This window comes from Kitasatospora sp. NPDC057904 (genome assembly GCF_042887925.1).
Classification (GTDB): domain Bacteria; phylum Actinomycetota; class Actinomycetes; order Streptomycetales; family Streptomycetaceae; genus Kitasatospora.
On sequence record NZ_JBHVOL010000011.1, the window covers coordinates 151765 to 208934 of the forward strand.

Genomic DNA, 57170 nt, shown 5'->3' on the forward strand with positions numbered 1-57170 from the left:
CCACGCCGACGGCATCGACACCGCCACGGTCACCGCCGCCATCGAGGCCGCCGTGGCCAAGGCCCTCGCGTCCGGCGTCGAGATGCACGTCACGACCGGCCCGACCGACCCGACCGTGTCCGCAGTGCCCGCGGTGTCCACGGTGCCCGCCCCCACCACCCCGACCACCTGAGGGAGAACCGGTGCCCGACTCCGTCCGCCGCACGATCCGCACGATCCTCCAGCTCGTCCTCGGCCTCGCCGCCGCGCTGCCCGCCCTCGTGCACACCACGAACCTGCCGTCCACCCTCCCCGGCCTCGGCGTCGCACTCGCCGTCGCCGCGGCCATCACGCGGATCATGGCGATGCCCGCCGTGGACGCCCTGCTGCCGGGCTGGCTCAGGATGACGCCGCCCACCACGGCGGCCGCCACGGACTCCGCCGACGCGACGCCGCCCACCACGGCGACCACCACGCAGGCGGGCACACCGGAACCGTCGTGACCACCCCGCCCCCGCCCCTACCGGGCGGGGGCATTCACGACAAGCGCTCGATCACCGGGCGACGACGCCTCGGCCGCCTCCTGCCCGAGCGAGGCGGTGGTGAGCCCGGTTCCCGGCCCGTACCGCACCAGGCCGACGACCTGGCCGACCGTCACCAGGAGGACCCCGCCGACGACCAACGCCTGCACCCCCGTTCCCCACCCGGCCTGCCCCATCGCCACGTGCGCGAGCTGGAGGACCAGCAGCCCCCGGCCGATCACCGCCGCGCCCGCGATGAGCGCCTCCTCCCGCCGGTGCCCGACCTCGTTCGCCAGCGTGCGGAGGATGAGCAGCACGGCGGCGAGGCACACGCCGTACGAGGCCACGAACGCCGGCGTGGGCCGGGGCGTGGCGGCCAGGATGACGCACGTGCCGATCACCCAGCAGCAGGCGCTGAACAGACAGGTGGCGCGGCGCCCGTGCCGCACGAGGAACGTCCGCTTGCCGAAGAGGGCGTCGCCCCGGACGTCACGGAAGTCCTTGAGCAGGATCCGGCCCACGAACCCGATGTAGAGGCCGCCCAGCATCATCAGGTCACGAGGGCCGACGGCGGCACCGGTGGCGGTGAGGCCGAGCAGGTACGGCAGCGCGACGTAGCAGGCCGGCAGGGCCAGCGCCGCGACGGCACCCCGGTCGGCCAGCCGCACCGGGCGCAGCGAGTACCCGGCGCTCAGCGCGAGGGCCGCGACCATCAACACCCCCGGCCGGAGCCCGAGGAGGAAAGCCGATCCGAGCGCGACGACGGCGGACACCGCGGCCGTCACGACGAGGTTCCGGCTCCCCGCCGCGGCCGTGACCAGCGGCCGACTCCAGTGCCCCGGCAGGTTGACCCGGTCGATCGCCTCGTCGGAGAGGTCGTTGACGCAGACCGAGCAGAGCAGGAACGCCACGACCGGCACGACGCACTCGGCGAACAGGAGCCGGTCCTCCGCGTGCCCCGCCTGGGCGAGCCCGAGCGCCGCGTAGAGGGCGAAGAGCAGCGCGACGGCGGGACGGCCGAGCGCGACGAGGACCCGAACGCGGACGGCCAGGCGCCGCACTCCCCGTTCGCCCCTCACTTGTTCGGCACCAGTCGGACCGAACCGGTGAACAACAGCACCATCCCCCCGAGCACCGCCAGCCCGGCGAGGGCCAGCACGGCGGCCAGGGCACACCCGATGAACTCGATGCACGACATGGGCCGCTTCCCGGGCGCAGATCCGCGCCGTGCGAACCGGCGGTGCGGCTCGTCGGGCGACGACCAGAGTGCTCCCATGCGTCATTCCCCTTTGCAGCAACAGTCGTTGATCGGCAGGCCGTCCGCCATCGTCCGCCGCCGCACGCGGGTTCCGCCTGAGTACGGATACTCAGTCACCTCCCCGCCGATCGGCAGGGAGGCACTGGGTTCCCTCACTCAGGGGCAGGTCAGAGGACCCCACTACGATGCAATCGCGAAGGTCATGAGGACCTTTGATCGATCGACTGAAGAGGGACAATGGGAGACAACTCGGAAGACACGTGGGACGACCTGCGTCGGCATAGGGAAGCCATCACAGCACTGGGTGAAGCCATCCCCGACAGCGTGTTCGCGGCGATGGCAAAAGATATTCGCCCGTCGTCTCTGCCCGAGGACCTGCGCAACGCCCCGCTGATCATCGACACCGACATCGGCGGGGACCCCGACGACGCCCTGGCCGTCGCCGCCGCTGCGCGGTACACCAGTGACCTCAGGCTCGTCATCACCGGCGACGAGTCCCAGGGCCGACGCGCACGCTTCGCCCGCCACCTGCTGGACCTGATGGACCGCCCCGACGTGGCGACGGTGGCCGGCGCCGAGCTCTCCGACACGCCGTACTTCGTCATCGAGCACCTCGTGCCGCAGGACGTCCCGGCGCAGCGGACCGACGTCGTCGCCGCCGTCCGCGAGGTCCTGGCGTCAACGGACGGCCCGGTGCGGTGGGTCGGCATGGCCCCGCTGTCGAACCTCGCCCACGTCCTCGCCGAGGCACCCGAGGCGGCTACCCGGCTCCGGGTGACGCAGATGGGCGGCGCCCTGCGGTACCGCAACCCGGAGATCGCCGAACACAACGTCCGCCTGGACGTTCCAGCCGCCCACCGCGTGCTCAAGGCGGTCGCTGTAGGACACCTACGGAAGCCGGAGTTCATTGCGTCAGAGGTAACCTTCACGCCGAAAATCGAGGTCACGGCGGAAAGCCCGCTGTACGAATGGCTGGCAGCCCCCCACGCGCCTCAGTGGGCCGCGCTCCTCGCCGCCCACCTGGACGCGTGGTTCACACGCTTCCACCCCGGCAGCATGCAGCACGACGCCCTCACTCTGACAGCCGCCCTCAGGCTCCCATTCGTCGATTCGGCCACCATCGGCATCTCGATGGACGAGATCGGACGAACCACCAGGAGTGACGACGGCGTCCGGATCCGGTGGAGCTTCGACGCCGACTACGACGCATTCATGACCTGGCTCACCAAAACACTGACGGAGCGCCTGCCCTCCACCCGCGCTGAAAGCGAGCAAGGTTGATAGAGCGGGAGCACCCAACCATCACGGCGTTGATGGACAACTACCAGCTCACGCCCGCTGGTAGACGAGCCGTCACGGAGGCTTACGACGTCTTCCGTCGCTTCCACGGGCCGTTCATCACCTCCATCGCGGCCGAGATGCTTCCCGATCTCAAAGCGGATGCCGAACAAGGACGCCTCGTCGTCTTTCTCGGACGGGATGGACACAGCTTCGCCGCCGCCACACGTGCGCTGGATCCGGAATTCTTCGCAAGAAGCTGCCGCGAGGTCGTGCTATCGCGCGTCATAGCAGAGGCCGCGCTTCAGGATCTCGAGCAGAACAGGGGAAAGCAGTTCCCCGACGTCGAAGGGTTCCGGGGAACACGTGACCGGGTGGCTCCCGACAGCGTCCTCGGAGCCCACCGCGCCCTGACGGACTATCTCGACGACGAGAACGTACCCGTCGGCATACCCGGCAGCCGTCTGACACTCGTCGACAGCAGCTACAAGGGTACGGTGCAGGAACTCCTGGCCGCCGCTTACCCGCGGACCGACTTCGAGGGTCGCTACGCCTTCTTCGGAGCCGCTCCGGATGATCCGAATCCCGATCGCAAGATCGGCTACGTCGTCCACCTGAAGGCCGAACAGACCGGTGAGGGCAAGGGGTACCCCTTCGACGACCTCCATCCCAACCAGGGGTGGACGTTCGCCAGCAAGGAACCCATCAACGTCATCGAGCACACTCTCCACAGCCCGATGGACACTCCGCGCAGCGTGACCGTCGACGGTCCCCAGCAGCGGCGTCAGCGGGACATCCCGGATGCGCTCCGCGGCTTCAATCCGTCGCTTGTCCCGGAACGGTTCCGGGATCCGCTGACGCGCGAGGCCATCAAGGCTGCAGCGCTGGTCGCCGTGTACGACGCCGCAGCGGAGCGCGCCGCCCTCGGCCCCATGGATGCCACCTGGCTGGCCGAACGGATGCGGGAGCGGGCGCAGTTCACCGACGCCGTACGGCAGTGGGTCGACCGCAGCCCCGAGGTCGACCCGCAGCTGAAGACCGTACTCGACAGCGTCGTACGCCGCGTCGACCACCCGGTCTACAGCGAGTTGCGGGACCACCTCGCAGAACAGGGGATCTCGGAGGAGCAAGCCGCCCAGGCCTGGTCCCGGATGGAGCAGTTCCCCGACCGGGCGAGCCGGGCCGACTTCGTCCGCGCCTCGACTCGACCGCTGCCCTACGGGGACGTGCCGGACGCCGACCTCGGTGCGGCGCTCGGCCGGGCTGTCGGGGAGGCGGAGGGCGCCCGGCAGCAGGCCGTGGCGGCCGAGGGGCGGGTCGGGGAGATCGCGGCCGCGCTCGCGCCGGGTGGTGAGGTGGAGCAGCGGGTTGCCGCCCGTGCGGGGCAGGTGGAGGCGATCTTGCAGAGCCGGACGGACGCGGCCCGTGTCGACCGGTTGGCCGGGGACCTCGACCGGGCCAGGCAGCAGGCCGGGGCCGTGGAGGAGCGGTTGGCGGAGCGGGGCGGGTTCGGGAGGCCCGCCGTTCGCGGAGCCGACCGTGAGGCCCTCGAGCAGCAGCTCGCGCAGCTCGGCGTGGCCGTGCAGACCGGGGATCAGCGCCTCGCCGCCGCGCGGGAGCAGCTGCAGGTGAGCGTGCGTGCGGCCGGGGACGCCTCGGAGCACTACGCCGTACTGGCGGCCTGGCAGCAGGCCGGTGGCAATCCGGCCGAGGTGCTGGCTCGCACGACCGCAGCGCGCGAGCGCGGCCTGGAGTCGGCCCGCTCACAGGCGCAGGAGGCGCACCAGCGGGCAGCTGGGCTGGAGACCGCCGTCGGGCAGATCCAGCAGGAGCTGTCCAGGCGTGCCGCTCAGCCGCCCGCGCAGCGCCTCGCCGAGGATGCCCAGCGGGTCCAAGCAGCCCAACGGGCGGCGGTGCCGCACCAGCAGGTGCAGCAGCCCGCACCGGTGCAGAGCCACTCCCAGCACCGGAGCGGATCCGCCCGGTAGGGCCGAATGCGCCTCGCCCCCACCGGTCCTTCCGGCGGGGGCGAGGCGCATTCGGTGTCCTCTCAGGCCGGCCAGCCGCCCGGCGTCGCCGCCTGCGCGGCGTCCGCGGCGGCGAGCCGGTTGGCCTCGACCTCGGCCGGGTGGGACGGCGCGGCGGCGATCCGGGGCGGGTCGTCGTCGAGCCAGTCGGACAGTGCTTCGCCCGTGGGCTTCTTCCTGGGCGGCGGTTCCTGGTGGCCGTCCTCGCAGGTCGGGGCGGCGAGGTACGGGGTGACGGAGTGCAGCTCCTTGATCCACGCGAGTTCGCCGAAGGTGCCCGTCCGGGCGGGGTCGCCGCAGTAGGTGCGGACCCAGCCGAGGTAGAGGCCCGCCAGGATCTCCAGGACGGGCTCGTGGCCGTCCCGGTACCAGCAGCGCGGGATCTTCCGGTGCAGGTGGTGGTGGGTGATCAGCCAGTCCACCCACGGGGCGAGTTCGACGAGGCGCTGCTGCCGGTCGGCGGGCGTCATCGCCGACCACACCCACCGCCTCGGCGGGGTGCCGGTGATTCCGGCGGTGAGGTCATGCATCGGTGGCCTCCAGGGCCTGGTGCGGGACCGCGTCCGCCCGCGGCGCGGCCGGCCGGGCCAGCCACGCCTTGACGTCCGGGTCGCGCCAGGTCAGGCGCATGCGCACCCGGATCGGCGGCCGGTTGAAGTACAGCGCGATCGCGGTGTGTTCGGGGATCTCGCGCAGTTGGTGGACGGGCAGCAGGTCCGACTCGACGACGTTGGTCGAGGTGGAGTCGCGGCCGGTGCCGGTGGTGTGGCTGGTCCTCTCCACGAGTTCCCGGCCGAACAGGAACGACATGTAGCGCATCGTCTCGTCGTCGGCCATGCCGGGCAGCAGCAGCCGCAGCGTGCTCGCCGAGATGATGGTCTTGGCGCCTTCACGGCCCATCCGGCCGGCGAGCTGCGAGTAGTCGTGCCAGATGCTCAGCACGGTGATGCCCATGCCGCGGCCGGTGGTGAGCACGTTGGGCAGCTTCGGGTAGCGCAGGAAGTTGCCGGCCTCGTCGACGAACAGGCCGAGCGAGCGGTCGGGGTGGCGGCCGAGCTTCTCGTAGCGGGCCTCGGCGGCGTGGAGGACCGCGGCGATCAGCGAGGTGAAGTAGGGCGCGAAGCGGTCGGCCTGTGAGGGCGCCGCGATCAGCACGAGCGTGCCGTTGCGTTCCAGCAGTTCCTCGGCGCTGAAGTCGGTCCGCTCGGCGGCCTCGCGGATGCCCGTGCTGCGGTACGTCGCCGCGAGGACGTTCAGGGTGAACTGGACGGAGCCCTTGCCGTCGTCGTGCAGCGTCGTCCAGGGCTGCGCGTAGTCGAGCGCCGCCTCCGGGTGGTCCTCCTCCAGGATCGCGCGGACGTGGTCGACCGCCGCCTCGCCCTGGGTGAGCCAGCGCCGGAACGACTTGATGCCGCCCTTGGACGCCCGGGAGGCCAGCAGCAGTCCGGCCACGATGGCACGGGCCTGGATCAGCCACGGCTCCGCCTTCGGGTCGTACGTCTTCTGGCTCGCGTCGGCCATCCACTCGGCCATGCGCTCGGCGGCCTCGTCGTCGACGGCGTAGTCCACCGGCGACCAGTGCGCGGTCAGCCACGGCCCGGCGGGCAGCCCCGCCGGGGCGATCACCCAGACCGGGCCGATGTGGCTGCGGGCGGCGTAGATCTCCTCCAGGTCCGAGGCCTTGGTGGTCGTCACCAGTGCCGGGCCCTGCCACTCGGCCGCGTTCGGGGCGAGCAGGCCGGAGGTCTTCGCGGAGCCGGGCGGGCCGAACGCGATGGCGCTCGCGCTGCGTTCGATGACGCCGACGATCTTCCGGGTCTCCCGGCCGCGCCCCGCGGTGATGCGGTCCGGGCGTTCGGCCGGGGCGTCGGGCAGGGCCATCTCCTTCTCGATCTTGGCACCGCCCCAGGTCGCACCGCCCGCCAGCGAACGACGACGGCGACGGCCGAGGCGCCGCACGACCACCCCGGCGAGGACGGCCAGCAGCACGACCAGCAGGCCGAAGACCGTATAGAAGAGCCAGGCGGGCGGGGCCGGCCGGTAGACGGAAGCCGGCCCCTGCGCGACGGACAGCAGCAGCGTCTCGGGCACGGACGCGGTCATCTTCGGCAGACCGCCCCCGGACAGCAGCCCCGCCAGGGCACCGGCCGCGAGCGACACCGCGCCCAGCGAGACGACCGCTCCGGCGGCGAGCCCGAACAGGAACGTGCCGTCGTCCACCCGGTTGTCGGAGGCCACCTCAGATCACCATCTTCTCGTCGGTCTCGAACAACTCCCGCTCGGTGCGCGACAGCAGGAGCTGTACGGCGTGCGAGCCACCGCCCCGCCCGACCTTCCACAGCGCCCGTCCGCGCTGCCCGGCGCCCCAGGAGCCGATCAGGTCGCACTCGGCGTCGGTGAGGCCGATCGCCTCGCGGGTGAGGTTCAGCGGCTTGGTGTCCTGGGCGAGCTGGATCCGGGTCTCGCAGCTGGCGATCAGGTCCTTGGCGATGGCGACGGCCTCGGAGCCGGCCGCGCCGACCGCCTCGAAATCGCTCAACCGGTGCGTCGCGAGCAGCTGGATGGTGCCGGTCGCACGGCTCAGGCGCAGGTCGGCGTCGATCTTGCGGACCATCGACGACCCGCCCGACTGCATCTGCCGCCACAGCTCGTCGCGCACGATGATCCACGGGCGGCCCGGACGGTCGATGGCGCTCTGCGCCCAGGAGGAGACGCAGGTCAGCACCATCGCGACGACCTCGTCGCCGTACTGCTGGAGGGCGGAGATGTCCACGCTCTGGATGGGCGCGTCCCAGTCCAGGGAAACGGACGTCTTCTCGTCAAACAGGCCGCCGAGGTGCCCGGAGATCATCGAGCCGAGAGCGGAGCGGATGCTCGCCATCTGCTCGCGTGCCGTCTGGACGTCGTCGCCGCGCACGCGCAGCTCCCGGGCCATGGCCTCGGTCGGGTCCTTGAGGACCTGGTAGACGGCCGGGAGGGTCGGGGTGTCGAGGCGGGTGTGCCCGGCGCCGGCCAGCGCGCCGGTGACCTCGCGCACGGCGACGTCCAGGCACTCCTCCTCCTGCGGCTGGAGCACCCGCTTCAACTGGAGCTCCAGCAGCGCCTTGCAGAGGGTGAGGCGGCGGCGGTGGATCTCGGTGAGCCGGGCCTGGAGCTCGGCGTCGTCCTTGATCAGGTGGAGGTCCTGGCCCAGCGGGCCGGCGTCCAGCGGATTGAGCCGGCCGGACAGCCCGGGGCCCAGCCGCACCGGCTCGGTGCCCAGGTGGCGGCAGAGCGCCGCGTACTCGCCCTTGACGTCCCCGGCGATGAGCGTGCGGTGCCCGAACGCCATCAGGCGGAAGCACAGCGCCTTGACGTGGGCGCTCTTCCCGCTGCCGGGGATGCCGGTCAGGATCACGTTCGGGTTGGTGGCCAGCCCCTCCTGCACCCACACGCTCGGATGCGCGGAGAACGCCTGCATCGTGAGCGTGTTGAACCCGATGTACGCGCCGACCGGCGGCAGCGACGCCGCGTGCAGGAACGGGTAGATGCCGGACGCCCGGCCGGTGTCCGCACGGAACACCTCGGCCTTCGCGTGCGAGGCCGCCCGGCCCGCGAACGGCTGGTGCCAGCCCTTCTTCGGCGCGATCCGCATCGCCGTCGCCGGGTCCTCCAGCAGCCGGGCCCGCCGCAACTCGCGGGCGGTGGGCTGCCGCTGCGTCGGCGCTTGGTCGTCCGGCTCGAACAGATCGGCCACGCGGGTCGATTCGAGGACGGTGTCGCGTCCGTCCCGGCGGCGCGTGAACGGGAACCCCGCCATCAGATCGCCACCCTTCGCGGCGGCAGCCCCATGCCGAGCGGCAGCGCGGCGGCGGCGAACGCGTCGTCCATCGCGCCCCAGCAGCGCCGCAGTTCCAGACCGGCGTCACTCGCGTCCGCCTGCAGCTCGGCGCAGGCCGTCTCCAGCTCCTCCGGGTCCGTGACGGTGACCGCGATCAGCGCCACCATCCGCACCACGCCCTGACCGGACGCACGCGCGATGTCCTGCGCCCGCGCGATCTCCGACTCGCGGCGCTCGTCCTCCGACTCCGCCCGGCCCGTCTTCGCCCGCAGCGCCCGCGCGGACTGCCGCCGCGTCTTCTCCCGGCTCAGCTCCTTGCGCGCACGGGCAGGGCCGATCGGCTCGTAGACCAGCGACATCGACCGCCGCGCGTTCGTCCTCGGCCGCAGCAACGGCTGCAGGAACGTCGCGTACACCTCGGACTGCGGGAAGTTCCGCACCTGGTACGTGACCGTCCACGCCCCGTCGTGCCGGTACATGCCCCACGTGTACTCCGCCGCCGCCGGCCCGGCCAGCGCCGGATCCACACCGGGAGCCGTGCCCGCGTACGACGCGTCGTCGGACGCCGCCGAACGGACCGCCAGCATCTGCTGCGCCTCCGGGTCGTACGCGGTGCGGATCACGGCCGCCACCCGGCGCGGGTCCAGGAGCTCCACCACCTGGAGGCCCGCGCTGCTCAGCGACCCGTGCATGGCGTGGAACTCCCGCACCAGCACCGCGGCTGCGCCGACCTGTCCACCACCGGCACCGCGTACCGCCAGCCGCGCACGGACCGACGACAGCGTGACCGACAGGTACGTCTCACGGATCGTCGCCGCCGGACCCGCCGAGACCATCAGCTCGCCGAGGGCCTGGACGGCGGCGGCCGGGGCGTCGGCGGCGGTGTGCCGGTTCGTCCAGGACCGCAGCGCCTCGCCGTCGTCCGGCAGGCTGCGCTGGTGCACCTGGATGCGGACGATCGAGCCGTCCTCCTTGCACTGGCTGCGCAGGAAGGCCGCCCACTGACGGACCCGGGCGTTCTGCCGGGCGGTGTCGACCAGGGCCAGGCCCGGGAAGGTGACGCGGGCGACGAGGGTGTAGGTGTTGTCGATCGGGTTGTGGACGATGCCGAGCGTGCCGCCCTGGCCGTCCGGTGCGGTCAGGATGCGCAGGCGCGCGAGCACGCCGGGCAGGTCCATCGGCTGGTTGCCTTCCTTGTCGGCTGGGGCGAACACCCCGCTGTAGAACACGTTCCGCTTGGTGGCGACGGCGAGCTGGTACCGGACCGCCAGCAGCACCCACTCCTCGGCGGCCAGGCCCATCACACGGCCGTAAGCCAGGAGGAGCAGCAGGCCGGCGAGCGGGAGCGCCACGAAGGCGGCCGTCCAGCTGTGCTGGTAGATCGGGATCAGGGCGACGACCGAGGCGGCGGCCATCAGGGCGAAGCCCACGCCGGACAACTCGCCGATGAAGCCGGACTTCTCCCGCTGCCAGCCGGTGTAGGTGTCCGGCTCACTGTGGGTCAGGGACACGGGATCAGTCCCCCTTCGGCTTCGGCAGCGGCGTGGTGGGCGGTGGTGGGGCGGACTCCGTCGGCGCGGCCGGACGGACGGGGCCGGTGGTGAGCCGCACGGTGCCCGTACTCGTGGGCGGTGACGTGTCGACGAGCGTCGGCGGCGAGGCGTCGACCAGGGTCGGCGTCGTTCCTGCGGACGCGGCCGGCTGCGGCACCTCTGCCTCGCCCGTACCTTGCGGAGCCGGGCCCTGCGTCTCCGCAGGGGTGTCCGCGTCGCTGCCTTGGGCATCCTGCTGCACCGCAGGTGCTGCGCCACCGCCGCCCTTGCGGGGCGGGACCACGGAGGCGTGGCCGTTGCCGGGGGCACCCAGTCCGGCGTTCGCGGCGGTGTTCGCCGCCGCGCCCTCCAGCGTGCTCGCGCCGGCGGCGGCGAGCTGCAGGCCGAGGCCGATCCCGGTGCCGATTCCGCTGCCCATGCCGGAGAGGAACTTGCGGGAACGGCTGTTGGAACCGCTGCCCGAGGCCGAGGCGCTGTCCTCCTCCAGGGCCTTGGTGAACCCGGACCCGCCGCCGACCGCACCGGCTCCGGCCACACCGGCGGCCCCGCCGGCGAAGCCGCCGAACGCGGCTCCCATGGTGGAGCCCACAGAGGAGATCATTCCGGCGGCCACGCTGTTGCCGCCGCCGGCCTCCACCATCGTCAGGAACCGCGCCAGCACCGGCCAGGCGACCGCGGCGAGGAGGAAGACGATCAGGCCGACGATCACGTTCCGGATGCCGCTGGCGGTGCCCATCGCCTCGAACCCGATACCGAAGCACACCACGATCGCCAGCTTCGCGAGCGCCATCGCGGTGAAGGCCCGCCGGGCCTTGGGCCACCACTCCTGGGTCTCGTCGGACAACTGCCCGGCGACCGCCACGGGCATGGCGACCATCAGCACCATGATCCCGGCCTGGCGCATCAGCACCTCGATCCACAGCGCGCCGACCACCAGGATCGCCAGGATCCCGAGGACGATGACCACGCCCACGGCCTGACTCAGCACGCCTTCCCCGGTCACCAGGCTCGCGCCCACGGACTGTGCGCCGCCGGCCGTCACCAGACCGGCGAACATGCCGGCCAGCTTCGTCTTCATGACCGTCGCCGCGTCCTGGTGCTCGGGGCCGACCTGGGTGAACGACTGGTCGATGATCCAGATCGACACCTGATCGATCCACCGCAGGATGATCTGCGCCGATCCCGCGTACACCCCGAGTACCAGCGCGTACTTGCCCAGTCCCTTCAGCACGGTCGCCAGCGGCGCACCCTGTTGGCTCACCGCGACCTTGCCGAACTGGATCAGCATCAGGAACGTGGCGATCACGACCGACAGGACCGTCATGATCCCGGTCATGTGGCTGATCCCGGTCCCGCCCAGGTTGATCGTGGAGGCGTCGTTGAAGGCGTCGGCGAACTGCTGGAGGAGCCAGACCGTGCCCTCGCCGATGTAGCCCGCGATCTCCCGCATCGCGTCGGCGGCCAGCTTGCTGATCTTGCCGGCCACCCAGTCCCCCAGGCCGCCGGACGGTATCAGAAGGTCCGCGTTATGCACGTTGCAGTCCTGGAAGTTCATGCCCCCTTCGATGCACTTCCCCATGGCGTCGACGTACTTCTGATAGCCCGCGATGCCGTGGTCCGTCGTGGCTTCCCAGTCCTTGAGCTTGTCGAGCTCACGCTGCTTGCGTGCTGCGGTGATGTTCGGGTCGTCGCAGGCCTTCTTCCGCTCGTCCGCGTTCCCGCTCTCCTCGCACTTGTCGTAGAGGTCGGGCTTCTTGTAGGGCCTGCAGTTGTCGGCCTCGGGCATCATGCACCAGTGGTTGTCCTTGTCGACGCCGATGCTGCTGTCGCTTCGGTCGTTCCACTGCGAGAGCCATTCCTTCGACGGGCTGTCGGGCGGACCATTCGGGGCATGGACGGTCGGGCTGTCGGCCAACGCGGCAGGCGCGGCCAGCGCTCCCACGGACATGAGCGCGGCGAGCAGGACGGTCAGCAGGCGGAGGAGCCCGCGGTCAGTCACGGATCACCACCAGCCAGCCGTCCTTGAGGGACGTCGGCGAGTCGGGGTTGTAGGGCGCCGGGGTGAAACGCTTGGCGACCCACTTCGGATCCGTGGTGATCTTCCAGTCACCGTCCTCCCAGATCAGGACGACATCGGTCAGCTGGTTCTTGAGAGGGCTGTCGTCCGAGGCGGCCTTGGGCAGGGTGGCCGTGCGGCTGTAGTGCATCCAGACGTTGATCACCAGGCCGTCGTCGTCGAGCGCCCAGGCCTGCGCGGCGTCCACATTGGTGCTGATCGTCATGCCGGCCGGGGTGCCCCCCGAGGACGGCAGGCCGACCGTCTCACGAAGCTTGCGCACCTCGCTGACGGCCTTGTCGATGCTCGCCTCGCTGCCCTTGGCCGTGGTGACGGCGAGCTGACGACGAACCATGTCGTCGTCCAGCACGCTCAGTTCGTCGAGGTGGTAGACCGCAGCCGACATCGCACCGAAACCGAAGCGCGGAAATCCGATCGAGGCGCCGTCCTTCTGTCCGGTCGGCTTGTTCAGATGAACCGGTTTGGCCGTGTTCGGGGTCAGCGTCTTGGTCGCCGACGGGCTCGCCGACGTGGCGGGCCCCGTACTCGCCGTGGCGGTCGGGGAGGCGGCCGGCTTGCCGTCCTTCCCGTCGTCGGACATGCCGCGGACGACGGCGACGCCGCCCACCGCGATGACGGCGCCGGCCACGACGCCGATCCCGATCAGCCGAAGGCGCGCCCTGCGCGCCGCGCGGTCGTGGCGGTCCATCAGGCGGCCGCCATCTTGTAGGCGGCGAAGATGAGCCCGCTGGTGCAGGCGATGCCGATGCCCGAGATCAGGCTCATGACGATGGCCTTCTTGCCGCGGGCCGCCATGCCGCCGCGCTCGGAGTTCTCGCCGATGGCGACGGCCGCCCAGCCCAGCAGCCCGCCGAGGACGGCGAGCGCCAGGCCGCCGCCGGCGACCCAGCCGAGGATCGTGCCGGTCGGGCTCTTCACGTTCTCCGGCAGCGTCGGCTTGAAGTCCGGGATCGGGTTCTCGATCGACGTCGGCTCGGGCGACGGTCCGGCGGCGAGGATGTGCGAATGCGGGTCGGACATCAGCGTGTTCAGGACGTGGAGGGTCTGGCTCACGGCAGCAGGACTCTTTCTACGGGTTGAACGGATTGGATCTGAAGAGGGGCCGCCGCCGGTTGGGTGGCGGGCGGCAGCGGGTCGCCCCAACTGGTGTGGGCGGAGCCGAGCACGGCCCGGGCGAGCTGGTCGGCGGCCTGGAGCGACCCGGAGCCCAGCCGGGCGGCGTCCCGCAGGCCCCTGGCGCGGATGTCCGGGTCGAACGGGACCCGGACGACGGCCGCGACGCGGGGCGCCAGCATGGTCTCCCCCGCACGGACGGGCGCGGGGGTTCGGCCGTCACCGGTGGACACGAGGGCGACGACCATGCGGTCGAGGGGCAGCCCGTCGGCCGAGGCGGCCGTCAGCGCGGTCTGCAGGGCGGCCATGCCGGAGGCGGTGGCCGCCGCGCACAGGACGGGAACGCTCACCGGAAGCGCGCACCAGGCGGCGGTCAGGCCGGAGCTGCCGGCGGCGCGGGAGGCGACGATGTCGTGCGCGACCGGGTGTGCGGTGTCCGCGATCACGGCCTGCCAGCCGCCGATGGCGGCCAGCTGGTGCCACGCGGCGGGTGCCTCGGGCAGGGCCAGCGGTGGAGCGCTCCAGTCCTGGTGATCGGTCAGCACGTGCCAGCCGGCCCCGGCCGGGGCCGGAAAGCGAGTTGCCGCCGCCAGGACATGACGCCTGCTCAGTGGTGCGTCGGGCGGGACGGACGCGAGCCCGGTCCCGGGTTCCGTCGCCCACGTGGGCCACGGCGAGGCCAAACGCGGCGCGAGGTCCAGGACGACGCCGGCCGCCGCCTGGGCGAGCCCGACGCCCAGCAAACCCGCGACCGTCGACCGCCCGCTGCCGCCGACGGCCGCCAGGACGGGCACCACGACCCGTCCGTGGGGGGCGATCACCACGGACGGGACAGCTTTCCTTGCCAACGCTCCCCCGAATATTGCTAGCGGACAGTCACGCTCCGGTCAGGCTTCCCGAGCGAGCCGTGGCTGTCATGAGTACGGGTACTCATGACAGGCCTCTCCCCCGCCCCTTGGATGGGGCACAGGCCCGGTAACACCCCCGTCACCGTCCGTCTCGGCCCCGCAGTCTAATGTCGGAGCCGAACGTTTGTCGCACGCGCTCGGTTCCTGATCATCGGTCACACCTGTGACAATGCCGAAACCGTGAGCGGCCCGGCACCCGAACCGGCGGGACGCCCCCGAGCAGGGACGATGCCCTGCGGTGGATGTCGCAGTCGGGTGTGAGAATGGCGCGTCCGCTTGCACGAAGGGGGTTGTCTGCGGGCAATCGGCGTTGTCCGGAGGGGTTCTGACCGAGGGGGGTCTGAGTGCAGGTCAAATCTGGGCTGGTGTTGGCGGTCGCGGCCGTCGGCCTGAGTCCGCTGGCTCTTGGAGTCGGACTGGTCATGGTCGTCGCCGTCGCCGCCGACGACGAGAAGGGCGGCGGTGGCGGTGTGGCCCCGGTGGTGTCGGTGGCCACTCTTCGCACCGGACCCGGTGGTGTGCCGGAGCAGTACGCGGAGTTCGTCAAACAGGCCGCGGCCGCTTGCGACCAGGGGTTGAGCGCGGGCGTCCTGGCCGCACAGATCAACGCCGAGTCCGCGTTCGATCCGCGCGCCAACTCCGGACAGGCCCAGGGGATCGCCCAGTTCACCCCGGAGACGTGGGCGAGCTGGGGCAACGGCGGCAGCGTCTGGGAGCCGAAGGACGCGATCGCCGCCCAGGGCCGCTTCATGTGCAGCCTCCTGAAGACCGCCAAGCAGCACCCGGACTACAACGGCAGCGCCATCGAACTCGCGCTGGCCGGCTACAACGCCGGGTGGGGCCGCGTCGACCAGTACAAGGGCGTGCCCCCCGCGTCGTTCGCGCAGGGCCAGACCTACGACTACGTGAAGAAGATCATGGCGGACGTCCGGAAGTACACGCAGTCCGAGGACACCGTGCCCGTTCAGCTCCCCGCCGACTACCAGCTGCCCGCCGACACCCCGCAGGCGGTCAGGACCGCCGTGGCATGGGCCCTCGCCCAGCGCGGTGGCTGGTACCAGTGGGGCGGCGACTGCACGAACCCGTTCGGCGACAACACCCAGGGCCGGTGCGACTGCTCCAGCCTGATGCAGCAGGCCTACGCACACGCCGGCGTCACCCTGCCCCGGACGACGTTCGAGCAGGTCAAGACCGGCACCCGGGTGTCGCCGGACGACGTCAAACCGGGCGACCTGGTCTTCAACGCCGGCTCGGACGGCTCGGACGACTCCCCGGGCCACGTCGGCATGTACGTGGGCAACGGCTGGATCGTCGAGGCCCCGCGCACCGGCGTCCAGACCCGTACCGTCGCCTACAGCGGCTGGCGCAACAGCACATCGGCACTCACGCGGATCACCCACGTCGTCCGCGTGGTGCAGTGGTAGGACAGGAGAAACGTTGCTTCACGAGGACCAACCGGCCCACCCCTGGGGGACGGTGACACCCGCGTTCTGGGCCGCACCGGAGCCGGCCGGCCTGCCCGCGGTCACACCCGACTTCGCGGACCGCTTCGCCGAGTTGACCGGGCTGCTCGACCGGACGTCGGACACCGACGTCCTGGCGGCCGTGGCCGCCAAGGCGGGTGTGCTCGACCAGGACGTCACCGCGGCACTCGGACCGACCGACCCCAACGTCGCGAACGTCCGCGAACTCCGCGGCCTGATCGCGCGCCGCCAGGGCCGTCGCACGGAGGCCGCCCGCTGGCACCTCCACACCGCGGGCCTGCACATCGCCACCGGCGGCGTGGGCTCGCCACGGGCCAGGGCGAGCGCCAAGCACGCGCTGTCCGACTGGCGGGAGATCCCCGACCCGGCCGAACGCACCGCCGTCGGCCACGAGATCCTGCCCGTGCTCGCGGCCGTGGCCGGAACCGACGCACCGCCCACGTGGGAGGTCAAGGCGTACCTGACCGGGTAGGGCACCGACGGCGGGCCTCGCAACTCCCGTGCTGAAAGAGAAACGCCGGCCCCGGCGGTCCCGATGGGTCGTTCACCGAGTCCCGCGGAAACACATCTCGCCCGGCCCCGCGCACCGGACGGGCTAGCCGGGCTCGCGAAGCCCGGCGGGGCTGCGAAAACTGGCCGCGTGTCCTCCACCACGATCACGCCGATCTCCTCCCACGAGTTGGACCTCCTCCGTGCGCTGCGGGCCCGGGCCGCGGGCGGCGGGCTGTCGGCCGAGGCCGTGGTCCTGGCGCAGGGGCGGCTCCAGGAACCGTGCGGCTGGCCGGCGGGTTTGCCGCGGCGCAGTGACGGCGGGGACTGCTTCCGCAACGCGTGGCGGATCGCGCTGAAGCCGGCCGGGTTGGTGTACGTGGAGGGGTTCGTCCTCGGTGCGGGCGGGGTGGTGACGCGGCGCGCCTGGTGTGCGGACGAGGAGGGGCGGGCGCTGGATCCGACGTGGCGGGACGGGCGGGCGCTGGCGTACGTGGGGGTCGGGATGGCCGCGGAGTGGGTCGCGGCGGTCCAGCAGCGCACGTGTACGCGGACGCGGTTCCCGGGTGTGCTGGACACCGCCGTCCAGCACACCCGGGACGCCGACCGCGTGTTCACGTACGGGGTCCCCGCCCCGGCCCTGATACCGCTCGGCCGTGAGCTCCCGCCCCGCCCGAACACCGGATAGCGCGAAGGGCGCCGGGCGGTAGGCTGCGGCGCGTGTTCGAGTACCACGACTCGATCGTGGCGTTCTTCCGCGAGGTCGGCCAACTGGCCCCGGGTTCCTACGGGTTGCTGCACATCCGGGACGACGAGGAGCCGGGCCGCGAGAACGAGGTCACCGTCGTCCGCATGGTCCGCGGCCGGCTGAGCACGCATACGGAGCTGCTGCTGTCCCCGTGCATCCCCGTCCTGGAGGACCCGTTCCCGGGTTAGCCCGAAGGAAATGTCCGGTCCCGGGGCGGCTACGGGGGAGGCCGCTCCGGGACCGGAGTCTTGGGGTGGTGGGGGTCAGACGCCCACCGACTGCTTCTCCGGGTCGAGTTCGGTCTCGGTGGCGGTCTCGGCGGCGGCCTCGGCGGCCGGGGGCTGCTTCTTGAGGGCCAGGGCCAGCAGGCCGCCCAGGATCAGCAGGACGCCGCCGGCGATGCCCGCCGTGCGCAGGCCCTCGACCACGTCCTCCTTGGCGGCGGTGGCGTAGGTGCCGGTGAAGGTGGAGTTGGCGACCGCCACCAGGGCCGCGAGGCCGACCGCGCCGCCGACCTGCTGGGCGGTGGAGGCCATGGCGCCGGCCACGCCCTGCTCCTCCGGGGCCACGCCGGAGCCGGCGGAGGCGAAGACGGAGACGAAGACCAGGCCGCCGCCGAGGCCCCACAGGACGGAGCCGGGGAGCAGGGCGGGGAAGGAGCCGCCGGTGGTCATGACGGCGGCGGTCAGGGCGATGCCGGCGCCGTTGACGGCCATGCCGGTGGCGAGGGTGGCCCGCATGCCGAAGCGCTGCATGAACTTCGGGGCGAGCTGGCCGGCGCCGACCATCGAGACCAGGGTGAGCGGCAGGAAGGCGAGGCCGGCCTGGAGCGGGGTGTAGCCGAGGACGGGCTGGATGTAGGTGGTGAAGACGTAGTAGCCGCCGGACAGGCCGGTCTGGAAGACGAACACCACGGCCATCGCCACGACGAGCGGACGGTTGCTCAGCAGGCGCAGCGGCATGAGCGGGTCGCGGGTGCGGGCCTCGGTGACGAAGAAGGCGACGAGCAGGGCGGCGCCGAGGAGCAGGGCGGTGAGCGGGGTGGGGCTGAGCCAGCCGTCCTCGGGGCCGGTGACGAGGCCGAAGACGACGGCGGAGATGCCGGCGGTGGCGAGCAGGGCGCCGGGCAGGTCGAAGCCGCCGCGGCTCTGGACGGCCGGGTCCGGGCGCAGGACCTTCGGGGCCGGGATGAGGACGGCCAGCGCGAACGGCACGTTGATGAAGAACACCCAGCGCCAGGAGGCGAGGTCGGTGAGGACGCCGCCGAAGAGAGCGCCGGCGGCGAGGCCGAGCGAGCCGGCCATGCCCCAGACGCCGAAGGCCTTGATGCGCGCCTGGCCGTCGAAGGAGGTGGCGATGAGGGCGAGGACGGCGGGGAAGAGCAGGGCGCCGCCGACGCCCTGCACGACGCGGGCGCCGATGAGGACGCCCTGCCCGGTGGCGATGCCGCCGACCAGGGAGGAGACGGCGTACAGGCTCAGGCCGGCGAGGAAGAGGCGGCGGGCGCCGATGCGGTCCACCGCGCGGCCGCCGAAGAGCAGCAGGCCTCCGAAGGAGACGGCGTAGGCGGAGACGACCCACTGCAGGGACTGGGCGGAGAAGCCCAGTGCCCGGCCGATGTCGGGCAGCGCCACATACACGATGTTGTAGTCGACGGTGACGATGAACTGCGCGAAGGCGAGCAGGAAAAGGGTGATTCCCGCCCTGCGGGCAGGGGCCGTGGCAGGCATGGTTACTCCCGTTGGGGACGACGTGGGGACGACGTGGGGACAGCTGGGGAACAAAGTCGGCACAGGGTCGGCACGGAAAGCACACGTGCGGAATAAAGCCCGCACCGAACGGTGCTCAGCTTCTTAACGGTGTTTACTCTAGCAGGAGTACGCTCCAAACAAAACGCCGTATAGTTCTGCCACCGACCTGGAGGACAGCAGCATGGATACGAAGCCCACCCGCCGCGCGCGGCTCCGCCAGCAGACGATCACCGAGATCAAGGAGGCCGCCCTCAAGGCCCTCGCCGAGGCGGGCCCGGCGGGCATCACCCTGCGCGGGATCGCCCGCGAGCTGGGCATGACGGCCGCGGCCCTCTACGGCTACTTCGACACCCGCGACCAGCTGATCTCGACCCTCGCCGCGGACGCCTACAACGAGCTGGCCGACTCGCACGAGGCCGCCCTGACCGCCCTGCCGCACGAGGAGACGGCCCGCCGGGTGCGCGCGGTGTGCGACACCTTCCGCACCTGGTCGATCAAGAACCCGGCGGCGTTCCGGCTGATCTACGGGGACGGCCTGCCCGGGTTCACCCCGCCCGAGGAGGTCGCCGCGGCGGCGCGGCGATGCTGCATGACGGTGCTGGACGTGGTCGACGGGGCGTGGGAGCACGCGCCGGCGGCGCTGCGCGAGGACCGGGCGGACTGGTCGGACTTCCACGAGTCGTTGTCCGGCCCGGCCCGCGAGCAGTTCCCCCACCTGTCGCCGCAGGCGCTCGGGGTGAGCCTGCGGATCTGGGGGCGGATGTACGGGCCGGTGGCGCTGGAGGTGTTCGGCCACCTCGGGCAGCAGATCAACGATCCGGCGGAGGTGTATCGGCGCGAGGTGGACGCCATCGTTGAAATGCTCGGCATCAGCGAGTAGATACCTGGGAATTCTCGCCACTCGCGCGAGAAGAACCTAGCAATCTTTAGGAAACAATCCTAACGGTTTATCCTTCACATAAAAGCGGAGGCCGGTCGTCACGAAGGCGACGCGCGACGACCGGCCCGACGTCACCGCCGCGAGCGCGACCAGGCCCGCATCGCCGGCTTCTCGACCACGGCGTACAGCAGCCACGCCAGCGCCAGGCTCACACCGAGGTACAGCACGACGATCGCCGCGCCCTGCCAGACGGCGAACGACCGCTCGAAGCCCATGAGTTGCTTCACGTACGTGATCACCGTCCCGTGCACCATGTAGAACGCGAAGGACACCTCACCCAGCCACAGCAGCGCCGGGTGGTGCAGCACCGAGCCGGCGCCGCCGAGGTCCCGCACCGCGATCGCGGCGATCAGCAGGGCCAGCGGCAGCGCGGTCACGGCGCTGTGCGAGTACAGCCACGGCACGTTCATCGAGCCGGCCCAGGCCGCCAGCGCGAGCACGGACGCCACCGGTACGCCGATCCGGGGCAGCCGCCCGGCCGCGACGATCAGCGCCATGACGATGCCGAGCGCGAACTCCAGCGTGCGCACCGGCGGGAACATGTAGACCGCCCAGAACTGCTCGGCGGAGACGGGGAACCCGTTGGGCGTGGTGCCGCCCGGCAGCAGCGCGTACGCGGCCGCCGGCACCAGCGCGATCGCGGCGGTCAGGACCAGTGCCAGCGCCCACAGGCGGGCCGGGTCGACGCGGCGCAGCAGTGCGTGGAGGAACGGGAAGCACAGGTAGAAGAACAGCTCGCAGGCCAGCGACCAGCTCGGCGGGTTCACCGACAGGTAGACGTCCAGGTACGGGAACCAGGCGTGCACCATCGCGAGGTTGGGCAGCCACTGGTGCCAGGTCGAGGTGGCGGCGGCGAACAGCACCATCGCGAGCGCCCAGGTGACGACGTGGTTGGGGAAGAGCTTGACCACCCGGCGGCGCCAGAAGGTCCGCTTTCTCAGCCCCGGCCGGGCGGCGTGGGTGAGGACGAAGCCCGACAGGAGGAAGAAGAACGACACCCCGATCGAGCCGGTGGTCGACCAGATCCGGGCCCAGATCTCGCGAGCGCGCCCGTCGAACGGGGTCAGCGCGGGCGGGCCGGTGAGCGAGGTGTGGAAGAAGAACACGCCGAGGGCGGCGAAGAAGCGCAGCCCGGTGAGCGAGGGCAGCCGGGACGGCAGGACGGAGCTGCCGGCAGCGGTGCGGGCCGGAGCGGTTGCGAGTGTGCGGGACACGTGCGGTCGGATCCTTCGGAGCGGGTGCGGGCCGGGCGGCTCGCAGCGGAACGGATACAACTTCCTTGCAGTGAAGGTGAGTTGAACGGAAGGAGACGCGAAAGGGGCCGGGCCATCCCCGATGGCCCGGCCCCTTTCGGAGGGACGCGCGTCAGGCGGTCGTGCCGCCGTCCACGGCCAGGGTGGCGCCGGTGACGAACGCCGCGCCGGGCGAGACGAGGTAGGCCACCGCCTCGGCGATGTCGGTGGTGGCGCCGTAGCGGCCGAGGGCGGTGCCGGCCCGCTGGAAGCCGGCCGAGGGGCCGTCGGCCGGGTTCATGTCGGTGTCGATCGGCCCGGGGCTGATCTGGTTGACGGTGATCCCGCGCGGGCCGAGGTCCCGGGCCAGTCCCCGGGTCAGGCCGAGGATCGCGGCCTTGCTGACCGCGTACGGGGTCATGCCGCCGCCCGGCACCCGTTCGCCCAGGCAGGAGCCGATGTTGACGATCCGGCCGCCCTCGGGCAGGTGGCGGGCCGCGGCCTGGGCGGTGAGCAGCGCGCCGCGGACGTTGACGTCCAGGGTGCGGTCGATGACGTCGACCGGCACATCGGTCAGGGCGGTGCCGCTGACGTCCATGTAGCCGGCGTTGTTGACGAGGATGTCGATCCGTCCGAAGTGCGCGACGGTGGCCTCGACGGCGGCGGCGGGCGCCTCGCGGTCGGCGGCGTCGGCCCGGACGGCCAGGGCCTTGCCGCCCGCGCGCTCGATCTCCGCGACGACGGCCTCGGCGGCCTCGGCGCCGCGGGTGTAGGTGAGGGCGACCCTGATGCCCGTGCCGGCGAGGCGGCGGGCGATCTCGGCGCCGATGCCGCGGCTGGCTCCGGTGACCAGGGCGACCCGGTCGTCGGCGGTCGGCTGGGTGGCGGTGTCAGACATGGGACGGCCTTTCGGAGGACTCGGAGGAGGGCGCGGAGGAGGGCGCGGACACGGCGGGAGCGCCGGGACCGGCCGTGCGGCGCAGCAGTTCGGGCACCAGCGTCAGCAGCCCGAGCACGGCCATGGCCGCGCCCGTCCACAGCGGGGCGCGCAGCCCCCAGTGCGAGACGCCGATCCCGCCGACCCAGGAGCCGACGACGACGCCGAGGGTGATGAAGGAGGTGTGGACGGTGTTGACCAGCGGGCGGTCGTTGGCGGTGCGCATGACGCGGGTGACCATCGCCGGGTTCATCGTCACGCCGACCAGCCCGATGCCGGTCATGGCGGCCAGGGCGACGGCCGCGTCGGCGGCGCCGAGCGCGAAGACCGTCAGGAACACGGTGTTCAGGGCCAGGCCCGTGCCGAGCACCGTCAGGGTGTGCCGGTCGGCGAGGCGCCCGACGACGGCGTTGCCGATGACGGTCGCGGCGCCGTAGAGGACCAGCAGCAGCGGGACGGTGCCCGCGGCGAAGCCGGTGACGTCGGTGAGGATCGGCACGAAGTACGAGAACGCGGCGAAGGTCGCGCCGATGATCAGCATGCTGGTCGCGAAGGCCGCCCACAGCCGCGCGTTGCGGAAGGCCCCCAGCTCGGCGCGGACGGAACCGCCGGAGCCGCCGGCCCCGTCGGACTCCTCCTTGGCCAGTGCCGGGACCGCGCCGAGGGTGACGGCGAGGGCCAGCGCGGCCAGGGCGGCGACCGCCCAGAAGGCGAACCGCCAGCCGTAGTGCTCGCCGGCCAGCTGGGACAGCGGCAGGCCCAGCACGGTGCCGACCATCAGGCCGCCGAGCACGATCGAGGTGGCCCGGCCGCGCACCTCGGGACCGGTGACGCGCACGCAGATGGCGAGCGCGACGCCGAAGAAGGCGCCGGAGGCGGCCCCGGTGACGAGGCGGGCGACGACCATCAGGGCGTAGCCGTCGGCGAGGGCGCCGAGCGCCTGCCCGGCGAGGAAGACGGCGTACAGGCAGATCAGGGCGGTCTTCTGGCGCAGTCGCAGGAGACCGGCGGTCAGCAGCGGGCCGCCGATGGCCATGGCCGCGGCGTAGACCGAGACCAGGTAGCCGATCTGGGGGATGCCGGCACCGAGGTCCTCGGACAGCTGCGGCATCAGGCCGGCCACCAGGAACTCGCTGGTCACCATGGTGAAGATGCCCAGGCCCAGGACGTAGATCGCGAAGGGCACGGCTCAGACCTCGACAGTCTCGACGGTGTGGGACGGGCCGCCGACCACGACGGCCCCCGCGGCCTGGAACGACCCCAGGGACTCGGCGATCGCCTTGGCCCGCGGGTTGTCGGCCGGATCGAAGACCGGGATCGGCTCGCCCGGCCGGGCGTCGACGCCGGCCTGGAGGAAGAACTCCTCGAAGCCGCTGGGCGTGAAGATCAGCAGCTGCTTGGCGGCGTGCAGGCCCTTGTTGCGGAAGCGGTGGACGGTCCCCTTGGGGACGAAGACGAAGTCGCCCGCGCGGACGTCGTAGGTCTGCCCGTCCGCGAAGAACTCCAGCTCGCCTTCGAGGAGGTAGAAGGCCTCGTCCTCGTTGCGGTGGTCATGGGCCGGCGGCCCGCCGCCGGGCGGCACGGAGGCCTCCAGCAGCGTGATCGTCCCGCCGGACTGCGCGGTGTCGACCTTGACGGTGTAGACGTCGCCGTTGAGCCAGACCGAGGGGCCCTGGCCGGCGGGGATGTGCAGGACCTTGCCGAGGGCCGGCGGGTGGTCGCTGCGGAGCTGTTCGTTGAGTGACATGGCGTACGGGAACCTCAGGACGCGGGGACGGGGACGGAAGCCTGTACGGGTACGGAGGGCTGGACGGGAGGGACGGGCGCGGGGGTGAGCGGGTGCGCCAGTCGGGCGCCGTCCGGCAGCTGCCCGGTGCGGGCGGGCGCGACCTCCTGCCCGTCGCACTCGGTGGTCAGCACCTCCAGCCAGCCGTCGGCGCAGCCGACGAACACCCGCCCCCGCTCGCCGTGCACGACGAGCCCGGGCACGGGCGCCCGGTCGGGCGCGCCGGCCGGCGCCGGGTCGGCGGACAGGACGCGCACCCGTCTGCCGGCCTCGTCGGCGGTCCAGGCGCCCGGCGAGCGGTAGCCGGCCCGGACGTGCCGGTCGACGACGGCGAGCGGGGCGCGCAGGTCCAGGCGCAGGTCGTCGTCCGAGGGCCGGCCGAAGTACGAGCGCAGCGCCGGGTCCTGGGCGATCGGGCGGTAGCCGCGCTCGGCCAGCTGCGGGATGAGCTCCAGCAGCATCAGCACGTTGGCCCGCTCCTGGGCGGTGCGCAGGTCCAGCGCGGTCTCCCGGCCGGTCAGCGGCACCTGGTGCTGCATGATCAGGTCGCCGCTGTCGAGGACGGGCGCCATCTCGATGGCGGAGACGGCCGACTCGGTGGCGCCCTCGCGGATCATCCAGTAGAAGGGCGCGAGGCCGGCGAAGGCGGGCAGCGGCGAGGGGTGGAAGTTGACGGCGGTGACCCGGGGCACCGACAGCAGCCGCTCGCGCAGGATCTGCTGGAAGTTGGCGACGACGAAGTAGTCGGCCTCGTAGCCCTCCAGCTCCTCGACGAACTCCGGCCGGTTGACCGACAGCGGCCGCAGGACCGGCACCCCGAGCGCCGCGCCCTGGGTGACCAGGTCCACCTGCTCGGGGTCGTCGGTGAAGTACGAGCAGCGCTTGCCGTGCGGGGAGGTGACCACGGCGACGAGGTCGACCTGGGGGTGGCCGTGCAGCATGCTCAGGAACGGCGAGCCGAGCTTGGAGTTGACTTCCGAGAACAGGACGACGCGGATGCGGTCCATGGGTCGGGAAACCTCTCTGTGTCTGGCTGTGCGGGGCAGGGACGTTCGGGGTGGCGCGGGCCGGCCTGGAAGGGTCGGTGGCGCGGGCCGGCCTAGAAGAACGGGCTCGTCGACTTCCCGCCCAGCAGCACGTTGCCGGTGAGCTGGAGGATCGAGTCCTGGGCGACGGCGTGCTGGTTCATCGTCCAGGCGTCGCGCAGCCAGCGGTCCAGCGGCGAGGGCTTGTAGACGGAGGAGCCGCCGACCAGGTCGAACAGGGTCTGCACGATGTCGCGGGCGGTGCGGAAGGCGTGCCGGCGGGCGATGGCGGTGGCCACCCTGGCGTCGTCGGTCAGCTCGGCGCCGCCGGTCAGCGCGTCCCACTGGCGCTCCAGGCTCGCGTACACGCCGGAGCGGGCGGCCAGCAGCTCGCCCTCCAGGCGGGCGATGGTGCTCTGGACGCGGTGGTCCTGCGCCCACGGGGTGCCGGTCTCCCGGTCGGTGCGGTGGGCGGCCAGCTCCCGCACGTGGTCCAGCGCGGCGCGGGCCATGCCGAGCGGGATGCCGGACATCTTGCGCAGGATGGTGTCGGGGCTGGCGTGCAGCGGGCCGGTGCGGCGCGGGTCGGAGAAGCTGAAGGAGCGCTCCTCGGGGACGAACAGGTCCTCGCAGGAGTAGTCCTGGCTGCCGGAGCCGGCCAGGCCGGTGGTGTGCCAGGTGTCGTGGAAGGTGTAGGCCGCCGGCTTGGAGACCAGCACCCGCCAGTGGGTGGGCTCGCCGCTGACCGGGTCGGGCTCGGGGGTGCCGTCCTCGTCGACGATCAGGCAGCCGGCGCCGAGCCAGTCGCAGTGGGCCGAGCCGGAGCCGAACTTCCAGCGGCCGGTGAGGCGGTAGCCGCCCTCGACGCGCACGGCGCGGCCCTGCGGGTAGATCCAGCCGGAGTTGGCGAGGTCGAGGGTCGGGTACATCTCGCGGGCCACGTCGTCGTCGAGGTAGCCGGAGTAGATGCCGGAGTCCATGCCGATCATGGCGCACCACGCGGTGGAGGCGTCGCCGGTGGCGAGGATCTCGATCAGTTCGCACTGCTGCATCGAGGTGAGCTCGGGGCCGCCCCAGGTCTTGGGCATGGCGGCGCGGAAGACGCCGCCGTCGCGCAGCAGGTCGACGATGTCGGCGGGCAGGGTGCGGTTCTGCTCGATGCGGGCGCCGGCCTCGCGCAGCTGCGGGACGAGGGTGCGGGCGTGCGCGAGGATCGCCTCGGCGGTGTCGGGGACGACGGTGGTGGTCACGGTGGTGCTCATCGTGGAGGTCCTTCGGGAGTTGACGGTGATCAGAGGTAACGGCCGGGCGCGAACGTGCCGTTGGGGTCGACGAGGCGCGCGACGTCCAGGACCAGCGCGGCGTTCTCGGCGTCCGGGGCGTGCTCGCGGCCCCAGCCGCCGTGCGCGGAGTCCAGCCGGTACGGCGCCCAGCCGGCCGCGGCGAAGAGCGCGTAGGCCCGGTCGAGCGCGCGGTGCGCGGCCTCGGCCTGGGTGGCCCGGTCGAACGGGAAGGAGACGACGAGGTCGATGACGTCGGCGTCGAGGGCGTTGACGGTGGCGCCGGGGCGGATCCCGGTCTCCTCGTGCACGGTGTCGAGGAGGGCCAGGGCGCGGGCGGTGTCGGCGCCGGTGAAGGGGATCAGCGGCAGGAAGAAGATCCAGCCCTTGCCCTCGGCGTCGACGAGGTCGGCGCGGGTGCCGGTGGCGGAGGCGAGCATGTCCTCGTTGAACTCCACCGAGCCGGAGTACGCGGCCTGGACGACCTTGGACACGGTGTCGTCCGCGGCCGGCTCCTCCCCCGCCGCGATCCGGCCGAACAGGCCCGCGGCACGGGCCTCTTCGACCAGCGCCCCGGCGAGCGCGTCGAGCGTGCCGGCGGTGGCGTCCACGCACACGTGGGCGAGGTAGCCGTGGCCGCCCTCGCCGCCGTAGGTGGCGGTGGAAGCGGTGTCGTAGATCTTCACGACGCCCGACACCACGTTCCCGGCCCGCCAGCGGCGGATGAGGTCCACGGCCGCGGGCAGCTCCTCCCGGCCGAAGGAGAGCCGGACCACGCGCTGCGCCTCGGGGCGCGGCAGCAGCCGGACGACAGCGGCGGTGATCACGGCGAGCGGCGACTGGGTGAACAGGTGCAGCGTGCTCGGCCCCAGGCCGTACGGGTTGACGGCTCGTCCGGCGGAGGTGCCGGGCCACCAGCCGGTGCGCACCAGGCGGCCGTCGGGGAGCACCGCTTCGAGGCCGAGGAGGTCCTCGGTGCGCTGGCGGCGCAGGCCCACGCCCCGGTCGACGAGGTTGCCGAGCAGCGAGGTGTGGCCGGAGGAGGCGGTGACGTTGAGCATCCGGGCGGTGCCGGCGAGCCGGGCGGCGAGGACGGCCTGGGTGACGCCCGGCTCGACGACCGCGTAGCCGGCCTCGACGTCGAGGTCGCGGACGGCGTCGAGGCGGTCGAGTTCGAGGCGGACCACCGGGCCGACGGCCGGTTCCTTGGAGCCCAGGCCCCAGTTGCGGCCGGTGGAGACGGCGTGCAGGCCGGGCAGGCCGGCCCGGGCGCCGCCGTGCTCGTCGAAGGCGCGGACGACGGACCGCACCTCCTCGGCGCTGCCCGGGCGCAGGACGGCGTTCAGGGCGCGGGCGGCGAAGGCGGAGACGTTGGCCTCGGCCGGCAGGAGCGCGGCCGGGTCCGCGGAGCGGACGACGTGGTCGGGTCCGATGGCGGCGGCGACGGTGTCCAGGACCGCTTCGAGCGCGGTGCGGGAGGCGGTTTCGGGCATGGCTGGTCCTCGGAAGGTGCGTGCGCGGGCACGGAGGGGTGACGGAGAGGAGGGGGAAGGGCTCAGGCCGCGGGCTTGGTCGGGGCGGCGCCGCCCAGGTAGACGGCGACGGGCCGGCCGGGGCGGTCCCAGGACAGGTGCGCCAGCACCCGCAGGGTGCGGGGCGGGGCTCCGGCGAAGGCGGCGTCCTGCGCGCAGAGGGCGGGCAGGTCCCAGCCGGCCTCGTGCAGGACGAGCGCGGGATTGGTGGCGGTGAGGTCCGGGGTCATGGTGAACACGAGGCTCACCAGGTCCGCCCGGTCGAGGTGGTTGGCGGCCAGCAGGCCGGCGAGCAGGTCCTCGGTGGCGCGGGTGAGGGCGGGCACGGTGTCGGCGGGCACGGCGATGCCGCCGCGGACGGCGAGCGTACGGATCGTGCGGGTCGTACGGGTCGCGCCGGTCCTACGGGTCGCGCCGGTCGTACGGGTCGCGCCGGTCGTACGGATCATGCGAATCGTACGGATCGTGCCGGGAATGCCCTCGCCCTCGGCCGGGCTCAACTCCCGTCCGCGGAAGCGGAGGTGAAGCGCCCCTGGTGGAAGACCAGGGCGTCCTGCGGCTCCTCGGTACAGGTGGCGTGCAGCACCCGGGCGAGGAACAGGTCGTGGTCGCCGCCGGGGAAGGTGTCCTCGACCTCGCAGGCCAGCGAGGCCAGGGCGCCTGGGAGCACGTCGTGCCCCTCGGCAGTGCGGTCGAGGTAGGCGCCCAGACCGGGCCCGGCGGGCTTCTCCCGGGAGGCGAACAGCTTGGCCACGTCGCCCTGGTGGGCGGCGAGCAGGTGGATGCCGAGCCGGCGGCTGGCGGTGATCACGGGGTGCGCGCGGGCGGTCCGCATGACCGAGACCAGGACGCGCGGCGGGTCGAGCGAGATCGAGGTGAAGGAATTGACCGTCATGGCGACGGCGGTGTCCTCGCGGCCGCTGCTGAGGACGGTGACCCCAGTGGGATAGCGGCGCATGACGTCCCGCAGGTCCGCGGACTGTCCGCGGGCACGGGTGATGGACGGTGAAGGCATGACTCCCCCTTCGCACGGTAGTGCGAATCTTGTTGCTGCCTAAACGCTAGCGCGACTTGTGAACGCTGATAGCTTTTCTAACATAGATCTCGCCACGTTGGTCAAGCGCCGGTCAAGCGCGACCACCCCGAAGAACCGCTTCGACGAGGGAGAACCGTGACCTCTTCACCTGCCCGAAACGCCCAAGCCGCACTCCGTTCACGCCACTTGGCGATGCTGGCACTCGGCGGGGTGATCGGCGCCGGGCTGTTCGTCGGCTCCGGCGCCGGGCTCGCGGCAGCCGGTCCGGCCGTGCTGGTCTCCTACCTGCTGGCCGCCGTGCTAGCGCTCGCGGTCATGCGCATGCTCGGCGAACTCGCCGCCGCACTACCGGAGTCGGGCTCCTTCTCGGTCTACGCGCGTCGCGCGCTGGGACCGTGGGCCGGCTTCACCACCGGCTGGCTGTACACCTGGGTGACCGCCGTGGCCATCGCCGTCGAGGCCCTGGCGGCTGCGGCGATCCTGCACGCGTGGTGGCCGGCCGTCCCCTCCTGGGCGTTCGCCCTCGCCGCGATGACGCTCTTCACCACCGTCAACACCACCGACGTCCGGACCTTCGGCGAGGCCGAGTTCTGGTTCGCCTCGCTCAAGGTCCTCGCGATCGTCGCGTTCATCGCCCTCGGCGCCGCCGCCCTCCTCGGCGTGCTGCCCGGCGCCGGCTCACCGGGCCTCTCCCACCTCACCGGTGACGGCGGGTTCGCCCCCAACGGCCTGTCCGGGATCGTCACGGCGCTGCTCGGCGTCGTCTTCGCGTTCGGCGGCATGGAGGTCATCGGCATGGCCGCCGCCGAGTCCCGGGACCCGGGCCGCAGCATCCGCACCGCGGTGCGCTCCGCGATCTGGCGGATCGCCCTGTTCTACCTGGGCTCGGTGGCCGTCCTGGTCCTGCTGCTGCCGTGGCGCGACGCCCGCCCCGACGAGAGCCCGTACGTCGCCGCGCTCGGCCGGCTCGGCATCCCGCACGCCGGCGTCGTCACCCAGGCCGTGATCGTCGTGGCCCTGCTCTCGGCCCTCAACGCGAACCTGTACGGCACCTCGCGCATGCTGCACTCCCTCGCCGAACGCGGCGACGCCCCGGGCGCGTTGGCCCGCCGCACCCGGCGGGGCGTACCGGCCCGCGCGGTGGCCGCCGCCTCCGCCGTCGGCTTCGCCGCCGTCGTCCCCGAGGCGCTCTCCCCCGGCACGGCCCTGCCGCTGCTCGCGAAGGCGATGGGCGCGGCGATGCTCTTCATGTGGCTGGCGGTCGCCTGCTCGCACCTGGTCCTGCGCCGCTCCCTCGAAGCCGCCGGCCGGCTCCCGCTCCGCACCCGGGGCTTCCCCGCCACGACCCGCGCGGTCATCGCCGCGATCGCGGCCCTGATGCTGCTGATGACGGCCTCGGCCGGGACCCGCCCCCAACTCCTGACCTCCGCAGCCCTCACAGCCGCCCTGGCCCTCACCGGCGCGGCCCTCTCCCGCCGCCGCGCCCAGTCCCAGGCCCCGGCAGCAACAGCAACAGCAACAGCAACAGCAACAGCAACAGCAACAGCGGAGACCCGCGCCACTCCGTAACGCGTCGCCCAGTGACAAGTCGCCCACGAGCAAAGGCGGGCGGACCCCCGACCAGGGGTCCGCCCGCCCGCGAGCTGCCGGACGACTACTCCACCGTCACGCTCTTCGCCAGGTTGCGCGGCTTGTCGACGTCGCGGCCGAGGGCCACCGCCGCGTGGTAGGCGAGGAGCTGGAGCGGGATGTTGAGGAGCAGCGGGTCGAGCTCGGGCTCGCTCTTGGGGACGAGGATGCAGTGGTCGGCGAGCTTGTCCTCGGGGCGCCGGTGGGCGACCGCGATGACGCGGCCGGAGCGGGCCTTGATCTCGCCGAGGGTGGTGAGGTTCTTGTCGAGGAGCTCGTCGTCCGGGACGAGGGCGACGGTCGGCAGCTCGGGGCTGATCAGCGCCAGCGGGCCGTGCTTCAGCTCGCTCGCCGGATAGGCCTCGGCGTGGACGTACGAGATCTCCTTGAGCTTCTGCGCGCCCTCGCGCGCCACCGGGTAGCCGCGGACCCGGCCGATGAACATCATCCCGGCCGACTTGGCGTACTCGGCGGCGAGTTCGGCGATCGCGTCGCTCTGGTCGAGCACCTCGCGGATCTGGTCCGGCAGCGCCTTGAGCGCGGAGACGATGCGCCGGCCGTCGGCGGGCGAGAGGTCGTGGATGCGACCGAAGTGCAGGGCCAGCAGCGCGAAGGCGACGACCGTCGAGGTGAAGGCCTTGGTCGAGGCGACCGAGATCTCCGGCCCCGCGTGCAGGTAGATGCCGCCGTCGCACTCGCGGGCGATCGCGCTGCCGACGGTGTTGACGACGCCGAGGACGCGGCCGCCCTTGCGCTTGATCTCCTGGACGGCGGCCAGCGTGTCGTAGGTCTCGCCGGACTGGCTGACGGCCACGTACAGGGTGTCGGCCTCGATCACCGGGTTGCGGTAGCGGAACTCGGAGGCGGGCTCGCTGTGCGCGGGGACGCGGGAGAGCTCCTCGATCAGCTGGGCGCCCATCTCGCCGGCGTAGTAGGCGGAGCCGCAGCCGAGGATCTTGACCCGGCGGATCTCGCGCAGTTCGCGGGCGTCGAGGTTGAGGCCGCCGAGGTGGGCGGTGGCGAAGCGCTCGTCGAGGCGGCCGCCGAGGGTGCGCTCGACGGAGCCGGGCTGCTCGTGGATCTCCTTGAGCAGGAAGTGCTCGAAGCCGCCGGTGTCGTAGGAGTCGATCTCCCAGTCGACGGTGGACGGCTGGCGGTGGGTGGTGCGGGCGTCCTCGGTGAAGGTGCGGAAGCCGTCCGCTCGGACGACGGCGAGCTCGCCGTCCTCCAGGTGCACGACCTGGCGGGTGTAGCGGACGAGGGCGGAGACGTCGGAGGCGGCGAACATCTCCTTCTCGCCGATGCCGAGGACGATCGGGCTGCCGTTGCGGGCGACGACGATGCGGTCGGGCTGCTCGGCGTCCAGGACGGCGATGCCGTAGGTGCCGACGACCTTGCCGAGGGCGGCGCGGACGGCCTCCTCCAGCTCGACGCCCTCGGCGGCGTGCGCGGCGATGAGGTGGGAGAGCACCTCGGTGTCGGTCTCGGAGCGGAAGACGGCGCCGTCGGCGGTGAGCCGGGCGCGCAGCTCGTCGGCGTTCTCGATGATGCCGTTGTGGACGACGGCGATGCGCTCGGCGTTGTCGAAGTGCGGGTGGGCGTTCTCGTCGCTGGGGACGCCGTGGGTGGCCCAGCGGGTGTGGCCGATGCCGGTGGTGCCCTTGAAGCGGGCGGGGACGGCGGCGGCGAGGTCGGCGACCCGGCCCTTGACCTTGCGGAGCTTGATGCCGCCGGTGCGGCCGGCGACGGCGACACCGGCCGAGTCGTAGCCGCGGTACTCCAGCCGGGCGAGGCCTTCGAGCAGGAAGGGGGTCGCGTCCTTGGGGCCGATGTAGGCCACGATTCCGCACATGACGGGCTCCTCCATGGAGTTGGTGTCGGCTCAGCCGTAGACGATGCGGCGCAGCTGGCGCGCCGAGAGCTCCGGTGCCGCGACGCGGCGGGCCGGGAGCTCCTCGGCGAGCCGGGCGAAGATCCGTTCGTTGGTCAGTCCCCGCGCCTGGAGCTCACCGTGGCGGCGGCGGACGTACTCCTCGGTGGTCTCGGAGAAGTACGCCAGGACCTCCGCCACGACCCGCGCCGCCTCCCGGGGCCCGAGGGGGCTGGTCCGGGTGAGGTGGGCGACGAGGTCGTCATGAGGGTGGGGTGAGCTCGGCACGGAGGAAGACATTAGGCGGACGACGACCCGGAAGCCAAAGTTTCTGCCCGGAATCGGGCAGACATTCCGACTTTCGGCCCAGGCAACCATGCGGAACCCTTCCCTTCACCTTTTCGACACACCCTTGTCGCTCACCCGGACGCCACGTAGCGTGACCCTCTCCACACGTAGCGGAAGACCGGAGGCTTGCTGATGTGCGGCATCACCGGATGGGTCGCCTTCGACCGCGACCTCACCGCCGACCGGAACGACCAGCGCGAAACCGCCCGCAGCGTCCTCGACGCCATGACGGCCACCCAGATCTGCCGCGGTCCGGACGCGGGCGGGGTGCACCTGGAGCGCCACGCCGCGATCGGGCACCGCCGCCTCGCGGTGATCGACGTCGAGGGCGGCGTCCAGCCGATGACCGTCGAGCACGACGGCCGGCTGCTGGCCGCCCTCACCTACAGCGGCGAGGTCTACAACCACGACGAGCTCCGCGCGGAGCTGCGGGCGGCCGGCCACCGCTTCCGCACCCGCAGCGACACCGAGGTCGTGCTGCGCGCCTACCTGGAGTGGGGCGAGCACCTGGCCGAGCGCCTGAACGGCATGTTCGCCTTCGCGATCTGGGACGCCCGGCACGAGGAGCTGCTGCTGGTGCGCGACCGCATGGGCGTCAAGCCGCTGCACTACCACGCCACGGCGGACGGCGTGGTGTTCGGCTCCGAGGTGAAGTCCCTGCTCGCCCACCCGTCCGTCCGGCCGGTCGTGGACCTCGACGGGCTGCGCGAGATCCTCGCCTTCTGCCGCACCCCGGGCATCACCCCCTACCGCGGCATCGCCGAGGTCCGCCCCGGCCACGTCGTCCGCGTGCGCCGCGAGGGGATCACCGTGCGCCGCTACTGGGCGCTGGAGGCGCGCGAGCACACCCACAACCTGGACACCACCGTCGCGACCGTCCGCGCCCTGCTCGACGACATCGTGCACCGCCAGCTCGACTCCGACGTACCGCTGTGCTCCCTGCTGTCCGGCGGCCTGGACTCCAGCGCCGTCACCGCCCTGGCGGCGGGCGTGCTGAGCCGGGCCGGCGCCGGCCCGATCCGCTCCTTCTCCGTCGACTTCGCCGGCCAGAGCGAGAACTTCCACGCCGACGCGATCCGGTCCACGCCGGACGGCCCGTACGCCCGCATGCTGGCCGAGCACGTCGGCGCCGACCACAACGTCATAGAACTGGACGCCGCCGACCTCACCGACCCCGCCCAGCGCGCCACCGTCCTGCGCGCCCGGGACCTGCCCGGCGGCTTCGCCGACATGGACGTCTCGCTCCTGCTGCTCTTCCGCGGCGTGCGCCGGCAGTCCACCGTCGCCCTGTCCGGCGAGTCCGCCGACGAGCTCTTCGGCGGCTACCCCTGGTTCCACGACCCCGACGCGATAGCCGCCGACGACTTCCCGTGGGCGCCCTACATCGAGCGCGGCCTCGCCGGCCCGGGCGCCGGCATGCGCGAGCAGCTGCTCGACGCCGACCTCCTGCGCAAGCTCGACCTGGCCGGCTACCGCCGCGCCCGCTACCGCGAGGCGCTCGCCGAGGTGCCGCACCTGCCCGGCGCGAGCCCGCTGGAACGCCGGATGCGCGAGGTCTCCTACCTCAACCTGACCCGCTTCGTGTGCCTGCTCCTCGACCGCAAGGACCGGATGAGCATGGCCAACGGGCTGGAGGTGCGGGTGCCGTTCTGCGACCACCGGCTCGTCCAGTACGTCTTCAACACGCCGTGGGCGATGAAGAGCTTCGACGGCCGGGAGAAGAGCCTCCTGCGCGCCGCCGTCCGGGACGTGCTGCCGGACGAGATCGCCGACCGGGTGAAGAGCCCGTACCCCGTCACCGCCGACCCGCACTACCCGGCGCTGCTGCTCGCCGAACTCGCCGAACTCGCCGCCGAGGGCAAGTCCCCGGTGCTCGGCCTGCTCGACCGGCGGCGGCTGAACGACGCGCTCGCCCCCGGGACCGACCCGCAGTCGGTGCGGCTCGGCGTCGACCTCGCGCTGGACCTCGCCACCTGGCTGACGGAGTACCAGGTGTCGCTGGAGATCTGAGCGTTCCCTCCCCCGCGCGGCGCAGCGGAGCCCCCGGGCCGGCTGCGCCGTCGGGGCGGGCCCCGGCGGCCCCACGGGACCGTCCCGCGCGGGGCGGGGACCGGACGGTGCGGTAGCGTCGCCGACACTCCCGGATGGCGGGCGAAAACGCGGACTGCGGCCGCTTCGCGCGTCAGGATGGGAGCGAACCGTCCGCACTCGATCCGCCGGGGGATCCCGTCATGCAACCGCGAGCGTTCGCGATTCTCACCGCCCTGCTGCTCGGCGTCCTCGGCCTGGGCTCGGTGGCCGTCACCGACTGGTCGCCGGCGAGGGCGAACGCGGCGACCGCCCAGGTCGCCGCCACCGCCGCCTCGCCCGACGGCACCCCCGCCGCGAGCGCCACCCCGACCGGCGACCCGGCGGTCTGGACCCGCTCGACGCTGCGCAACAAGATGATGGCCGAGATGGACGCCACCGACCCCGGCGTCGCCCTCGCCGACCTCGACAAGATCACCAAGGAGAAGCCGTACACCGTGCGCTTCTGCCACCCGATCGCGCACGAGCTCGGGCACGCGGCCGTCAAGCGGTTCAACGCCGACTTCCAGAAGGTCATCTCCTTCCCGCACGAGACCTGCGCGGCCGGCTACCTGCACGGCGCCGTCGAGGAGATGCTGAACGCCTCCACCCAGCCCGAGGTGGACCTGCTCAAGCTGTGCGCTCCCAAGAACAGCGGCCCGTGCATCCACGGCGTCGGCCACGGCACGATGTTCGTCGCCAAGCAGGACGTGGCCAAGGCCCGCGACCTGTGCAACAAGTTCACCACCGACCAGAACCGGATCCGCTGCTCCGAGGGCCTGTTCATGCAGCTCTTCGGCCCGGACGAGGAGGACGAGCAGGCCAAGGCCAACCTGCCCACCGACAAGCTCGCCCAGGACCCGCTCTACCCGTGCAAGGACCAGCCGTCGCTGTTCCAGTCCGCGTGCTACTTCTACGCGCCGACCTTCTACCTCTCCTCGCACGACTACCCGAACCACCCCGAGGTGTACGCCGACGCCCTCAAGTGGTGCCTCAACGGCAAGGCGAGCGGCGGGGCCGTCGACTGCAGCCGGGGCGTCGGCTCGCGGACGATGAAGTACAACCTCGACCGCGAGGACTGGGCCGCCCAGCAGTGCGCGACGGCCGCCGACGGCTGGCAGCGCAAGGCCTGCGCGGAGGGCCTGGTCAGCTACTACACGGTGAACTACACCGACGGCGGCGCGGCCGGACGGCTCTGCGCCAAGATCACCAACAAGGAGATGCAGGGCTACTGCCGCTCCGCGAGCGGGCTCTCCGCCTCGCTGGACTGAGCCCGCCGTCCCGGTCGACGGGCCCGCGCCGCACGGCGCGGGCCCTTTCCGTACCATCGGCTGATCACCCGGTGCGCCGAGGACGCCGCGCCCCCTCCGCACCGCTGGAGCACGCCGCATGGCAACCGACGACTTCCGCACCGCCGCCCACGCCACCGCCGACCTCGTCTCCGACCACCTCGCCGAGCTGCCCGGCCGCCCCGTCTGGCAGCCCATGGACGACGCGGCCCGCAGCGCCCTCCTCGACGCCCCGCTGCCCGCCGACGGCCGCCCGCTCGCCGAGCTCGTCGAGGCCATCGGCCGGGACGTCCTACCCCACCCCATGGGCAACGGCAGCCCGCGCTTCTTCGGCTGGGTCAACTCCGCCCCCGCCGCCGCCGGCGTCCTCGCCACCCTCGCCGCCTCCGCCATGAACCCCAGCTCCGCCGGGGGCGACCACGCCGACGTCCACCTGGAGCGCGCCGTCGTCCGCTGGATCGCCGAACTCGTCGGCTTCCCGCACCCGGCCGGCGGCGGCCTGCTCACCTCCGGCACCTCGATGGCCACGATCGTCTGCCTCGCCGCCGCCCGGAACCGCGCCGCCCGGCGGGCCGGATGGGACGTCCGCGAGGACGGCCTCGCCGGAATGCCCCCGCTGGTCGGCTACGTCACCGGCGAGACGCACTCCTGCGTCCGCAAGGCCGCCGAGCTCCTCGGCCTCGGCAGCAGGCACCTGCGCACCGTCGCCACCGGCCCGGACGGCCGCCTCGACACCGCCGACCTGCGCGCCGCGATCGAGCGCGACCGCGCCGCCGGGCTGCTGCCCTTCCTCGTCGTCGCCTCGGCCGGCACCGTCGGCACCGGCGCCGTCGACGCCTTCGGCCCGATCGCCGACCTGTGCGCCGAGCAGGAGCTGTGGCTGCACGTCGACGGCGCGTACGGCGCCTTCGGCGTCCTCGACCCCGCCATCGCCCACCGCTACGCCGGACTGGAGCGCGCCGACTCGCTCGCCCTCGACCCGCACAAGTGGCTCGGCGTGCCGGTCGACTGCGGCTGCGCGCTGGTCCGCGACACCGACGAGCTGCGCGGCACCTTCAGCCTCGTCCCGTCCTACCTGCGCGACGAGGCCGCGGGCGAGCTCGGCTGGTTCTCCGAGTACGGCACCGAGCAGACCCGCCCGTTCCGCGCGCTCAAGGTGTGGGCGACCATCGCCCACAAGGGCCGCGCGGGCCTCTCCCGCGACATCGCGCGGTGCACCGCGCTCGCCCGCCGGCTCGGCGAACTGGTCGAGGCCCACGACGAGTTCGAGCTGCTGGCCGAGGTGCAGACCTCGATCGTCGCCTTCCGCCACCGCCCCGCCGGGCTGGCCGGCGCCGACCTCGACGCGCTCAACCGCGAGCTGCCCGTCGCCGTGCAGCGCCGTGGCAAGGTCTTCGTCACCGGCGCCCGCCTGGACGGGACGGAGATGCTGCGCGCCTGCCTCCTGAACGCCGACACGACGGAGGCGGACCTGGAACTCCTCCTCGCCGAGGTGGCGACGGCCGCGGCGGACCTCCGGAAGTAACGCCCGGGCCGATACCTTAACCCGCAGGTCACGGGAGGTTCGTGGACGGGAAACACCACACGGGGACAGTGGTGCCATGGAGCACACGGAGCACACCACGACAGCCGTCCACACCTCCGCAACGCCCACCCCCTCCCGCACCCGGACCCGCACCCACCGCTGGCGCCGCGACACCGTCGAGCTCGCCGCCGTCTTCGTCTCCGTCACGGCGGCCGACCTCGTCGCCAAGGTCGTCGTGAAGGGCCACGACGGTCCGGTGCTGCTCGCCGCCTCGGCGGTGGCCCTGCTGGCCACGACGCTGTTCCACACGTGGTGGTCCCACCGGCAGCACCTGCACGGCCCGCCGCCGCCCCCCGCCACCGAGATCGCCCCGACCGCCCTCTGGCGGGTCCGCGCCACCGTCGAGGACTCCCCCGCCGGCCTGGCCCGCGTGTGCACCGCGTTCGCCGAACAGCAGGTCATGATCGTCTCGATGCAGTCGCACCCGCTCCCCCGCGGCGCCGTCGACGAGTTCTTCCTCCGCGCCCCGCACGCCCTCTCCGGCACCGACCTGGCCGCCCTCGTGACCACCGGCGGCCACGACCTCCTGGACGCACCGACCCGCATCGTGTGAGCGGAAGCCGGAGAGGGCCCGCGGGGCCCCGGGCTCAGCCGTTGTCGGGCTGGACCACGCAGACGGCGTTGCCGAGCATCGAGCCGAAGCCGCCGAGGAGGGAGCCGGTCACGGACTTGCAGGCAGCAGCCTCCTGCGGGGTCTTGGGGCCGTGGTTGCTGCTGTCGGCGGCGGCGGGCTGGGCGAGGGCGAGCAGCAGGGCGCAGCCGGCCATGGCGAACACGGTCTTCTTCAACGACATGGAGAAGCCCCTTCGGGGTCGAGGTGGGTTCGGCGGGGAGCCGAGCCATCCCTATCCGAAGGGGCTTCCTCGCTCACGGATCCTGGGCCATCCGTGAGCGTGTCCGCGTCAGTGCCCACGCGCCATCCGCTCCAGCGCCCGGATCGCGGCGGCCAGTTCGACCACGCCGTGCTCCTTGAGGACGCCGTAGTGGTCGGCGGTCAGGTCGACCACGGTGGGCGGGGCGGCGCAGTAGCCGGAGCTGCCCTCGATGAAGGAGTAGTCGTCGCCGGTGGCCTTGAAAATCGTCACCGGGACGTCCAGCCGGCGCTCGGCGAGCTCGCGGAAGCTGTACTCGAACTCGTAGGTCTCGCCGACGATCCGGACGATCCGGCGGACCACCTCCTCCTCCAGGGTGGGGAGCAGCCGGCGGATCGAGGTGACGAAGGTGTCCTCGTCGGCGGTCTCGGTCAGGCAGCGCTCCAGCTCCGGACCGCTGATCCGGCCGGTGAACACCCCGAACAGGATGGTCACGTAGGCCGGGTTGGCGTACGAGGCCTCGCGGCCCCACGTGCGGCCGTCGGCCCGGCGCACCTCCGGGTTGCCGGGGCAGATCAGCAGCAGGTTCTCGACCCGCCGGCCGGCCTGTTCCAGCTGCCAGGCGGCCTCGAAGGCGACCCGGGCGCCGAAGGAGAAGCCCCACAGCGTGTACGGGCCCTCGGGCTGCACGCGGCGCAGTTCGGCGACGTCGGCGGCGGCCATCTCGCGGATGGTCGGGTACGGCGTCTCGCCCGCGTTGATGCCGTGCGCCTGGATGCCGTAGAAGGCGCGTCCGTCACTCGCCTCGCGGCCGAGCAGGCGCAGGTTCATCGGGTAGCCGCCGAGGCCGGGCCAGCAGAACACCGGTCGCTCGGGGGTGCCGGGGTGCAGCGGGACGAGCCGTGAGGAGGCCGCGGAGCCGGCGCCGGCCGACGCGTCCGCGATGCGGGCGGCGAGGTCGGCGAGCTTCGGGCACTCGAAGACGACCTGGAGCGGCAGGGCGGTGCCGAACGCGCGGTTGATGCGGTTGACCAGGGCGACGGCGATCAGCGAGTTGCCGCCGGCGGCGAAGAACTCGTCGGCCGTCGAGACCGTGGCCGGGTCCTCGTACCTGAGTGCCTCTCCCCAGGCCTCGGCGAGCCACCGCTCCTGCGGGGTGGCGGGGGCGACGTACTCGCCGCGGACGTCGGCGTCGCGGACGGTGTCCGAGGCGGCGAGCGCCTTGAGGTCGACCTTGCCGTTGGCGGTCAGCGGCAGGGCGTCCAGCACGAGGACGCGGTTGGGGAGCATGTAGTCGGGCAGCAGGTTGGCGAGTTCGTCCTTGATGATCTCGGCCGGTCCCTTCATGTGGACGGTGTCCTCGTGCATGCCCTCGCTGCGGACCTGCTCCTCGCTCACCTTGCCGCCGAGGAAGAAGTACGACGGGCCGGTGGGGATCCCCGCGGCGCCGAGGATCTCGTCGAAGCGGCGCGAAGCGGGCAGCGGGTGGCCGGACTTGGAGCTGTAGCCGGAGGACATGAAGCCGAAGGACAGGCCGTTGCGCTGGAGGTGGTGCAGCTTGGTGCCCAGGGCGACGTACTGCAGCCACTCCTCGCCGGCCCGGCTGACGGCGGTGATGCCGAAGGCCGAGCGGGCGTAGACGGCCTGGTTGATCGCGATGACGTGGCGGGACTGCACGACGTCGTCCGAGACGCGGGTCAGCTCGCCGCCGGCGTGGCGGTACAGGCCGGCCGGCAGGCCCTCGACGCGGTCCTCGTGGGCCTGGACGTACACCTCGGTCGGGTCGGCCTGCGGCGTGCCGTCGCCGCGGACGACGGCGAAGCTGCCCAGGTAGTGGTCCTCGTCGGCGACGTCCAGCCGGTCCTTGACCGCCGGGTGGAAGCCGAGCGGGCGGACGTCCAGACCGTACTCGGGCAGCACCTCCTCGAAGACGCCCAGCATGTGGCCGGTCTCGAACTCCAGCACCTCGCGGATGTTGTTGGTGTAGACGGGGGCGATGGCGCCGGTCTTGCCGGAGAAGTGCAGCGTCAGGTAGGGGTCCTGGCGCTCCTCGGCGTCGCCGACGCGTATGAGGCTGTGCTCGACGGGGTGGTAGTAGTACAGGCCGGCCCCGAGCCCGTCGAGGCCGCCGGTCTCCAGGTAGAGCTGGGTCGCGTACAGCGCGCCGGGCGAGGCGTAGGCGTACTTGGGCAGCAGCCGCTCCTCGCTGTGGAACTGGCCGAACCAGCGCAGGACGCGGCCGAGTTCGGGCAGGCTCAGCAGCTCCAGGCCGCGCCCGAAGGCACCCGCGGGGCGCGGGGCGAGCAGCGCGGCGAGGTCGTCGCGGGTCACCCGGCCGCCCTCGTAGAAGCGGTAGGTCTTGCGGGCGAAGACCTCCCGGCGCTGCGCCGCGGTCCCACGGCGGCCGGGCAGGTCGACGTGCGGGCGGCCGGCGAGCTGCCCGAGGTCGCGCAGGCCGGGGTCGGAGAGCTGGGCCTTGACCTGGAGGCGCCCGGCCTTGGACTGGTGGTGGCGGCCGTGGTTGCCCTGGTCCATCAGGGCCGCCTCACGCGGATTCAGCTCGACGCAGGCGATCAGGTTCTGATGGCCGGTGCGCTCGTCGGCGGTGACGATCGCGGCCGAGCGGCGGACCCAGGTGTGCTCCTCGATCGCGCGGGCGATCTCGTCCAGCTCGACCCGGTAGCCGCGCAGCTTGACCTGGTTGTCGACGCGGCCGGCGAACTGGAGGGTGCCGTCCGGGTTCCAGTGCGCGAGGTCGCCGGTGCGGTAGAGCCGCTCGTGCGGGGTGAACGGGCAGGCGACGAAGCGCTCGGCGGTCAGCTCGGGGCGGTGCAGGTAGCCGCGGGCCAGCTGGACGCCGCCGATGTACAGCTCGCCGGTCTCCCCCTCGCCGACCGGGACCAGGTCGGCGTCGAGGACGTGGCACCGGGTGCCGTCGACCGGCCGGCCGATCGGCACCGCCCCGGCGCCTTCGCCGAGCGCGGCCGGGTCGACGACGTGCGCGGTCGCGTTGATCGTGCACTCGGTCGGCCCGTACAGGTTGACCAGGGTCGCCCACGGCAGGGCGGTCGTGAGGTCGCGGGCGAGGCGCAGCGAGAGCGCCTCGCCGCCGGAGAAGATCCCGGTCAGGCTGCGGCTGTCGGCGAAGCCGTCGGTGTCGAGCAGCGCCTGGAGCAGGGTCGGCACGCACTGCAGCGCGGTCACCCCGTGGCGGCGGACGGCGGCGACGAGCGCCTCCGGGTCGCGGTAGAGGCCGGGCGCGCCGGCGACCACGCGGGCGCCGACGGCCGGGGCGAGGATCTCCCACTGGGCGGCGTCGAAGCTCATCGGCGTCTTCTGCAGCACGGTGACGTCCTGGCCGAGGTGGCCGGCGCCGTGCATCCAGCGCAGCTGGGAGACGACGGAGCCGTGCTCGATCACGACGCCCTTGGGGCGGCCGGTGCTGCCGGAGGTGTAGATGACGTAGGCCAGGGACTCCGGCGCCGGGTGGGCGCCGTCGTCGGGACGGACGGCCGGGGCGTCCGCGAGCGTGACGACCTCGGTGCCGGCCGGGGCCAGCGCGGCCAGCCGCTCACGCAGGTGCTCCTGGGTGACGACGATCCGGGTGCGGCTGTCCTCGATCATGTAGCGCAGCCGGTCCTCGGGGTACTCGGGCGACAGCGGCAGGTAGCCGGCCCCGGCGTACAGGACGCCCCAGGCCCCGGTGACCAGCTCGGCCGACGGCTCGGTGAACAGGCCGACGGGGGTGTCGGCCCCGGCGCCCAGCCGGCGCAGGAGGCCGGCCAGGCGGCGGGCGTCCTCGCGCAGCTCCGGGAAGGTGAGGTCGCGGCCCTCGCCGACGACGGCCACCGAGGCGGGCCGGGTGCGCGCCTGGTGGTCGAGCAGGCCGGTGAGCGCGGTGGCGGCGGGGGCGCGCCGGGCGTGCGGCACGGCGGTGGTCGCGGTGGCGGGGACGGACGGGGTGGTACGCATGAGAGAGCCTTCGTTCGTGGACTGACACGCCCCGGCGCCCTGTGTTCGTCAGGAGCGCCGGACATGTCCACCACCGTCGGCCGCCCGTTGTCCCGGCCACATGAGGCACCGGTCTGGACCTCTGCCGGCTCCGTCCCGGCCCGACAGGGACCTTCTGCCGGATCCGTCCCGGCCCGACAGCGCCTTCCACCGGATCCGTCCCGGCCCGACAGCGCCTTCCACCCGGATCCGTCCCGGCCCGACAGCGCCTTCCGCCGGATCCGTCCCGGCCCGGTCACGGGCACGTCCCGGGTCCGTCCCGGACACTCGTGCGTTCACGATCGCGTAACCGCGCCGAAGCGCGGTGTCGGTAGCGTCGCCTCCATGACGGCATCGCACACGCGCTTCGAACGGCTCTGGACCCGGTCTTTCGGCAGGTCCGACCGGAGGTGCGCGGTGCCCGAGGGGCCCGGTGGCCGGGTGGCGCTCCTCGACGCCCCGCTCCGGGCCGCCCGGACGCACCCGGCGAAGGGCCGGCTGCACGCCCTCGTCGCGGAGGAGCCGCTCCCCGCCCGGCTGTCCCTGGCGGACGGGACCGCGCTGATCGTCCGCGCGGCCGGTCCGGCCGACAAGGCCGGGGCCCGGGCGATGCACCAGCGCTGCTCCCCCGCCTCGCTGCGACTGCGTTACCACGGGCCGGTCCGCGACTCCGACCGCCACCTGGACCACCTGCTGGACGGGCGGCACGGGCGCAGCCTCGCCGTGACGGCCGGGGACGGGCGGATCGTCGCCCTCGGGCACCTGATGTGGGACGACGGGGAGGCCGAGCTGGCCGTCCTGGTGGAGGACGGCTGGCAGCGGCGCGGGCTCGGACTGGCCCTGCTGCGCCGCCTGGCCGCGATGGCCCGGGCCGCCGGGATCGGCACCGTGTACGCGGTGACCCACGCCTCGAACGCGGGCCTGATCACGGCGATGCGCCGGCTGGCCGTGCCGCTGGACTTCCGCGCCGAGGACGGCACCCTCGTGATCACCGCCGCCCTGGCGGGCGCGGAGCCGGCGCCGCACCGTCCGGCCTGCTGATCATTTCTTCACCACATTCTCACCGGGAACCGTCCGGCCCTCCGGCGGCGTCCTCCTTCCCGCGGGAGCTCCGTCCGTACACCGCCCTTCCTGACGGCACGTCAGGCCGCCCGGGGCGGGCCCCGGGGGGCGCGTCGCAGCAGGCGGCGCGGGGTCCGGATCGTGGGGCCGGGTGACGGAGTCGGTAGGCTGGCCCCGTCCCCGCCGCCCGACGGCCCGTTAACCGGCCCCCGGGCGGTGCCGCAGCAAGGAGGAACCACTGAGCATGGCAGGCACCGAATCGGAGCCCACAGGCGCGCGCGACGCCTCCCTGCCGGCCCGCGCCAAGATCGCGGTCACCGCCGGCAAGGTCGCGGCCGCCGTGTCGCGCAAGGCCGGTCGCGGCAGCGGCTCGGTGATCGGCGGCAAGGTCGCCCTCAGGCTCGACCCCGACCTCCTCGCCACCCTCGCCGACCACCTCGACGTCGTGCTGGTCAGCGCCACCAACGGCAAGACCACGACCACCCGCCTGATCGCCGAGGCGCTGCGCGCCGCCGGCCCGGTGGTCTCCAACGCCCTCGGCGCCAACATGCCGGCCGGCATCACCTCCGCCCTGGCCGGCGGCTCGGACGCCCGCTTCGGCGTGATCGAGGTCGACGAGAAGTACCTGGCCGGGGTCGCCCGCGACACCCGCCCCAAGGCGATCGCCCTGCTCAACCTCTCCCGCGACCAGCTCGACCGGGCCGCCGAGACCCGGATGATGGCCGAGAAGTGGCGCGAGGGCCTCCAGGACACCGAGGCCGTGGTCATCGCCAACGCCGACGACCCGCTGGTGACCTGGGCCGCCTCCTCCTGCAAGAAGGTGGTCTGGGTGGCCGCCGGACAGGCCTGGAAGGAGGACGCCTGGTCCTGCCCCGCGTGCGGCGGCGTCATGCAGCGCCCCGGCGACGACTGGTTCTGCCAGGAGTGCGGCTTCCGGCGCCCCAACCCGCACTGGGCGCTCCAGGGCACCCACGTCATCGACCCGCAGCGCGGCGCCTGGCCGATCCAGCTCCAGCTGCCCGGCCGGGCCAACCTGGCCAACGCCACCAGCTCGGCCGCCGTCGCCGCCGTGTTCGGCGTCTCCCCGCAGGTCGCGCTGGAGCGGATGCGCTCGGTGACGGCCGTCGCCGGCCGCTACGACGTCGTCCAGTACCAGGGCCGCGACATCCGGCTGCTGCTCGCGAAGAACCCGGCCGGCTGGCTGGAGACCTTCTCGCTGATCGACGGCCCGCCCGCCCCGGTCATCCTCTCCGTCAACGCCCTCGACGCCGACGGCACCGACACTTCCTGGCTGTGGGACGTCGACTACGAGCGCCTCGCCGGGCACCCGGTCTTCGTGATGGGCCAGCGCAAGCTGGACCTGGCCGTCCGCCTGGAGGTCGCCGGACTGCAGTTCCACGTGGTGGACACGCTGGAGCAGGCCGTCCGGATGGCCCCGCCCGGCCGGATCGAGGCCATCGCCAACTACACCGCCTTCCAGCAGCTGCGGAAGGTCGTGGCCGGCTGATGCCGCGCCCCCACGCCCCTCTTTTCGTGACGGAAGGCCTTCGAGGATGAGTGAGAGCAGCCTGCGCGTGGTCTGGGTCTACCCGGACCTGCTCAGCACCTACGGCGACCGCGGCAACGCCCTGGTCGTGGAGCGCCGGGCCCGCCAGCGCCATCTCAACGTGACCCGGATCGACGTCCGCTCCGACCAGGCGGTCCCCACCAGCGGGGACATCTACCTGATCGGCGGCGGCGAGGACCGGCCGCAGCGCCTGGCCGCCGAGCGGCTGCGGGCCGACAGCGGCCTGGTGCGGGCCGCCGAGAACGGCGCGATCATCTTCGGCGTCTGCGCCGGCTTCCAGATCATGGGCCACGAGTTCGTCAACGACCTCGGCGAGCGCGAGCCGGGCCTCGGCCTGCTCGACGTCTGGACCACCCGCGGCGAGGGCGCCCGGTGCGTCGGCGACGTGCTCGCCGACGTCGACCCGCGGCTCGGCCTGCCGCAGCTGACCGGCTTCGAGAACCACCAGGGCGTCACCCACCTCGGCCAGGGCGTCCAGCCCTTCGCCAACGTCGCCGTCGGCCGGGGCAACGGCACCGGCGACGGCACCGAGGGCGCCTGGCGCGACACCGTCTTCGGCACCTACCTGCACGGCCCGGTGCTGGCCCGCAACCCCGCGGTCGCGGACATGCTGATCAAGCTGGCGCTGGACGTCAACGCCCTGCCGCCGGCCGACACCACCTGGTACGACGCGCTGCGCGCCGAACGCATCGCCGCCACGACGCGCCCCCAGTAAGGGCTTGTCTTCGGACTCCCGTCTGCCTGGCGACGCCTGGGCACGCGCCTCGCGGCGTTGTCGTCGGTCGCCTATGCTCCGCATGGACTTCCTCCTCCGCCTTGCGATGCGCGCACCCAGACGCCGCCAGGCCCGCCCTTACGGGCGGACGACGGGAGTCCGAAGACAAGCCCAGTACACCCGTACGCCCCAGCCGGGTGCCCGCCATGCGGTCACCCGGTCCACGGGCGGCCCGGAACGTACGACAATGGGGGCTGCCGGCTGCACACCCTCCTCGGCAGCAGGCTGCACTTCCACGCGGGGGCGCCGACGGCGCCGCTCCCGCGTCGGCTCCTGCCCGGCCGGACCAGGGGTCGTATGCTCGACACCACGGCCTTTTTCGGGCGTTCTGCCCGATTCGGCCGATCCTTCACCCCACGGTCAGCTCCCCGCCACCCCGGCGTGGGAACGCACCGCTACGGTGACGGCTCGTCGTCCCAGCCTGTAGTCCGGCCGTTCCTCGGTTCTGCTCGGGAGTTGCAAAGCTAATGCGTATCGGAGTGCTGACCAGCGGCGGTGACTGCCCCGGCCTGAACGCGGTGATCCGCTCCGTGGTCCACCGGGGGGTGGTCGACCACGGCGACGAGATCATCGGGTTCGAGGACGGGTGGCGCGGCTTCCTGGAGGGCCACCACCGCCCCCTCACCCTGGACTCGGTGAGCGGCATCCTCGCCCAGGGCGGCACGATCCTCGGTTCGTCGCGGGTGCAGCCCAGCCACCTGCGCGACGGCGTCGAGCGCGCCAAGAAGTACTGCTCGGACCTCGGCCTGGACGCCGTCATCCCGATCGGCGGCGAGGGCACCCTCAAGGCCGCCAAGCTGATGAGCGACGCGGGCCTGCCGATCGTCGGCGTGCCGAAGACCATCGACAACGACATCGCCGCCACCGACGTGACCTTCGGCTTCGACACCGCCGTCTCGGTCGCCACCGAGGCGCTGGACCGGCTGAAGACCACCGCCGAGTCGCACCAGCGGGTCATGGTCGTCGAGGTCATGGGCCGGCACACCGGCTGGATCGCCCTCAACGCGGGCATGGCGGCGGGCGCGCACGCGATCGTCGTCCCCGAGCGGCCGTTCCACATCGAGCAGCTGACCGCCGTCGTCCGCGAACGCTTCGACCGGCAGAAGAAGTTCGCCATCGTGGTCTGCGCCGAGGGCGCCAAGCCCGAGCCCGGCACCATGCACTGGGAGGAGGGCGTCAAGGACATCTACGGCCACGAGCGGTTCACCGGCATCGCGACCCAGCTCTCCCGCGAGCTGGAGCACCGGCTCGGCAAGGAGGCCCGTCCGGTGATCCTCGGCCACACCCAGCGCGGCGGCACCCCGACCGCCTACGACCGGGTGCTCGCCACCCGCTTCGGCTGGCACGCCGTCGAAGCCGTCCACAAGGGCGCGTTCGGGCACATCACGGCGCTGCAGGGCACCAACATCAACCTGGTGCCGCTCGCCGAGGCGGTCGCCGAGCTGAAGACCGTCCCGCAGGAGCGCTACCTGGAGGCCGAGACGGTCCTCTGACCTCGTCCTCCCGCTGCGGAGCCCCCGGGTCGCTCGCGACCCGGGGGCTCCCGCGCGTCCGGAGGACGCTCCGGAGGGCGCTCCGGCGGTGGCCCGGGTTGGCGTCCCCCGCCCGTGACCCCGGAGGTAGCCGGGCCCCGCCCCGGCTGCCGTTGCCGGTGGCGGGGGCGAGGGCCCGGACGATGTGGCGGGTTACGGGAGTTTCCACTGCTGGTTGGTGCCCCCGTTGCAGTCCCAGATCGCCAGCCGGGTGCCGTTGGCGGTGGCGAGGGCCGGGTCGTCGAGGCAGCGGCCGGACTGGGTGCTCTTGAGAGTGCCGTCCGGCTGGGGCGTCCACTGCTGGTTGGCGCCCGCGTTGCAGTCCCAGAGCTCGACCGGGGTTCCGTTGACGGTGGCGGCGCCGGTCACGTCGAGGCACTTGCCGCCGTGGGTGAGGGTGCCGTTGGACCAGGTCCACACCTGGGAGCCGCCGCCGTTGCAGTCCCAGAGCTGGACGGCGGTGCCGTTGGCGCTGGAATCGCCGTTGTCGTCGACGCACTTGCCGGGCAGCGCGGAGGTGATCGGGCCGGTGTGGGTGGTCGGGGTGCCCGGGGTGAGGGCGAAGTTGTCGAACTGGTCGGTCCGGTAGCCGGTCACGCCGAGGCCCGCCTGGCCGTTGGTGAAGCTGCCGTCGGTCGCGCTGCCCACCGTGACGCCGTCGACGGCGGCGGTGAGGGTGGTGTCCTGCATCGAGAGCGCGACGGTGTGCCAGCTGCCGGTGCCGGGGGCGGTGGTGGTGCCGCTCGCGAGGGTGGTGAAGTTCCAGCTGGTGTCGCTCTTGTCGATGGACCAGGCGCCGGTGTCGCTCACGCGCAGGTGGTAGGCGTTCAGGCCGTTGTTGTTGCGGCCCTGCTGGTTGACCCGGCCCAGGAGTTCGACGGTGCTCGACTGCTCGAAGAGGGTGTCGGCGGTGACCGTGTAGTTGGCCCAGCTGCCGTCGCCCATCATCGTGTACGGGGCGTCGTACGGCTCGTCGGTCCAGCGGATCGGCGTCGCCGGGGCCATCTGGCGCAGGCAGGTGCCGGTGCGGCCGCCGCCGCACGGGACGGTCCGGAAGGCGCCGTTCATGTCCGTGAAGTACCTGGGCGAGGTGGTCGTGGCGGGCGTCTCGAAGTCGTCCGCGTACGGCAGTCCGAGCGCGGCGGGGGCCGGCGGGGTGGCGGCGCCCTTGCCCTGGCCGGTCGTGGTGGTGACGGTGTAGACGTGGCCGGGCCGCAGGGTCAGCGCGAACGAGCCGCCCTGCGGCGTGACGTCCTGGGTGTGGACGAACCAGTCCGCCGGGTCGGCCGAGCCGAGGTCGGTGGACCACACGTGCACGGTGCCGGTGGACAGGCCGCCGGTGACGGTGAAGTTCGCGGTCTGGGCGGCGGTGGCGTCGGCGGTCTCGATGACGGTGCTGTAGTCGGTGGTGTTCGGTGACTTCAGCGTCACGTAGCTGCCGTTGGCGCGCGCGCCGCCGAGGTACCCGCCCGCCGAGTCGATGTAGCGCCAGCCGGGCTGGACGAACTGGGCGGTGTGCGCGGTGACCCACGTGGTCCTGCCGATCGTGTAGCTGCCGGACCAGGGCTGGTCGGCGATCGACATGCCGGCGGTGGAGAAGAACAGGTTCGGGTAGAGCGCGGCGATGACCGGCCAGTTGATGAACGAGGTCATCCGGCCGTCGAGGTAGCCGCGGTTGATCGCGCGCGCGACCGCGGGGGCACCGTCGTTGGCGTCCTCGGAGCCGTTCTCGCTCGCCCACAGCGGCTTGCCGAGCGCCCGGGCGTTCGCGGTGCTGGGGCAGTTGGTGAAGGAGCCGAGGTAGCCGCAGGGGTAGTGCACGCCGACGACGTCGACGGCGTTCCTGAAGGCCTGGTCGGTGGCCATGGCGTCGGCCACGGCCCAGGAGTCGTCGGCGGCGACGACCTTGGTGGCGCCGTAACCGTGGGAGACCAGCGCGCTCTTGAGGTTCTCGTACCAGGCCGCGTTGAAGCCGCGCTCGTTCCAGCCGCCGAGGTAGGAGACGGCCAGGTGGTGCCGGTCCGCGCAGCCCATCCAGGACATCAGGTAGTCGATGGTGTCCCGGGACCAGAAGTTGCCCCCGCTGCCGGTGTCGCCGATCCAGCCGGGGGCGCCCCAGGACAGGCCGTAGAACGTGATGCCGGGGTTGCGGGCGAGGGCCTGCTCGGCGAGCCACCACTCGTAGCCCTGGTCGCAGTCGACGGTGCCCCTGGTGTGCTCGATGCTGGGCTCGGCGCCGTCGGTGGAGTTGGTGTCGCCGCCGATCTCCAGCTTCAGCACCTGGAGCGAGGCGCCGTAGCCGGGCTTGAACAGGTAGTCGAGCACCTGGCTGCGCTGCGGCTCCGGATAGTCGGCCAGCAGGCGCGAGTTGCCGCCGCCGCCGGAGATGGCCCCGATCCCGTCGAAGGTGAGGCCGGGCCGGGTGCCGTCGACGGTGACGGCGGTCTGGACCGGCGTGGCGGCGTGGACGGCGGAGGGTGTGGCCAGGCTGCCGAGCGCGCCCAGCAACAGCGCCAGGGCGCCGAGGGCGGTGCGGAGTTTCGAGGGTTGGTAGCTGCGACCCATGGGCGTCTCCCGGGACGGATTGGCGAGGGGATGACCGGGCAGGAGCGTAGACCCAACTTCCAACACCAATCAACAATCTGACACCACATCAAACGTCGGATTCCTGCCGAACCCTCGTCCGCCACGTCCGATCGCGGTGATTTCTGAGCGATTGTGTTGCCACTCCCCGACGTCACGGCCCTCATCAAAACCTCAGCATCGTGGCGGGAGACTGTCCGGGCGTGGCGCGCGACCCTTCCCCCGGTGGTCGCGCGCCATTCCTACGACCCCGCGTGTCCTCCGCGCCCCGCCGAGAGAGCCCCAGATGCCCGAGCACCAGGCCGACACCCTCCCGACCGCCGCCTTCCAGCCCCTGACCGCCGACGACCCCGCCACGGTCGGCGGCTACCGGCTGTTCGCACGGCTGGGGTCCGGCGGGATGGGCCGGGTGTACCTCTCGTACACGCGCGGCGGCCGGCCGGTGGCCCTCAAGGTGGTCCGGCCCGAGCTCGCGGAGGACCCCGAGTTCCGGGAGCGCTTCGCCCAGGAGGTCGCCAGCGCGCGCCTGATCCACGGCTTCTACACCGCCCAGGTCGTCGACGCCGGGGTGGACGCCGCCGTGCCCTGGCTCGCCACCACCTACGTCCCCGGCCCCTCGCTCCACCAGGTGGTCCGGCGCGCAGGGCCGCTCGCCGAGCAGACCGTCCTGCTCCTCGTCGCCGGCATCGCCGAAGCCCTCCAGGCGATCCACGCGGCCGGCGTCGTCCACCGCGACCTCAAGCCGGGCAACGTCCTCCTCGCCGCCGACGGCCCGCGCGTGATCGACTTCGGCATCGCCCGCGCCGTCGACGCCGCCGCCCTCACCAGCACCGGACTGCGCATCGGCTCCGCCGGCTTCATGGCGCCGGAACAGGCCCGGGGCCTGCGCGCCACGTCCGCCACCGACGTCTTCGCCCTCGGCGCCCTGGCCGCCTACATCGCCGGCGGCGCACCCCCCTTCGGCGGCGGTACGGATGCCGGCGCCCTCTACCGGGTGATCCACGAGGAGCCGGACCTCGCCCTCGTGCCCTCCTCCCTGCGCGGCCTCATCGGCTGGTGCCTGGCGAAGCGGCCCGAGGACCGTCCGACCACGGCCCAGGTGATCGAAGCCGTCCACGGCCACCCCGCCGTCGTCGGGGACCCGCGCTTCGCCGACGGCTGGCTGCCCCCGCAGGTGCACGCCGAGATCGCCCGGCGCAGCGACCTGCCCCGGGCCCCCTCCGAAGCGCAGACCGTCCTCGTCCCCGCGCCACCGCTGCACGACGGGGCGACGGCGCTGGCACCGGTCGCACCCGAAGTGGACCACGGCGTGGCCGCCCCCGAGGCCGCTTCCGTGGCCGCCCCCGTGGCCGCTTCCGTGGCCGCGCCGATCCGCAGACGTTCCCACCGCCGGACGGCCCTGATCGCCGCGGCCGCCCTCGCCCTCGGGTCGGCCGGCACGTTCCTCCTCGTCCACCGCACGGACGACGGGCGCCCGGCCGCCGACAACCGCACGGTCGAGAGCGCGACCGACCCGGAGGCCCCGCCGGCCGCCGCCCCCGTCTACACGGCCGTGTACACCGGCACCGCGCTCACCTCGTCCGACCGCAACGACGAGTTCGACCTCCGGAAGGGCACGGTCGCACCGGAGGGAACGGCGTCCTGGTACCTCGCCCGGACGTCGAGCGAGTTCCTCCTCGCCGACGGCAGCGACGCCTACGTCGGCACGGACAGCAGTCTCGGCACCGCCGACTGCCTCAAGGGGCTCGGCTCCCAACCCGCCTCCCGGCTCGACTTCGCCACCCTCACCGGCCGGGCCTTCTGCGTCCGCGAGGACGACGGCCGCGACCTGGCCGTCGTCCGGCTGCTGTCGGCCGCCCCGGGCGGCGGGCCGGTCAAGGTGTCGGTCGACCACTACCGCCGGGCCGACTGACCTTCCCGCCAGAGCGGTTCAGCCCATCGCCGCGAGCCCCGGGCGGCGGGCCGGTCAAGGTGTCGGTCGACCACTACCGCCGGGCCGACTGACCTTCCCGCCAGAGCGGTTCAGCCCATCGCCGCGAGCACCGCGCGGTACCAGTCCGCGGCGGCGCCGAGCCGGGAGAGCGGCCCCGGGCCGGGCGGGCAGGCGGCCAGGGACCAGATGTCGTCGCTGCGGTACCAGTGGTCGAGGGCGATCATCGCGAACTGCCGCTCCGAGACGCGGCCCGGCGCGGCGGCCAGCAGGCGGCGGCACTCCTCCCACGGGACGGCCGGGCCGGCCGGCGCGGGGACCAGCCCGAGGGCGTCCAGCGCGTCGAGGAGCTCCCCGGCGCGGACGGGCTCCGGGTGGCTCGCGTGGTGGACGCCCGACGGCACGGCGGGCTCGGCGGTCGCGACGGCGACGACCAGGCGGGCCAGGTCGGCGCGGTCGACGAGCGAGAGCCGGGCCCCGCCGCCCGCCCAGCGCACCGGCACCCGGCGGACCAGCTCGGCCACGGCGGGCACCACCCAGCGGTCCCCCGGGCCGGTCACCACGCCGGGCCGCAGCACGACGGCCCCGGCGGCCAGCGCGGCCCGCTCCCCGAGCAGCCGGGTGCGGCTGGCCTCCGAGGCGGGCACGGCGGGCACCTCGTCCACGCCGACACCCGCGTGCGGGCCCGGCCCGTACACGGCCGCGGTGGACAGGTGGACGACCCGGGAGACCCCGGCCCGGCGGGCGGCGGCCATGACGGCCCCCGTGCCGCGGACGTTGACCTCCTCGCACTCCTCGGCGGTGCCGGAGATCCGGGACGCGAGGTGGAGCAGGACGTCGGCGCCGTCGCACAGCTCGGCGAGGGCGTCCTCGTCGGCCAGGTCGCCCTCCACCCAGGACGGGCCACTCACGGCGGGGACCTTCCGGGCCAGCGCGCGGACCTCGAAACCGTCCGACGCCCGGAGCACCGCCGAGCCGATGAAGCCCGTCGCCCCCGTCATCGCGATCCGGGGCCCCGTGGTCGAGGTCACCGCCCACCCCCTCCGTCAGGCCGCTCATTGTAGTGAGACGCGCCCACCCGCACGGAGGGGGCGGGGCACGGCCGGGGGTAAGGCCCGCCTAGGCTGTATGCCAAGCAAAACGGGCGAACCGGACCCCACCGGGGGCCACCAGGACGGAAAGCGGGACCCGCCGATGGGCGACGGAATGTCAGGCATGCACCACTACGGCGGGATGACCCAGCTAGGACCGTTCACCCTCTCCAACGTGTGGACCTGGTCCCCCGACTGGGTCTTCCTGGCCGGCTGCCTGGTCGCCCTCGGCCTGTACGCGCTCGGCGTCGTCCGGCTGTACCGCCGCGGCGACAAGTGGCCGGTCGGGCGCACCGTCGGCTGGGCCCTGGGCGTCGGCTCGGTGATCCTCGTCACCTGCAGCGGACTCAACGACTACGGGATGGCGCTGTTCAGCGCGCACATGATCCAGCACATGGTGCTGTCCATGCTGTCGCCCATCCTGCTGCTCCTCGGCGCCCCGATCACGCTCGCGCTGCGCGCGCTGCGCCCGGCCGGCAAGGGGCGCCCGCGCGGGCCGCGCGAGCTGCTGGTGGCGCTCCTACACAGCCGCTACGTCAAGGTGATCTCGCACCCGGCGTTCACCATCCCGCTGTTCATCGCGAGCCTGTACGGGGTCTACTTCACCCCGCTGTTCGACTTCCTGATGCAGTACCGCGCCGGGCACATCTTCATGATGGTGCACTTCCTGGCCACCGGGCTGGTGTTCTTCTGGCCGATCATGGGCGTGGACCCGGGCCCGAACCGCCCCGGCCACGTGATGCGGATCATCGAGCTGTTCATGGGCATGCCGTTCCACGCCTTCTTCGGCGTCGCGGTGATGATGGCCAACCACCAGCTGGTCAGCACCTTCACCACCGCGGGCGCCCCGCCCGGCACCGACCTGCTGGCGGACCAGAAGCTCGCCGGCGGCATCACCTGGGCGTTCGGCGAGATCCCGACGGCGATCGTGCTGATCGCGCTGGTCTACCAGTGGATGGGCTCCGAGCAGCGCAAGGCCCGCCGCGCCGACCGCGCCGAGGAGCGCAGCGGCGACGCCGAGCTGGAGGCGTACAACGCGTACCTGGCCTCGCTCGATCAGCGCGGGAAGCGCCCGGCGGCCGACGCGGGCTGAGGCCGGCCGCGGCCCGCCGCGTCGCGTACGTCACGGAACCCCCGTCCCGGACCACCGTCCGGAACGGGGGTTCCGTCGTAGGCGTTCGAGGAGGTATGCACGTCCTCCTGATCGTCGCCGTCCTGCTCGGCGGGTACGCCCTGCTGTGGCTGCTCGGCTTCCTCGGCCGGGCGCTGCACTACCGCCGGCAGCCCGTGCCGGTCGGCGCCGACTACGTCGTCGTCCTCGGCGCCGGACTGCACGGCTGCGACGTCACGCCGCTGCTCGCGGCCCGGCTGGACGCCGCGCTGGAACGGTTCGCCGCCGAGGAGGCCGCCGGGCACGCGCCGCTGCTGCTGGTGACCGGGGGCAAGGGGCCGCACGAGGAGTGCACCGAGGCCGCCGCGATGGCCCGCTACCTGCTCGCCCGGGGCGTCCCGGCCGGGCGGATCCGCCGCGAGGAGCGGGCCACCGACACCGTCGAGAACCTGCGTTTCAGCGCGGCCCTGATGGCCGCCGAGCGGCCCGGGTACCGGTGCACCGTCGTCACCAGCGGTTTCCACGTCCTGCGCTCGGCCACCGCCGCCCGCCGGGCCGGTGCGCCCGGCCGGGTCGCGGCGGCGGACGGGCTGCTCGCCCACGGGCCGTACCTGCTGCTGCGGGAGGCCGTCGCGACGGCCCTGGCGTACCGGCGGCTCAACACCGCCGCCGTCGCACTCCTGGTCCTGATCGCCCTCTGCTGGTGGTGAGACGACGGGCGGCCCCCGGGTCCACGTGGGACCCGGGGGCCGCCCGGTGGTTCAACTCGGCCTCGGTCAGCCGAGGTTGGCCAGCGCGTCGTTGAAGGTCTTCGACGGGCGCATCACGGCCGCGGCCTTGGCCGGGTCGGGCTGGTAGTAGCCACCGAGGTCGACGGCCGAGCCCTGCACGGCGACGAGCTCCTCGACGATGGTCTGCTCCTGCTCGGTGAGCGCCTTGGCGAGGCCCTCGAACGCCTGGGCCAGCTCGGCGTCCTCGGTCTGCCCGGCCAGCTCCTGGGCCCAGTACGTGGCCAGGTAGAAGTGGCTGCCGCGGTTGTCGATGCCACCGAGGCGGCGGCTCGGCGACTTGTCCTCGTTGAGGAAGGTGCCGGTGGCGCGGTCCAGGGTGTCGGCCAGGACCTTGGCGCGGGCGTTGCCGGTGCTGGCGGCCAGGTGCTCGAAGCTCGCGGCCAGCGCGAAGAACTCGCCCAGGCTGTCCCAGCGCAGGTAGTTCTCCTTGACCAGCTGCTGGACGTGCTTCGGGGCGGAGCCGCCGGCGCCGGTCTCGAACAGGCCGCCGCCCGCCATCAGCGGGACGACCGACAGCATCTTGGCGCTGGTGCCCAGCTCCAGGATCGGGAACAGGTCGGTCAGGTAGTCGCGCAGCACGTTGCCGGTGACCGAGATGGTGTTCTCGCCGCGGCGGATGCGCTCCAGCGAGAACGTGGTGGCCTCGACCGGGGACATGATCTCGATCTGCAGGCCGGTGGTGTCGTGCTCCGGCAGGTACGTGTTGACCTTCTCGATCAGCACGGCGTCGTGGGCGCGCTCGGCGTCCAGCCAGAACACGGCCGGGTCGCCGGTGGCGCGGGCGCGGGTGACGGCCAGCTTGACCCAGTCCTGGATCGGCAGGTCCTTGGTCTGGCAGGCGCGGAAGATGTCGCCCGGCTGCACGGCCTGCTCCAGCACGACCTCGCCCTCGGCGTCGACCAGGCGGACGGTGCCGGCCTCGGCGATCTCGAAGGTCTTGTCGTGGCTGCCGTACTCCTCGGCCTTCTGGGCCATCAGGCCGACGTTCGGGACCGAGCCGATGGTGGCCGGGTCCAGGGCGCCGTGGGCGCGGCAGTCGTCGATGACGGCCTGGTACACGCCGGCGTAGCTGCTGTCCGGCAGCACGGCCAGGGTGTCGGCCTCCTGGCCGTCCGGGCCCCACATGTGGCCGGAGGTGCGGATCATGGCCGGCATCGAGGCGTCGACGATGACGTCGCTCGGGACGTGCAGGTTGGTGATGCCCTTGTCCGAGTCGACCATGGCCAGGGCCGGGCCCTCGGCCAGCTCGGCGTCGAACGAGGCCTTGATCTCGGCGCCGTTCGCCAGCGCGTCGAGGCCGGCCAGGATGCCGCCGAGGCCGTTGTTCGGGTTCAGGCCGGCGGCGGTCAGCGCCTCGCCGTAGCGGGCGAACGTCTTCGGGAAGAAGGCGCGCACGACGTGGCCGAACACGATCGGGTCGGAGACCTTCATCATGGTGGCCTTGAGGTGCACCGAGAACAGGACGCCCTCGGCCTTGGCGCGGGCCACCTGGGCGGCCAGGAACTCGTTCAGGGCGGCGGCGCGCAGGACCGAGGCGTCGACGACCTCGCCGGCCAGCACCGGGACCTTCTCGCGCAGGACGGTGGTGGTGCCGTCCTGGCCGACCAGCTCGATGCGCAGGGCGCCGTCGGCGGTGATCACGGCCGACTTCTCGGTGGAACGGAAGTCGTTCTCGCCCATGGTGGCGACGTTGGTCTTGGAGTCGGCCGACCAGGCGCCCATGCGGTGCGGGTGGGTCTTGGCGTAGTTCTTGACCGACAGCGGGGCGCGGCGGTCGGAGTTGCCCTCGCGCAGGACCGGGTTGACGGCGCTGCCCTTGACCTTGTCGTAGCGGGCGCGGACGTCCTTGTCCTCGTCGGTCCGCGGGTCGTCCGGGTAGTCCGGCAGGGCGTAGCCCTGGGCCTGCAGCTCGGCGATGGCGGCCTTCAGCTGCGGCACGGAGGCCGAGATGTTCGGCAGCTTGATGATGTTGGCGTCCGGGGTCTTGGCCAGCTCGCCCAGCTCGGCGAGGGCGTCACCGATCCGCTGGCCCTCGGCCAGACGCTCCGGGAAGCTCGCGATGATCCGCCCGGCCAGGGAGATGTCGCGGGTCTCCACGCGCACGCCCGCCGTCGAGGCGTAGGCCTGGACGACCGGCAGGAACGAGTAGGTCGCCAGGGCCGGAGCCTCGTCGGTGTGCGTATAGATGATGGTCGAGTCAGTCATCGAAACTCCGCTTCACGTCTCCAACGTCTTGACGTCAAGATATCTCGTCCCGGCCCCCTCGCTCCACCTCCCCCCGCCCCGGAGCGCGCGCCGGGTGCCCCGGGGGCGCGCCGGCGGTCGGTTCCACCGTCGTCCCGGGGCGCCCGCACGGCAACCGGA

48 protein-coding genes (1 of these 48 running past the window's edge) are annotated in these 57170 nt (G+C 72.9%); 21 read left to right on the forward strand and 27 right to left on the reverse strand.

The window, feature by feature from the left end:
- Both ACFVSN_RS26765 and ACFVSN_RS26770 read left to right on the forward strand, forming a co-directional pair.
- Positions 1–172, forward strand: the end of a protein-coding gene (locus ACFVSN_RS26765; protein ID WP_387591023.1) for a glycoside hydrolase domain-containing protein. It extends 917 nt beyond the left edge of the window; 172 of the gene's 1089 nt are visible here — the last part of the coding sequence; its start codon lies off the left edge, out of view; the stop codon is at positions 170–172.
- A 10-nt stretch (positions 173–182) separates the two neighbouring features.
- Complete coding sequence (locus ACFVSN_RS26770; RefSeq protein WP_387591020.1) at positions 183–482, forward strand: hypothetical protein; 300 nt, start codon at positions 183–185, stop codon at positions 480–482.
- Positions 483–499: 17 nt separating this feature from the next.
- Here the strand turns inward: ACFVSN_RS26770 and ACFVSN_RS26775 are convergent, their stop codons facing one another.
- The gene (locus ACFVSN_RS26775; protein ID WP_387591017.1) at positions 500–1561 is read right to left on the reverse strand and encodes a UbiA family prenyltransferase; all 1062 of its coding nucleotides are present in this window, start codon (positions 1559–1561) and stop codon (positions 500–502) included.
- Positions 1562–1575: 14 nt separating this feature from the next.
- A complete protein-coding gene (locus ACFVSN_RS26780; protein ID WP_359959260.1) occupies positions 1576–1698 on the reverse strand; it encodes a hypothetical protein in 123 nt (40 codons plus the stop codon).
- A gap of 297 nt (positions 1699–1995) precedes the next feature.
- On the opposite strand from ACFVSN_RS26780, the gene ACFVSN_RS26785 reads away from it, so the two are divergent.
- Both ACFVSN_RS26785 and ACFVSN_RS26790 read left to right on the forward strand, forming a co-directional pair.
- Positions 1996–3039, forward strand: a complete 1044-nt coding sequence (locus ACFVSN_RS26785; protein WP_387591014.1) for a nucleoside hydrolase — start codon at positions 1996–1998, stop codon at positions 3037–3039.
- A 32-nt stretch (positions 3040–3071) separates the two neighbouring features.
- Positions 3072–5024, forward strand: coding sequence for a hypothetical protein (locus tag ACFVSN_RS26790; RefSeq protein WP_387591012.1), 1953 nt, complete (start codon positions 3072–3074; stop codon positions 5022–5024).
- 62 nt (positions 5025–5086) lie between these two features.
- Here ACFVSN_RS26790 and ACFVSN_RS26795 read toward each other — a convergent pair whose 3' ends face one another.
- From ACFVSN_RS26795 to ACFVSN_RS26830, 8 genes are read right to left on the reverse strand one after another with little or no spacing between them, the layout of a single operon-like run.
- Positions 5087–5593: a hypothetical protein gene (locus ACFVSN_RS26795; RefSeq protein WP_387591009.1), complete on the reverse strand. Its 507-nt coding sequence runs from the start codon at positions 5591–5593 to the stop codon at positions 5087–5089.
- Positions 5586–7301: a type IV secretory system conjugative DNA transfer family protein gene (locus ACFVSN_RS26800; RefSeq protein ID WP_387591006.1), complete on the reverse strand. Its 1716-nt coding sequence runs from the start codon at positions 7299–7301 to the stop codon at positions 5586–5588. The genes ACFVSN_RS26795 and ACFVSN_RS26800 overlap by 8 nt, the downstream gene beginning before the upstream one ends.
- A gap of 1 nt (position 7302) precedes the next feature.
- Positions 7303–8862 (reverse strand): type VI secretion protein, encoded by a 1560-nt coding sequence (locus ACFVSN_RS26805; RefSeq protein WP_380443659.1) that lies wholly within the window; start codon positions 8860–8862, stop codon positions 7303–7305.
- Positions 8862–10394 (reverse strand): SCO6880 family protein, encoded by a 1533-nt coding sequence (locus ACFVSN_RS26810; RefSeq protein WP_380443661.1) that lies wholly within the window; start codon positions 10392–10394, stop codon positions 8862–8864. Before ACFVSN_RS26810 ends, ACFVSN_RS26805 begins: the two co-directional genes overlap by 1 nt.
- A gap of 4 nt (positions 10395–10398) precedes the next feature.
- Positions 10399–12435 carry a hypothetical protein gene (locus tag ACFVSN_RS26815; protein ID WP_387591003.1) on the reverse strand — a complete coding sequence of 679 codons (2037 nt, stop codon included), beginning with the start codon at positions 12433–12435 and terminating at the stop codon, positions 10399–10401.
- Positions 12428–13201 (reverse strand): hypothetical protein, encoded by a 774-nt coding sequence (locus tag ACFVSN_RS26820; RefSeq protein WP_380491760.1) that lies wholly within the window; start codon positions 13199–13201, stop codon positions 12428–12430. Before ACFVSN_RS26820 ends, ACFVSN_RS26815 begins: the two co-directional genes overlap by 8 nt.
- Positions 13201–13566, reverse strand: coding sequence for a hypothetical protein (locus ACFVSN_RS26825; protein ID WP_380443667.1), 366 nt, complete (start codon positions 13564–13566; stop codon positions 13201–13203). Before ACFVSN_RS26825 ends, ACFVSN_RS26820 begins: the two co-directional genes overlap by 1 nt.
- A complete protein-coding gene (locus ACFVSN_RS26830; protein WP_380443669.1) occupies positions 13563–14450 on the reverse strand; it encodes a hypothetical protein in 888 nt (295 codons plus the stop codon). Before ACFVSN_RS26830 ends, ACFVSN_RS26825 begins: the two co-directional genes overlap by 4 nt.
- A 428-nt stretch (positions 14451–14878) precedes the next feature.
- Here ACFVSN_RS26830 and ACFVSN_RS26835 point away from each other — a divergent pair, with 428 nt between their 5' ends.
- The 4 genes from ACFVSN_RS26835 to ACFVSN_RS26850 all read left to right on the forward strand — a co-directional run bounded on the left by ACFVSN_RS26835 (position 14879) and on the right by ACFVSN_RS26850 (position 17443).
- Positions 14879–15958, forward strand: coding sequence for an NlpC/P60 family protein (locus ACFVSN_RS26835; protein ID WP_380491755.1), 1080 nt, complete (start codon positions 14879–14881; stop codon positions 15956–15958).
- 13 nt (positions 15959–15971) lie between these two features.
- Positions 15972–16490: a hypothetical protein gene (locus ACFVSN_RS26840; RefSeq protein WP_380443673.1), complete on the forward strand. Its 519-nt coding sequence runs from the start codon at positions 15972–15974 to the stop codon at positions 16488–16490.
- A gap of 168 nt (positions 16491–16658) precedes the next feature.
- A complete protein-coding gene (locus ACFVSN_RS26845) occupies positions 16659–17195 on the forward strand; it encodes a hypothetical protein (RefSeq protein WP_387590998.1) in 537 nt (178 codons plus the stop codon).
- A gap of 32 nt (positions 17196–17227) precedes the next feature.
- Positions 17228–17443, forward strand: coding sequence for an Imm7 family immunity protein (locus ACFVSN_RS26850; protein WP_387590996.1), 216 nt, complete (start codon positions 17228–17230; stop codon positions 17441–17443).
- Between the two features lie 75 nt (positions 17444–17518).
- Here ACFVSN_RS26850 and ACFVSN_RS26855 read toward each other — a convergent pair whose 3' ends face one another.
- On the reverse strand, positions 17519–18985 hold the full coding sequence (locus ACFVSN_RS26855) for an MFS transporter (RefSeq protein WP_387590993.1): 1467 nt from the start codon (positions 18983–18985) through the stop codon (positions 17519–17521).
- A gap of 202 nt (positions 18986–19187) precedes the next feature.
- On the opposite strand from ACFVSN_RS26855, the gene ACFVSN_RS26860 reads away from it, so the two are divergent.
- Positions 19188–19886 carry a WHG domain-containing protein gene (locus tag ACFVSN_RS26860; protein ID WP_387590991.1) on the forward strand — a complete coding sequence of 233 codons (699 nt, stop codon included), beginning with the start codon at positions 19188–19190 and terminating at the stop codon, positions 19884–19886.
- A 131-nt stretch (positions 19887–20017) separates the two neighbouring features.
- Here the strand turns inward: ACFVSN_RS26860 and ACFVSN_RS26865 are convergent, their stop codons facing one another.
- The 9 genes from ACFVSN_RS26865 to ACFVSN_RS26905 all read right to left on the reverse strand — a co-directional run bounded on the left by ACFVSN_RS26865 (position 20018) and on the right by ACFVSN_RS26905 (position 28753).
- On the reverse strand, positions 20018–21160 hold the full coding sequence (locus ACFVSN_RS26865) for an acyltransferase family protein (protein WP_380443681.1): 1143 nt from the start codon (positions 21158–21160) through the stop codon (positions 20018–20020).
- A 151-nt stretch (positions 21161–21311) separates the two neighbouring features.
- Positions 21312–22076 carry an SDR family NAD(P)-dependent oxidoreductase gene (locus ACFVSN_RS26870; protein ID WP_380443683.1) on the reverse strand — a complete coding sequence of 255 codons (765 nt, stop codon included), beginning with the start codon at positions 22074–22076 and terminating at the stop codon, positions 21312–21314.
- Positions 22069–23301 (reverse strand): MFS transporter, encoded by a 1233-nt coding sequence (locus ACFVSN_RS26875; RefSeq protein WP_387590987.1) that lies wholly within the window; start codon positions 23299–23301, stop codon positions 22069–22071. Before ACFVSN_RS26875 ends, ACFVSN_RS26870 begins: the two co-directional genes overlap by 8 nt.
- 3 nt (positions 23302–23304) lie before the next feature.
- Positions 23305–23862 carry a quercetin 2,3-dioxygenase gene (locus tag ACFVSN_RS26880; protein WP_380443687.1) on the reverse strand — a complete coding sequence of 186 codons (558 nt, stop codon included), beginning with the start codon at positions 23860–23862 and terminating at the stop codon, positions 23305–23307.
- Positions 23863–23876: 14 nt separating this feature from the next.
- Positions 23877–24908, reverse strand: coding sequence for a methionyl-tRNA formyltransferase (locus ACFVSN_RS26885; RefSeq protein WP_387590984.1), 1032 nt, complete (start codon positions 24906–24908; stop codon positions 23877–23879).
- A 92-nt stretch (positions 24909–25000) separates the two neighbouring features.
- Positions 25001–26188 (reverse strand): acyl-CoA dehydrogenase family protein, encoded by a 1188-nt coding sequence (locus ACFVSN_RS26890; protein WP_380443691.1) that lies wholly within the window; start codon positions 26186–26188, stop codon positions 25001–25003.
- A gap of 29 nt (positions 26189–26217) precedes the next feature.
- Positions 26218–27699, reverse strand: a complete 1482-nt coding sequence (locus ACFVSN_RS26895; RefSeq protein WP_387590982.1) for an FAD-binding oxidoreductase — start codon at positions 27697–27699, stop codon at positions 26218–26220.
- Positions 27700–27761: 62 nt separating this feature from the next.
- Positions 27762–28187, reverse strand: coding sequence for a chorismate mutase (locus ACFVSN_RS26900; RefSeq protein ID WP_387590980.1), 426 nt, complete (start codon positions 28185–28187; stop codon positions 27762–27764).
- Positions 28188–28234: 47 nt separating this feature from the next.
- Complete coding sequence (locus ACFVSN_RS26905; protein ID WP_380503212.1) at positions 28235–28753, reverse strand: flavin reductase family protein; 519 nt, start codon at positions 28751–28753, stop codon at positions 28235–28237.
- 213 nt (positions 28754–28966) lie between these two features.
- Between ACFVSN_RS26905 and ACFVSN_RS26910 the strand changes: the two genes are divergently transcribed.
- Positions 28967–30343 (forward strand): amino acid permease, encoded by a 1377-nt coding sequence (locus ACFVSN_RS26910; RefSeq protein WP_387591099.1) that lies wholly within the window; start codon positions 28967–28969, stop codon positions 30341–30343.
- Positions 30344–30428: 85 nt separating this feature from the next.
- On the opposite strand, the gene glmS is transcribed toward ACFVSN_RS26910, so the two are convergent.
- Positions 30429–32255 (reverse strand): glutamine--fructose-6-phosphate transaminase (isomerizing), encoded by a 1827-nt coding sequence (gene glmS / locus ACFVSN_RS26915; protein WP_380443699.1) that lies wholly within the window; start codon positions 32253–32255, stop codon positions 30429–30431.
- Positions 32256–32285: 30 nt separating this feature from the next.
- Complete coding sequence (locus ACFVSN_RS26920) at positions 32286–32573, reverse strand: hypothetical protein (RefSeq protein WP_380443701.1); 288 nt, start codon at positions 32571–32573, stop codon at positions 32286–32288.
- Positions 32574–32753: 180 nt separating this feature from the next.
- Here ACFVSN_RS26920 and asnB point away from each other — a divergent pair, with 180 nt between their 5' ends.
- The 4 genes from asnB to ACFVSN_RS26940 all read left to right on the forward strand — a co-directional run bounded on the left by asnB (position 32754) and on the right by ACFVSN_RS26940 (position 38115).
- The gene (gene asnB, locus ACFVSN_RS26925; RefSeq protein ID WP_380443703.1) at positions 32754–34631 is read left to right on the forward strand and encodes an asparagine synthase (glutamine-hydrolyzing); all 1878 of its coding nucleotides are present in this window, start codon (positions 32754–32756) and stop codon (positions 34629–34631) included.
- Between the two features lie 221 nt (positions 34632–34852).
- Positions 34853–35959, forward strand: coding sequence for a hypothetical protein (locus ACFVSN_RS26930; protein WP_387590977.1), 1107 nt, complete (start codon positions 34853–34855; stop codon positions 35957–35959).
- A gap of 118 nt (positions 35960–36077) precedes the next feature.
- A complete protein-coding gene (locus ACFVSN_RS26935) occupies positions 36078–37502 on the forward strand; it encodes a pyridoxal phosphate-dependent decarboxylase family protein (protein WP_387590975.1) in 1425 nt (474 codons plus the stop codon).
- A gap of 76 nt (positions 37503–37578) precedes the next feature.
- Positions 37579–38115 carry a hypothetical protein gene (locus ACFVSN_RS26940; RefSeq protein WP_387590973.1) on the forward strand — a complete coding sequence of 179 codons (537 nt, stop codon included), beginning with the start codon at positions 37579–37581 and terminating at the stop codon, positions 38113–38115.
- Positions 38116–38149: 34 nt separating this feature from the next.
- On the opposite strand, the gene ACFVSN_RS26945 is transcribed toward ACFVSN_RS26940, so the two are convergent.
- Together ACFVSN_RS26945 and ACFVSN_RS26950 are read right to left on the reverse strand one after the other, a co-directional pair.
- On the reverse strand, positions 38150–38356 hold the full coding sequence (locus tag ACFVSN_RS26945; RefSeq protein WP_380443711.1) for a hypothetical protein: 207 nt from the start codon (positions 38354–38356) through the stop codon (positions 38150–38152).
- A gap of 108 nt (positions 38357–38464) precedes the next feature.
- Positions 38465–42346, reverse strand: a complete 3882-nt coding sequence (locus ACFVSN_RS26950; protein WP_387590970.1) for an amino acid adenylation domain-containing protein — start codon at positions 42344–42346, stop codon at positions 38465–38467.
- 363 nt (positions 42347–42709) lie between these two features.
- Between ACFVSN_RS26950 and ACFVSN_RS26955 the strand changes: the two genes are divergently transcribed.
- The 4 genes from ACFVSN_RS26955 to ACFVSN_RS26970 all read left to right on the forward strand — a co-directional run bounded on the left by ACFVSN_RS26955 (position 42710) and on the right by ACFVSN_RS26970 (position 47261).
- Positions 42710–43405, forward strand: coding sequence for a GNAT family N-acetyltransferase (locus ACFVSN_RS26955; protein WP_380443715.1), 696 nt, complete (start codon positions 42710–42712; stop codon positions 43403–43405).
- A gap of 265 nt (positions 43406–43670) precedes the next feature.
- Entirely contained in the window at positions 43671–44933 is a 1263-nt protein-coding gene (locus tag ACFVSN_RS26960) for a MurT ligase domain-containing protein (protein ID WP_359959229.1), read from the forward strand.
- A gap of 46 nt (positions 44934–44979) precedes the next feature.
- Entirely contained in the window at positions 44980–45708 is a 729-nt protein-coding gene (locus ACFVSN_RS26965; RefSeq protein ID WP_329931992.1) for a glutamine amidotransferase, read from the forward strand.
- 527 nt (positions 45709–46235) lie between these two features.
- Complete coding sequence (locus ACFVSN_RS26970; protein WP_329931993.1) at positions 46236–47261, forward strand: 6-phosphofructokinase; 1026 nt, start codon at positions 46236–46238, stop codon at positions 47259–47261.
- Between the two features lie 192 nt (positions 47262–47453).
- On the opposite strand, the gene ACFVSN_RS26975 is transcribed toward ACFVSN_RS26970, so the two are convergent.
- Positions 47454–49865, reverse strand: a complete 2412-nt coding sequence (locus tag ACFVSN_RS26975; RefSeq protein ID WP_387590966.1) for a ricin-type beta-trefoil lectin domain protein — start codon at positions 49863–49865, stop codon at positions 47454–47456.
- A gap of 304 nt (positions 49866–50169) precedes the next feature.
- On the opposite strand from ACFVSN_RS26975, the gene ACFVSN_RS26980 reads away from it, so the two are divergent.
- The gene (locus ACFVSN_RS26980; RefSeq protein WP_387590963.1) at positions 50170–51795 is read left to right on the forward strand and encodes a protein kinase; all 1626 of its coding nucleotides are present in this window, start codon (positions 50170–50172) and stop codon (positions 51793–51795) included.
- A 110-nt stretch (positions 51796–51905) separates the two neighbouring features.
- On the opposite strand, the gene ACFVSN_RS26985 is transcribed toward ACFVSN_RS26980, so the two are convergent.
- Positions 51906–52844, reverse strand: a complete 939-nt coding sequence (locus ACFVSN_RS26985; RefSeq protein ID WP_387590960.1) for an NAD-dependent epimerase/dehydratase family protein — start codon at positions 52842–52844, stop codon at positions 51906–51908.
- Positions 52845–53028: 184 nt separating this feature from the next.
- Between ACFVSN_RS26985 and ACFVSN_RS26990 the strand changes: the two genes are divergently transcribed.
- Together ACFVSN_RS26990 and ACFVSN_RS26995 are read left to right on the forward strand one after the other, a co-directional pair.
- Complete coding sequence (locus ACFVSN_RS26990) at positions 53029–53997, forward strand: cytochrome c oxidase assembly protein (RefSeq protein WP_387590957.1); 969 nt, start codon at positions 53029–53031, stop codon at positions 53995–53997.
- Between the two features lie 95 nt (positions 53998–54092).
- Positions 54093–54725: a YdcF family protein gene (locus ACFVSN_RS26995; RefSeq protein ID WP_380503181.1), complete on the forward strand. Its 633-nt coding sequence runs from the start codon at positions 54093–54095 to the stop codon at positions 54723–54725.
- A gap of 66 nt (positions 54726–54791) precedes the next feature.
- Here ACFVSN_RS26995 and ACFVSN_RS27000 read toward each other — a convergent pair whose 3' ends face one another.
- Positions 54792–57011 carry an NADP-dependent isocitrate dehydrogenase gene (locus ACFVSN_RS27000; protein ID WP_380491702.1) on the reverse strand — a complete coding sequence of 740 codons (2220 nt, stop codon included), beginning with the start codon at positions 57009–57011 and terminating at the stop codon, positions 54792–54794.
- Positions 57012–57170: the final 159 nt, after the last annotated feature.

Excerpts from the sequence above, each read along its gene's own strand:
- ACFVSN_RS26780 (WP_359959260.1), bottom strand. The coding sequence starts at position 1,698 with ATGTCGTGCATCGAGTTCATCGGGTGTGCCCTGGCCGCCGTGCTGGCC.
- ACFVSN_RS26785 (WP_387591014.1), top strand. The coding sequence starts at position 1,996 with ATGGGAGACAACTCGGAAGACACGTGGGACGACCTGCGTCGGCATAGG.
- ACFVSN_RS26790 (WP_387591012.1), top strand. The coding sequence starts at position 3,072 with ATGGACAACTACCAGCTCACGCCCGCTGGTAGACGAGCCGTCACGGAG.
- ACFVSN_RS26795 (WP_387591009.1), bottom strand. The coding sequence starts at position 5,593 with ATGCATGACCTCACCGCCGGAATCACCGGCACCCCGCCGAGGCGGTGG.
- ACFVSN_RS26805 (WP_380443659.1), bottom strand. The coding sequence starts at position 8,862 with ATGGCGGGGTTCCCGTTCACGCGCCGCCGGGACGGACGCGACACCGTC.
- ACFVSN_RS26820 (WP_380491760.1), bottom strand. The coding sequence starts at position 13,201 with ATGGACCGCCACGACCGCGCGGCGCGCAGGGCGCGCCTTCGGCTGATC.
- ACFVSN_RS26855 (WP_387590993.1), bottom strand. The coding sequence starts at position 18,985 with ATGCCTGCCACGGCCCCTGCCCGCAGGGCGGGAATCACCCTTTTCCTG.
- ACFVSN_RS26860 (WP_387590991.1), top strand. The coding sequence starts at position 19,188 with ATGGATACGAAGCCCACCCGCCGCGCGCGGCTCCGCCAGCAGACGATC.
- ACFVSN_RS26870 (WP_380443683.1), bottom strand. The coding sequence starts at position 22,076 with ATGTCTGACACCGCCACCCAGCCGACCGCCGACGACCGGGTCGCCCTG.
- ACFVSN_RS26880 (WP_380443687.1), bottom strand. The coding sequence starts at position 23,862 with ATGTCACTCAACGAACAGCTCCGCAGCGACCACCCGCCGGCCCTCGGC.
- ACFVSN_RS26885 (WP_387590984.1), bottom strand. The coding sequence starts at position 24,908 with ATGGACCGCATCCGCGTCGTCCTGTTCTCGGAAGTCAACTCCAAGCTC.
- ACFVSN_RS26890 (WP_380443691.1), bottom strand. The coding sequence starts at position 26,188 with ATGAGCACCACCGTGACCACCACCGTCGTCCCCGACACCGCCGAGGCG.
- ACFVSN_RS26895 (WP_387590982.1), bottom strand. The coding sequence starts at position 27,699 with ATGCCCGAAACCGCCTCCCGCACCGCGCTCGAAGCGGTCCTGGACACC.
- ACFVSN_RS26900 (WP_387590980.1), bottom strand. The coding sequence starts at position 28,187 with ATGATCCGTACGACCGGCGCGACCCGTACGACCGGCGCGACCCGTAGG.
- ACFVSN_RS26905 (WP_380503212.1), bottom strand. The coding sequence starts at position 28,753 with ATGCCTTCACCGTCCATCACCCGTGCCCGCGGACAGTCCGCGGACCTG.
- ACFVSN_RS26910 (WP_387591099.1), top strand. The coding sequence starts at position 28,967 with ATGCTGGCACTCGGCGGGGTGATCGGCGCCGGGCTGTTCGTCGGCTCC.
- glmS (WP_380443699.1), bottom strand. The coding sequence starts at position 32,255 with ATGTGCGGAATCGTGGCCTACATCGGCCCCAAGGACGCGACCCCCTTC.
- ACFVSN_RS26920 (WP_380443701.1), bottom strand. The coding sequence starts at position 32,573 with ATGTCTTCCTCCGTGCCGAGCTCACCCCACCCTCATGACGACCTCGTC.
- asnB (WP_380443703.1), top strand. The coding sequence starts at position 32,754 with ATGTGCGGCATCACCGGATGGGTCGCCTTCGACCGCGACCTCACCGCC.
- ACFVSN_RS26930 (WP_387590977.1), top strand. The coding sequence starts at position 34,853 with ATGCAACCGCGAGCGTTCGCGATTCTCACCGCCCTGCTGCTCGGCGTC.
- ACFVSN_RS26935 (WP_387590975.1), top strand. The coding sequence starts at position 36,078 with ATGGCAACCGACGACTTCCGCACCGCCGCCCACGCCACCGCCGACCTC.
- ACFVSN_RS26940 (WP_387590973.1), top strand. The coding sequence starts at position 37,579 with ATGGAGCACACGGAGCACACCACGACAGCCGTCCACACCTCCGCAACG.
- ACFVSN_RS26945 (WP_380443711.1), bottom strand. The coding sequence starts at position 38,356 with ATGTCGTTGAAGAAGACCGTGTTCGCCATGGCCGGCTGCGCCCTGCTG.
- ACFVSN_RS26950 (WP_387590970.1), bottom strand. The coding sequence starts at position 42,346 with ATGCGTACCACCCCGTCCGTCCCCGCCACCGCGACCACCGCCGTGCCG.
- ACFVSN_RS26955 (WP_380443715.1), top strand. The coding sequence starts at position 42,710 with ATGACGGCATCGCACACGCGCTTCGAACGGCTCTGGACCCGGTCTTTC.
- ACFVSN_RS26960 (WP_359959229.1), top strand. The coding sequence starts at position 43,671 with ATGGCAGGCACCGAATCGGAGCCCACAGGCGCGCGCGACGCCTCCCTG.
- ACFVSN_RS26965 (WP_329931992.1), top strand. The coding sequence starts at position 44,980 with ATGAGTGAGAGCAGCCTGCGCGTGGTCTGGGTCTACCCGGACCTGCTC.
- ACFVSN_RS26970 (WP_329931993.1), top strand. The coding sequence starts at position 46,236 with ATGCGTATCGGAGTGCTGACCAGCGGCGGTGACTGCCCCGGCCTGAAC.
- ACFVSN_RS26975 (WP_387590966.1), bottom strand. The coding sequence starts at position 49,865 with ATGGGTCGCAGCTACCAACCCTCGAAACTCCGCACCGCCCTCGGCGCC.
- ACFVSN_RS26980 (WP_387590963.1), top strand. The coding sequence starts at position 50,170 with ATGCCCGAGCACCAGGCCGACACCCTCCCGACCGCCGCCTTCCAGCCC.
- ACFVSN_RS26990 (WP_387590957.1), top strand. The coding sequence starts at position 53,029 with ATGCACCACTACGGCGGGATGACCCAGCTAGGACCGTTCACCCTCTCC.
- ACFVSN_RS26995 (WP_380503181.1), top strand. The coding sequence starts at position 54,093 with ATGCACGTCCTCCTGATCGTCGCCGTCCTGCTCGGCGGGTACGCCCTG.
- ACFVSN_RS27000 (WP_380491702.1), bottom strand. The coding sequence starts at position 57,011 with ATGACTGACTCGACCATCATCTATACGCACACCGACGAGGCTCCGGCC.